The following is a 54,442-nucleotide window of genomic DNA, read 5'->3' as shown; positions in this document are numbered from 1 at the left end:
CCGACCACGACCGCGGTCGTCCCGCCGAACAGCGACGTCGAGATGTTGTAGCCGATCGCGAACGCCCCGTACCGCACGTTCGTCGGGAAGATCGCCGGGAACGTCGAGCCGATCACCGCCAGCATCAGCACCAGCAGGCCGCCGATGATCGCGTACCCGGCCAGCACGCCCAGCGCGTCGTTCGTCTGCATCAGCGCGAACGCCGGCCACGACAGCAGGAAGAACCCGACCGCCGCCGCGATCAGCAGCGGCTTGCGGCCGATCCGGTCCGACAGGGACCCCAGCGGCACGATGAACAGGATCATCACCGCCTCCACCCCGATCGTCACGAGCTGCGACGACGTGTCGTCGTAGTCGAGGTAGTCGATGAGGTAGGACGGCATGAACGTCAGCATCGTGTAGTCCGCGATGTTCAGCAGGAACACGATGCCGATCAGCAGGAGGATCCGCCGCTTGTAGTGGACCAGCGTCTCCTTCAGCGGCGAGGCCGCCTTCTTGCCGGCCTCCTCCATCTTCTGGAACGTCGGCGTGTCCTCGATGCGGGTCCGGACGTAGAGCCCGACGATGCCGAGCGGCAGCGCGATGAGGAACGGGATCCGCCAGCCCCACTCGCGCATCGCGTCGTCGCCGAGCACCACCGTCATCAGCAGCACCAGCCCGGCGCCGAGGATGTAGCCGACCAGCGTCCCCAGCTCCAGGAAGCTGCCGTAGAACCCGCGTTTGTTCGTCGGCGCGTACTCGGCGATCATCGTCGCCGCGCCGCCGTACTCACCGCCGGTGGAGAAGCCCTGGATCAGCCGGACGGCCAGCAGCACCAGCGGCGCCGCGATGCCGATCACCGCGTAGCTCGGCAGGATCCCGATCACGAACGTCGCGCCCGACATCAGGATGATCGTGGTGGCCAGGACCCGCTTGCGGCCCAGCTTGTCGCCCATCGGCCCGAAGAACAGCCCGCCGAACGGCCGGGCGAGGAACGCCGCCGCGATGAGCGCGAACGACCGCAGCGTCGCGCTGCCCGCCGAATCCTCGGGGAAGAAGACGTCCCCGATGATCGCGGTCATCACCCCGGCGCTGAACACGCCGAAGTCGAACCACTCGATGCAGTTCCCCATCGCGGAGGCGATCACGGCCTTGCGCACCGCCGCCTCGTCGACCTCCGCCTCGCCGCCCGCCGGTTCCGCGGGCGCCGCTCCGGACTCTGAGCTCATCGGCACCTCCCGGCCTTGGCCCTGCCCGAAGATCGACAAAGCTAACGCGGAGGTGCGAAGCGGTCACCCGCGGCGAGATTCCTCGACGGCCTCTTCGAGGTCGGCGGTGTCCCCGGCGGGGTCGCCGTCCCACGCCGCGCGCCCGTCCGCGTCGTGCGCGTCGTGCGCGTCGTGCGCGTCGTCCTCGCCCATGCCGAGCAGCTCGTCGGTCAGCTCGGGCAGGCTCACGGTCCGCTGCGGATCGTCGGGCACGTCCAGCAGGTCGTCCTCGGGGATCGGGACGATCGCCTGCGTCTCCTGCGCCTCCCGAGTGATCACCCCGCTGGCCAGCACGTTGTACCGGTGCCGCAGCGCCCCGTTCTCGCGCAGCAGGTCGTCCGCCTCCCGGCGGACCCGCGCCACCCGCCGCGCCATCCGCGCGTGCATCATGTACCCGCCGGCGGACGCGCCGAGGACGAACCCCGCGACCGGCAGGCCCACCGCGGGCGGGACCAGCGCCGTCACCAGCGCCACCAGGACGGCCACCAGCACGACCAGCACGAACACCACCGCAAGCGCCCGCGTGTGCTGCTCCATCCAGTCCAGGACGGCGTTGACGCGCTTGGGGATCCGCACTCGTCTTCTCCTCCGGGTTCCGGGCGGGACGGGGACATCTGCCGACAACGACCGGGCGGGCTCGCCCTGTTCCACCGCCCGTGGAGACAACAGTACGTGACGGCGCGGGTCCCTCGGCGGGACCTCCCGGACCTCCCCCGCATCCCCTCCCCCGCGCCTCCCGCGCGACCAGGATGCGAGCACCGCCCGCGGCGGAATATCGTCACTCAATATGAGCGAACACTTTGATGTCGTGGTCCTGGGCGCGGGCCCGGGTGGATATGTCGCCGCGATCCGGTCGGCACAGCTCGGGCTGAAGACGGCGATCATCGAGGAGAAGTACTGGGGCGGGGTCTGCCTCAACGTCGGCTGCATCCCCTCGAAGGCGCTGCTGCGCAACGCCGAGCTCGCCCACATCTTCACCCAGGAGCAGAAGACCTACGGGATCAACGTCGAGGGCCAGGTGTCCTTCGACTACGGCGCCGCGTTCCAGCGGAGCCGCCAGGTCTCGGACAAGCTCGTCAAGGGCGTCCAGTTCCTGATGAAGAAGAACAAGATCACTTCCTACGAGGGCCGGGGCACCTTCACCGACGCCACCACCCTCCAGGTCGCGAAGGCCGACGGTTCGTCCGACACCGTCACCTTCGACAACTGCATCATCGCCGCGGGCGCGCACACGAAGCTGCTGCCCGGGACGGCCCTGTCCGAGCGGGTCGTCACCTACGAGGAGCAGATCCTCACCTCGGAGCTGCCCGAGAGCATCGTGATCGCCGGCGCCGGGGCCATCGGCGTCGAGTTCGCCTACGTCCTGCACAACTACGGCGTCAAGGTCACGATCGTCGAGTTCCTCGACCGCATGGTGCCGAACGAGGACGCCGACGTCTCCAAGGAGCTCGCCAAGCGGTACCGCAAGCTCGGCATCGACGTCCTGACCTCCACCCGCGTCGACTCCATCGACGACTCCGGCCCGAAGGTCAAGGTCACCATCACCGGCAAGGCCGGCGAGCAGCAGGTCATCGAGACCGACAAGGTGCTGCAGGCCATCGGCTTCCAGCCGAACGTGGACGGCTACGGCCTCGACAAGGCCGGCGTGCGGCTGACCGAGCGCGGCGCGATCGACATCGACGGCCGCTGCCGCACGTCCGTCCCGCACATCTACGCCATCGGCGACGTCACCGCCAAGCTGATGCTCGCGCACGCCGCCGAGGCCATGGGCATCGTCGCCGCCGAGACCATCGCGGACGCCGAGACGATGGAGCTCGACTACGTGATGATCCCGCGCGCCACCTACTGCCAGCCGCAGGTCGCGTCGTTCGGCTGGACGGAGGCGCAGGCCAAGGAGCAGGGCTTCGACGTCAAGGTCGCCAAGTTCCCCTACAGCGCCAACGGCAAGGCGCTCGGGATGGGCGAGGGCGACGGCTTCGTCAAGGTGATCAGCGACGCCAAGTACGGCGAGATCCTCGGCGCCCACCTGATCGGCCCCGAGGTCACCGAGCTGCTGCCGCAGCTCACGCTCGCCCAGCAGTGGGACCTCACCGTCCACGAGGTGGCCCGCAACGTCCACGCCCACCCGACCCTGGGCGAGGCCGTCAAGGAGGCCGTGCACGGTCTCGCCGGCCACATGATCAACATGTGAGCGCGCGGGCGTGCCCGCCCCCGGGCACGCCCCGCACCGCCGCCCGGCCGCCGCTCAGGCGGCGCGCGGGGCGCCGCGGAACACCTCCCGGCCGTGCCAGGCGACCCGCTCGGCGGCCACGGCCGGGAACGCCCGCTGCGGCGGCTCGACCGGGCGCCCCGCCAGGTCGAGGACCTGCGTCCGCGCGGCGGTCCCGCGCCCCACGAACATCGTCGACACGGTGATCCGGCGCTCCGCCGTCATGCCGAGCACGCCCTTGTCGAACAGCTTGTGGTGCATGACGCACAGGCAGATGCCGTTCGCGACCTCGTCGGGCCCGTTGAACGCCCACCACTGGACGTGCGCGGCGTCGAGCCCGACGGCCGTCCCGTCGAGCGCGCCGTCGAACCCGCAGAACGCGCACCGGTACTCGTAGGCGACCAGCACGTCCCGGCGGAACTCCCGGTCGCGGCGGCGGGCCCCGGCGGCGCCGTCCACGGCGAGCCCCACCGCCGCGCACAGCTCCTCGTGCAGCGACGGCTCGAAGTTCGCGTCGAGGACCGCGCGGCCGAGCCGCGCCGCGAGGCCCGGGTCGTCCCGAAGGTCGCGCGCCAGGTCGTCCGCGAACCGCCCGGCGGCGCCCGTACGGCGCAGCGGCCCGACGTTCGGTCCGGGGCTGCCGCCGCCGTCGGCCGTCCGCACGTCCCACAGGCCGTCGCTCGCCAGGTGGTGGAACGGGTAGGCGGGGCTGCTGCCCTTCCGCCAGAACTCGTCGAGCAGGTGCTGCAGCCGGTCCTCGGCGTCGCGGTAGACGATCGGTTCGTCGCCGTGGTTCTGGAAGTGCCCGAGCGCGTACAGCAGCAGCAGCGGCTTGTGCGGCGCCCGCTTGTCGCCGCGCCGCCATTGGTTGACCGTCGTGACCCGCTCCGCCCAGTCCACGCCGGAACCCTACTGCCGGGCCGCCGGTCAGGCGGCCGGGTCGAGCCTCACCAGGTGCATCCAGGCGGACGCGTCTTCGCGATAGGCCGCGCGGACCCGGTGGGGACCCGGCGGGAGCTCGACGCGCAGGCGGCCGCCCGGCCCCGGTTCCGGGCCGGGGTAGGCGGAGTCGAACAGGACGGCGGGACCGCCCGCGTCTCACGTGAGCTCCTCGTCCCACCGGACGGACGAGCGCAGCGCGGTCTCCGCGGCCGCGACGAGGGCGGCCTCCGAGTCGGCCGCCGACCATCGCAGGAAGGCGCGTTCGTCCGGCAGGTAGGTGGTGGTCGCGGGCTCGTCGCCGAGGACGAGCGCGTGCCCGGCGCCGACCGGCACCAGCCCGATGTACCCGTCGACCGCGCAGGCCCGGCCGTAGTCGCCCCAGGTCTCCTCCGGGCCGTCGCCCTCCGCACCGGCCCACCGGACGAGCAGCGCCTCGGGCACGACCACCAGCGGCCCGCCGCCCGATTCGACCCACGTGAAACGCATGCTCCGAACCTACCGGCCGCGGACGCCCGTCAGTCGTCCTTGCTCGGCCAGAGGATGTAGGAGACGAGGACGGCGGCCCAGATGGCGAGCGGGACGAGCGGCCAGTAGAACTCCCACTCCCCGTCGCGGACGGCGTCGACGGCCCAGATCGTCGTCATGATCAGGGCGCCGCCGCCCCAGTAGCCCCACTCCTTGGTCCACTCGCGCTTGTCGGCCTCGGCGCGCGCGGCCCGCCGGGCGGCGGCCTCCCTGGCGCGGGCGGCGCGCGACACCGGCAGGTCGGCGGTGAGGGGGCGGAGCGCGCCGAGGGTGGTCGCGGCGGCGGCGACTTCGAGCCGCCGGTTGTACTCCGCGGTGTCGAGGGCGCCTTCGGCGAGGGCGTCGCCGAGGCGCTCGAACACCGCGTTGCGGTCGGCGTCGGACGCCCGCAGCTCGGCGCGCTCCAGGTCACCGGTCCGTGGTTCCATCGTGGCCCCCCGTGTGCTGGTCGGACGTCTCCAGCATCACGCGCGGCGCGGCCCGGATCGTCCCTCGGCGCGACGATTCGCCGGTACATCCTTCGGAGGACGGCCCCGCTCCGCGGGAAGGACTCAGCCCGCGCCGTCCGGGAGGTGCGCGCGGAGGCCGTCGCGGGCGTAGGGGCGGTACAGCGCGGCCGAGGCGAGGCCGTTCGCGGCGGTGAGGACGACCGTGGTGGCGAGCAGGCCGTACTGCAGCCCGAACCGGTCCCCGAGGTGGCCGGTGAGCAGCGCGTACCCGCCGATGGCGACGGACTCGACCATGTAGACGGAGACGGCGAACGCGACGGCCCGCAGGTGCGGCGGCACCACGGCCATCACCAGCGGCCGGTTCACGACGGGCACCTGCCCCTGGAGCAGCCCGACGGCCGCGAACAGCGCGATGTACGGCGCGATGCGGTCCGCCGAGACGGTGAGGGTGGCGCAGGCGGCGGCGGCGAAACCGAGCTGGCTGGCCTGGAGCATCACCACGCGGCCGCTGCGCGGCAGGGCCCGGTGCACGCGGTCCATGAGCCGCCCGCCGAGCAGGGTGCCGACGATGTAGCCGAGCGCGAACGGCAGCGCGATGACCGAGGCCGTGGCGGTGGTGAACCCGCGCTCCTCGACCAGGTAGACGATGCCGAAGGTCATCATGACGTTCTGGCCGGAGAAGAGGCGCTGCACCAGCAGGTAGCGGTAGGTGCGGATGCGCAGCAGTTCGCGGAGGTCGCGGCCCGCCTTGCGGGCGCTGAACCCGGACGGCCGGGGCGGCGCGGCGGGACGGGGGCGGCCGGGGTCGTCGAGGAAGGCCAGGATCAGCACCCCGACCAGCAGGCAGACCGCGCCCGAGGCGAGGTACCCGTAGCGCCACCCGTCGTCGAAGTGCGACAGGAGCCCGAACAGCGGCGCGCTGACCCCGGTGATGACCGCGACCCCGGCGTACAGGACGCCCGTGGCGCGGCCCCGGTGGTGGTCGTCGTAGACGTCGCCGAGGATCTCCAGCGCGATGGCGCCCGACCCGGCGAACCCGGCGGCGCCGATGCCGTAGAGGACGAGGAACACGGCGAAGTTCGGGGACAGGCCCGCCGCGATGATCCACGCGCCCCAGAAGCCCGAGCAGACCGCCAGGACCGTCCGCCGCGAGTGCCGGCGCGCGAGCAGCGCCCACGGGACGCTCGTGAGGGCGCCGGCGACCTTGGTGACCGCCGTGATCAGGCCGAGCGCCGCCCCGGACAGCCCGAAGGCGTCCCGCATCAGCGGGAACATCACCGTGGTGAGGCTGCTCTCGGTGTTGTCCATCGAGGTGGACGCGGTGAGCAGCGCGAGGTTCCGGCCGCGCGCCGCCCGCCCGCCGCTCCCGCGGGCCGCGGGCGCGGCCGTCTCGGCGGGGGCGCTCATCGCGCCGCCCCGTCGAGCGTCCGGACGGCCAGCAGCGCGAGCGCGGCGGCCTGGTCGGCGAGGACGCCGTCGTCGAACACCGCGCGGGGGGAGTGGTTCGGCGCGGGCGGCCCGTCGAGGCCGGGCGGGCCGGCCAGCAGCATCAGCATGGTCCCCGGCACCTCCCGGGTGACGAACGAGAAGTCCTCGGCGCCCATCGTGGGGTGCGGCGCCTCGACGACCCGGGCGTCGCCGAAGGACGCGCGGAGGACGTCCAGCGCCCGGGAGGTCGTGGCCGGGTCGTTGACGACGCTCGTACCCGGTGGTGACCTCCGTTGCGGCGGTCGCCCCGTGCGCCTCGGCGATGCGGGCGGCCACGGCGGGCAGTTCCGCCTCGACCCTGGCCAGCGCCTCGGGGGACATCGTCCGGACGGTCCCGCTGAGGCTCCCGGAACCGGGGATGACGTTGGCGGCGCCCGTCCCGGCGGCGAGGTTCGTCACCGACAGCACGACGGGGTCGAACACGTCGAACCGGCGGGTGACGAACGCCTGGAGGCCCAGCACGATCTCGGCGAGCACCGGCACCGGGTCGACCGCCTCGTGCGGCCTGGACCCGTGCCCGCCCCGCCCGGACACCTCCACGGCGAAGGTCGTCGAGCTCGCGGTGACCGTACCCGGCCTGGTCACGAAGGTGCCGCGCGGACCGGGCCCGACGTGCACGGCGTACGCGGCGACCGGAGGTTCGCCGGTCACCTGGAGCAGCCCCTCGTCCAGCATCAGCCGGGCGCCGCCGAACCCTTCCTCGCCGGGCTGGAACATGAACACGACGTCCCCGGCGAGTTCGCCGCGGTGCTCGTGCAGGAGGCGGGCGGCGCCCACCAGGCCCGCGACGTGCAAGTCGTGCCCGCACGCGTGCATCGCGCCGTTGGACGACCGGAACGGCACGTCGGCGTCCTCTCGCAGGGGCAGGGCGTCCATGTCGGCGCGCAGCAGGACGGCCGGGCCGGGACGGGCGCCGCGCAGGACCGCGACCACCGAGGTCAGCGCCGTCCCGGTGCGCACCTCGAGGCCGAGCGGAGCGAGCGCGTCCAGCACCTTGCGCTGCGTCTCCGGCAGGTGCAGGCCCAGCTCCGGCGCGGCGTGGATCGCCCGCCGCAGACCCACCAGGCCGGGCAGCAGGTCCGCCGCTCGAGCGACGAACCTGTCGCCGAGGGCGTCCCCCGGCCCGTTCGCAGCCATCTCCACCGCGACCTCCTGTTACCGAACGTTTTGTATGGTTTTGCTCACTGAGTACGTGATCGTAAGAGCCTACTGATCCACCGTCAATGCCCAGCGCGGACACAACTTCGCAGTTGAGGAGGATGAACAGCCCGCAGCACACACCCACACCGCCCCCGACGGTAGGCAGATGCACAGTTGCTTCTCAGACAGTAAGTTCAGAAACTGCCTTGCGTCGACGAAGCCGACGCGGCATACGAGCTGCGCCCGTTCAGGACGTCCGGGACGTGATGGACGAACACGAGGCGACGTCGACCACCGGGCTCACGATGCCCCGGTACAAGCTCGTCCGTCCGGCACTACACGGTGCGGCCGAGCGATCCGTGGCTGCGGCCCTAACCCCGCCTCACGCAGGAGCCGAACGCCGAGCTGCAAGGCCTAAGGAACGAACCGCGTCCCATCACATCGATTCGGTGCCACTGCGGAGCAGGTCCAGGAGGGCGGCCTCCTGGGCGGGGTCGCGCAGAGGGGCCGGGCCCTTCGTGAGCGGGTGGAGCGCCCCACGGGCGGCGGCGCGCGGCTCGTGCCACAGCGCGGCATGCAGGGCCTTCGCGAACCAGCCGAGCATGAAAGCGGCGTTCCGCTCGTCGTCGTTCATCTTGGAGCAGGCGAAGTCGTTGAGCGATCGTCCCGCCCGACGTGAGCGCGCCAGCCACGAGCGGACGTGCACGCCGAGCTCGGACTCCGGGGACACGGTGACGCCCTCTCCGCGCTCGGCCGCGGCGACCGCCTCGGCGAGGCCCGGGGTGCCGTCGAGATGGAGGAGGGCCGCCAGCCGCATGGTCTCGCGCGCGGCGGCCGCGCGCAGCAGATGCGCCGGGGCGGCTTCGAGCGCCGCGCGCATGGCGGGGTCCGTGGGGCCCTGGGACAGGGCGGGCGGAGCCGGGCTGAACCAGGATTCGATCTCGGCGGACGGTAGTTCACCGGCGAGATCGCCGCGCCGCGGGACGGCACCGGTGATCAGGTGCGCCAGGTACGTCCAACGTCTTGAGCGCGCCCGGCTCACCATGGGAACGAACACCGACCCGGCCGCGTCCGTATCCGGTCACCCGAGCAGCGGACCGATCCGCCGCCGGACGGACGGCGCGGGGACGGCCCTCGGGGTCAGCGGTCGAAGTCGCCGCGCCGGATGCGGTCCAGCAGGCCGCCGAACTCCCGGCGGGCGAAGCCGAGGCGCGGCCCGTCCGGATCCTTGGAATCGCGTACGGCAACGCCACCGTTCACGTGGGCCACCTCAACGCACACCTCATCGTTGGCGCTTCCGGTGTAGGAGCTCTTCCTCCACACGATCACTGGTACATCCCCATCGTCCGCTCGATCAGCTCCCGGGAATCCGCCCGAGATAGGGCAAATGCCCCGATTTGATCGAACTTTATCCCGAGTGCGGCGACCTCGTCACTGGTCTCGATCAAGCGCCCGCCGATCTGGGCTCCAGCGTAAGCGATCTCCCGCCCATGGACCTTGAGGAGTTGAAAGGGGCCGTCATGCCCTGGATGATGACCGGCCGAGCGGAGGATCACGCGGACGCTCAACTGCGGACCGTCATCGACACCGAGAAGGTGGCGCAGTTGCCCCGCCATGACCTCCTTGGATCCGACCGGACATTCGAGCACCTCCTGGTCGATCAAGATCCACACGTACGGTGCCCCGGTACGTCCCAAGACCGACTGCCGCTTCATGCGCGCCTTACTGAGGGATTCCGCCGTCTGCACCGGAACATCGGTCTTCAGAATGGCCTGTGCGTACTCCTCCGTCTGCACCAGTAGCGGCACGTTCTTGCCGTTGTAGACCTTGATGACCTCGGCGGCCGCCTCGTACTGGACGTACTGCTTGAACCAGTCGGGGTCGTGGCCCGTCCGCGCGTAGTGCATGAGGCGCTGGAAGTGGCCGCCGGTGTTCCATGCCTTGTCGAGGAGCGCCATATGGTCATCGTTCGGCCGGTGGCGGCCCGCTTCCCAGTTCGAGACGGTGCCGCGCGCGACCTTGACGACCAGTGCCGCCTGGGCCAGGGAGAGACCTCGCTGGGTGCGGTAAAGCCACAGGTCGAAGGCCAGCCAGGCCCAGAGTGACGAGTTCGGGTCGATCGTCTCCCGGACGGTCATTGCAACTCCCCCGTATTGACTGGATTGCAATCCATCACACGCTAACTCGCCGCCGCCGATTCTGTGGACGGAATCACAGGAGAAGGGACGGCGGCCATGAGCGGTCAACACTCAGGAATAGAATGTGGCAAATCGGACGAAATGCGGATGACTCTGCTCGCTGTGGAATCGTCCGTCGTGCTCGCTCGCGAACTCGTCCGGTACGCGCTCGCGAATTGGACGTTCGAGCGGGCTGCCATCGACGACTCGGCGGTCGTGGCGAGCGAGATCGTGACGAACGCGGTGAACGCGGCGTACGGGCGCGAGATCCGGATTCGTATCGCGGTGCGGGCGGGTGCGGCGCTGTTCGAGTGCTGGGATCCGTCGCCCGAACTCCCGCGAAGCCGGGAGGCGGGACCGGACGACCTGGACGGGCGGGGTCTCGCGATCGTCGCGGCCTACGCGAAGGACACGGGCATCCGGCCGTCCGCCACCGGGGTCGGGAAGGTCGTGTGGGCGCTCATGCCGTGAGCCCGTGCCGGACGAACGGGGCGTGGACCGGGTGTCGCGGAAGCGGTCACCTTCCGCTCGCCCGGAGGGGGTTTCGGCGAGGGGCGCGCCCTCGGCAAGGTGGTCGTGACGATCACCTGACGGGCGCTCACGGGGCGGGCTTGCGCCACACGGACACGTGCTCCTCGCTCTCGTGGGTGAACGGGGCGCGCGTCCACGTGGACCAGCGGCCGACGAGCTCCATGCCCGCGATGCGGGCCATCAGGTCGAGTTCGGACGGCCACACGTACCGGAACGGGATCGAGCGGAACTCGCCGCGGCCGTCCTCGACGGTGACGTAGTTCGAGCTCATCGCCTGCGTGGCGCAGTCGTAGCGGTCGTACGCCCAGCTCGTCGCGCCGACGCGGAAGGGGACGGTCGTCTGGCCGGGCGGGAGGCGGCGGAGGTCGGGGACGCCGACCTCGACGACGAAGCACCCGCCGGGCTCCAGGTGGGCCGCGGCGTTGCGGAAGCACTCGACCTGGGCGTCCTGCTCGGTCAGGTTGTTGATCGTGTTGAAGACGAGGTAGGCGAGCGCGAACGTGCCCGGGACGCGGGTCGCGGCGAAGTCGCCGATCGTCACGCCGATCGCGTCGCCGCCGGGCTTGGCGCGCAGCCGGGCGACCATGGCGGCGGAGAGGTCGATGCCGTGGACGGGGACGCCGCGGCGGGCGAGCGGCAGGGCGATGCGGCCGGTGCCGATGCCGAGTTCGAGGGCGCGGCCGCCGCAGGCGAGTTCGGCCAGCAGGTCGACCGCCGGTCCGACGACGTCCGGGGCGAACATCTCCGCCGACGTCTCGTCGTAGGTGGCCGCGACGCTCTCGCCGAAGTGGTCGTCCATGGTCGGGACGCTAGCCCCGAGCGAGGGCGCCGTCACCTCATTTTCATGACGCAAGCTTACCTATGAGCGTGTATAAGTGACCTAATAGGGATGTTTGCAGGATGAAGAGGTGTGATGTGAGCACGATCTACAAGTCCCTCGAGGGGGAGCGTGAGCTTCTGCGGATGTACCGGGCGAACCTGGCCGGGTGGCCGGTGCCCGCCGAGCACGTGCGGGTGCCGACGCGGGAGGGCGAGACGTTCGCCGTCGTCTCCGGTTTGGCGGACGCGCCGCCGGTGGTGCTCCTGCACGGGTCGGGGGCGAACGCGACGATGTGGCTGGACGACGTCGCCGTGTGGGCGCGCGACTTCCGCGTGCACGCCGTCGACCTCGTCGGGGAGCCGGGGCTGAGCGCGCCGTCGCGGCCGGAGCTCGGGACGGGCGCGCCCGCGCTGTGGCTGGACGACGTGCTGGACGGGCTCGGCTTGGCGGACGCGGCGTTCGTCGGGGCGTCCCTCGGCGGCTGGTTCGCGCTGGACTACGCCGTCCGGCGCCCGGAGCGGGTGCGGCGGCTGGCGCTGCTGTGCCCGGGCGGGCTGGGCCGGCAGAAGGTCGGCTGGCTCGCCAAGGCACTGGTCGTGCGCGCGCTGGGGCGCGGCGGCGTGCGCCGGTCGGCGGCGGAGGTGACGGGCCTGCCGGACGGGCCCGTCCTGGACGGGCTGGTGCTGACCTTCGAGCGGTTCCGGCCCCGGACGGAGCGGCTGCCGGTGTTCCCGGACGGCGCGCTGCGCGGGCTGCGCATGCCCGTGCTGGTGATCGTCGGCGGGCGCGACGTCATGTTCGACTCGCGCGGGACGGCGCGGCGCGTCCAGGAGAACGTCCCGGACTCGACCGTGGTGCTGCTGCCGGAGACCGGGCACGCGATCCTCGGGCAGACCGCGGCGGTTGCCGATTTCCTCACCAGTCGTCGAAGGTGAGGTCCTCGGCCATCTCGTCCCACGGCATGGGGCGCATCGCGCGGGCGGCGTCCGGGTGGACCATCCGGTCGCCCGCCTGCTGGAACCACACGACGACGAGCCGGGAGGTCCACCAGCCGTCGCCCGCGCGCGGCGTCGGGGGCCCTTCGAACAGGCCCGTGCAGCGGACGGGGTACAGGTACTCGTAGACGTGGCCCGTGTGGGGGTCGACCTCGGGGGCGCTTCGCATCGGCGGGACGAGCCACGCCGGGCCGCACCGGTACCGGCGGGCCGCCTGCTCGGCCGCATCCTCGATGATCTGGTCGTTCAGCCGGGCCTCCGGCGCGCCTCGATCAGGCCGCCGTACGTGAGGCCCATCTCGATCGCCTTGAGCCGGATGGTGCCCCGATCGATCTCGATCGTGCACAGGTCGCTGGTCGAGTCCATCCGGGGCATTATCCAGTGTTCCTCACGGCACGCAACGTTTCGCCTCGGGTCGGGGCGAAGCAGCAATGAAACGCCAGATGAGCGCAAGGTTCGCGCATTGGTTCGCGGCGCGCGGCTTCTTAGGCTTTCGATAAGTCGGATCCTCTCTTCGGAAGCCTGTGGAGACACGCATGACCGTCATGCCGGCGATGGAGCCAGCACCCGCGCGGACCGCGCTGCGGCGGCACTACCTGATGTGCCGCCCGGAGCACTTCGCCGTCACGTACGCGATCAACCCGTGGATGGACCCGGCGGCGGGCGCGGACGCGGGCCGGGCGGTCGCGCAGTGGGAGGCGCTGCGGGACGCGTACCTGGCGCTGGGGCACGAGGTGAGCCTGATCGAGCCGGTGGCGGGGCTGCCGGACATGGTGTTCGCGGCGAACGGCGCGCTGGTCGTGGGCGGCCGGGTGTACGGGGCGCGGTTCGCGCACGCGGAGCGGCGGGCGGAGGGCCCCGCGTACGCGGCGTGGCTGCGGGCGAACGGGTTCGCGGTGGTGCGCGAGCCGGAGCACGTGAACGAGGGCGAGGGCGACTTCCTCACGCTCGACCACGTGATCCTGGCCGGGACGGGCTTCCGGACGGAGATCGCCGCGCACCAGGAGGCGCAGGAGTTCCTCGGGCGTCCGGTGGTGACGCTCCGGCTGGTCGACCCGCGCTTCTACCACCTGGACACGGCGCTGTTCCCGCTGGGCGGCGACAACGTGGCGTACTTCCCGGGCGCGTTCTCGCCCGGGAGCCGGGCGGTGCTGGAGCGGCTGTTCCCGGACGCCGTCACGGCGGACGAGCGGGACGCGGCGGTGCTCGGGTTGAACGCCGTCTGCGACGGCCGCAACGTGGTGGTCAACGCCGAGGCGGAGGGGCTGATCGGGACGCTGCGCGCCCGGGGGTACGAGCCGGTTCCGGTGGACCTGTCGGAGCTGCGCAAGGCGGGCGGCGGCCCGAAGTGCTGCACGCTGGAGCTGCGCGGCTAGAAGTAGTCGGTGGCGGAGCGGAGCCACTTCACGTACGACTTGGTGGAGCGGGCGTCCGGGACGAGCCCGGTGATCGGCCCCTGGCGGCTGGGCATCTCGGTCGCGACCATGCGGGCGACGCGGCGGACGGTCCTGGCGCGGGCGCGCTCGTAGGCGCGCGGGTCGCCGGGGGTGCGGCTCAGCGCCCAGGCGTCCTCGACGGCCTGGGCGGCGCCCATCGCCATGGCCGGGGGCATCGTGTGGACGGCGTCGCCGAGGAGGGTGGTCGGGCCGCGCCCCCAGGTGGACGGGACGCGGTGCAGGTGGTGCGGGTAGAAGCCGGCGGTCTCGGCGTGTTCGAGCACCGCGGGGAACGGGTCGGGCCAGCGCCCGAACCGCTCGCGCAGCCGGTCCAGGATGCCGGGCGAGTCCCAGAAGCGGCTTCCGGGCTTGGCGCGCAGGTCGAACCACCACAGGGCGCGGCCGTGCCCGGCGGGGGCGATGCTGCCGAGCGACCGCCCGTCGGAGACGAGCACGGTCCGGCCGCCGCCGGCGATGTCGGACGGCAGGTCGGTGAACGCCTGCCAGGTGGCCCAGCCGTTGAGCCGCGCCTCGCGGCCGCCGAGGGCCCGCCGGACGACCGAGCGGCGGCCGTCGGCGCCGACGAGCAGGTCGCCGCGCACGGTCCGCCCGTCGGCGAAGACGAGTTCCGCGCGGTCGGGGTCGACCTCGGTGATCTCGTGCCCGTAGCGGACGGGCACGCCGTCGGCGAGGCGCTCGACGAGTTCGCGGCGGGCGATGTGCAGGGCGGGCAGGCCGTCGAAGGCGCGCTCGACGGCGGTGAGGTCGATGGCGCCGAGGCGGCGGCCGCGCGGCGAGAGGCTCACCATCGCCTCCAGCCGGCGGCCCGCGCCGTCGAGGTCGACCTTGAACTCGCGCAGGATGCCGGCGGTCGCGGGCCAGATCGAGATCGAGCCGCCTTCGGTGCGGAGTTCGGGCGCCGCCTCGTACACCTCGACGTCGTGCCCGGCGAGGGCGAGGCCGCGCGCCGCGCTCAGTCCCGCGACACCCGCGCCGGCGATGAGTACTCTCATGTTCGGAACCCATTCTGAGACTTGCAGTATCTGATACTAGGAGTATCACAATGATGGCTCGGGGGCGCAAGCCCGATCCCGCGGTGGACGCGCGCATCAAGCGGGCGGCGGTCGAGCTGCTGGTGGCGAAGGGGCCGTCGTTCACCGTGGACGAGGTGGCCGCGGCCGCCGGGGTGGGCCGGGCCAGCGTCTTCCGCCGCTACGCGACGAAGCGCGACATGCTGCTCGACGCGATCCGCGCCGCCATGGACGCCCAGGTCACGGCCGTCCCCGACACCGGCTCGCTCGAAGGCGACCTGCTGGTGATCGTCTCCGAGACGCTCGCCGTCTGGAACGCGCCCGAGTTCGCGGAGCGGACGCGCGAGATGTTCGGCGAGGCGGGCCGCGACCCGGCGGTCGGCGAGATCCTGCGCACCGCCATGCGCGACCGGATGGCCCGCAGCCGGCCGATCTACGACCGGGCGATCGAGCGCGGCGAGCTGGCCGCGGACGCCGACCTGTGGCTGCTGTCGGACATGGTCGTCGGCCTGGCCGTGTACCGGGGCCTCATCGGCGTGCCGCAGCCCGACCCGTCAGGCATGGTCCGCGCGCTGCTGCACGGCTTCGCCCGCTGACCCGCCCGGCCCCACGGGGGCGAGGCGGGCGAGTTCGCGGCGGGCGAGGCGGCGGGTGCGCAGCACCCCGGCGACGCCGACCGCCCAGACGAGCGCCTGCACGGTCCACGCGAGGCGGAACGCCTCGGGCGTGTACTCCCGGCCGGGCGACGCGGCGTCGAGCACGACCCCGACGAGCAGGATGGTGACGAGCGCGCCGACCGAGCCGCCGACGTTGACGATGCCGGTGGCGGCGCCGTGCCGTCCGGGCGGGTTGAACGTCCGGGCGTAGTCGAAGCCGATCATGGCGCCGGGGCCGCCGAGCGCGACGCACAGCACGAGGACGACCAGCAGCCAGGCGGGCGCGGGCGGCGGCCACGCGAGCGTCGCGGCCCACGCCCCGGCGTTGAGGCCGACGATCCCGAGGACGAGCCACGAGCGGCGCAGCGGGTGCCGCGCCACGAGCCGTCCGATGTAGGGGCCGGACACCATGTTCGCCAGGACGAACACGGTGAGGAGGGTCGAGGCGGTCGCGGGCTCCATGCCCTGGCCGGACACCAGGTACGGGTAGCCCCACATCAGGGCGAAGGCGTTCGAGGCGAACTGGGTGACGAAGTGCGTCCAGAGGCCGAGGCGGGTGCCGGGCTGCCGCCACGCGGCGCGCAGGTCGCGGCCGATCTCGCGCGGCGTCGGGGACGCGGCCCGCGCGGCGTCGGGCGGGGCGTCGCGCAGCACGGCGAGCGCGAGGACGCCGACCAGCACGCCGAGGGCGGCGGCGGACCCGAACGCGGCGCCCCAGCCGGGGCCGTGCAGCAGCGCGACCAGCGGGACCGCGCTGAGCACCTGCCCGAGCTGCCCGAGCAGGCCGGTGAGCTGGGTGACGACCGGGACGCGCGGCGGCGCGAACCACGCGCCGACGATGCCGAGCACGCTGATGAACGTCATGGCGTCCCCGGCCGCGACGACGACGCGGGCGGCGACGGCGAGCGGGACGGACGTCGCGGCGGCCATCAGCGCCTGCCCGGCGGCCATCAGCAGCGCCCCGCCCGCGATCATCCGGCGCGGGCCGACGCGGTCGAGCAGCAGCCCGACGGGGATCTGCAGCCCCGCGTAGACGAGGAGCTGGACGACCGTGAACGTGGCGAGGATCCCGGCGGACGCGTCGAACCGGTGCAGGGCGTCCTCTCCGGTGACGCCGAACGACGTCCGGTGCAGGATCGCCGCGACGTAGGCGGCGATGCCCACGCCCCACAGCGCCCACGCGACGGGTGCGGTCCTGGTCTCTCCGGTCTCCTGGGGATGCTGGGGAGTTTGGGCGTTCTGCACGGAAAGCCAATGTATGTCACTTCCGTCTGGGTTGGGCGCGCATGTGCAAGCGCTCACCCTGCGGCCCCATCAGGCAGAGCACCTCGACCGGCCCGCCGACGCCCGCGAACCAGTGCGGCAGCCGGGTGTCGAACTCGGCGGCCTCCCCCGGCTCCAGGACCAGGTCGCGGTCGCCGAGGATGAGCCGCAGCCGCCCGTTCAGGACGTACAGCCACTCGTAGCCCTCGTGCGTCTTCGGCTCGGGCTTCCCCGGGCGCTCCGGATGGATCATCTTGAACGCCTGGATGCCGCCCGGACGGCGCGTCAGCGGCATGACGATCAGGTCGCCCCGCTTCTGGGGCCGCAGCCGGACGCGCGGGTCGCCGACCTCGGGCGCGCCCACCAGCTCGTCCAGCGGCACCTGGTACGCCTGCGCGAGCGGCAGCAGCAGCTCCAGGCTGGGCCGCCGCTTGCCCGACTCCAGCCGCGACAGCGTGCTCACCGAGATGCCGGTGGACTCCGCGAGCGCGGACAGCGTCACCTCCCGCTCCCGGCGCAGCCGCCGCAGCCGCTCCCCCACGCCCGCCAGCACGTCCTCGATCGGTTCGCTCATGGGTCCATTGCAGTTTCGGCAACGAAGTTTGTCAATCCCGCAGGGCGTCGCGCATCCTCGGCGGCATGAGCGAACACCTGGGGAACGAGCAGCGGGAAGTACTGATCATCGGCGGCGGCCCGGCCGGGCTGAGCGCGGCCCTGGTGCTGGCCCGGGCCCGCCGCCGCGTGACCGTCGTCGACTCCGGCGAGCCGCGCAACGCGACCGTCGCGCACATGCAGGGCTTCCTGTCCCGGGACGGGATGCCGCCGGAGGAGCTGCGCAGGATCGGCCGGACCGAGGTCCGCGGCTACGGCGGCGAGATCGTCGACGGCGCCGTCGAGCGCACCGAGCGGACCGCCGGCGGCTTCGCCGTGACGCTGCGGGACGGGACCGTCCTGCACGGCCGGCGGCTGCTGGTGGCCACCGGCGTCGTCGACGAGCTCCCGGACGTCCCCGGCCTGCGCGAACGCTGGGGCCGCGAGGTGCAGATGTGCCCGTACTGCCACGGCTGGGAGGTCCGCGACCAGAAGATCGTCGTACTGGCGACCGGCCCCATGTCGGTGCACCAGGCGCTGCTGCTCACGCAGTGGTCCGCGGACGTCGCGCTCGTCACCGCCGAGGCGCCGCAGGGAGCGGACGCCGACCGGCTCGCCGCCCGCGGCGTCACCGTCGTCCCGGGCGAACCGGCCCGGCTCGCCGTCGAGCGCGACCGCGTCACCGGCCTCGACCTGGCCGGCGGGGAGACCGTCCCGTGCGACGCCGTCTTCCTCGGCCCGCGCATGGTCGCCCGCTCCGGCCCGCTGACCGACCTCGGCTGCGAGCTGACCGAGGACGGCCAGGTGAAGACCGACCAGTTCGGCCTCACCAGCGTGCCCGGCGTGTGGGCGGCCGGGAACGTCGCCAAGCCCGCCGGACAGGTGATCATCGCGGCGGCCGACGCCGTCTGGACCGCCGGGCTGATCAACATGGACCTCATCGAGGAGGACATCGAGCGCGAGCTCGCCGCCCGCGCGGCGTGACCCCGCCCGCGCCCCGGTCCGTAGGGTGGCGGGCATGGACGGCGAGGCGCGGTGGCGGGACGAACGGGCGGCGCTCGACGGCGCGCGGGCACGGCTCGGGGAGGTCGCGGACGGCCTGTACCCGGACGTCCCGCGCGTCGCGGGCACGCCGCTGCGGTGCGCGGACGGCTGGGTTCCGGACGCGCCGGTCCCGCTCGGCGACGTCCGGCTCGCCTGGGACCCGGCGCCCCCGCCGCCCGCCGTCGCCGCCCCGCCGGACGGCCTGCCACCCGGGTACCGGACGTACGCGGAGGCCCTCGGGGCGCTCGCGCCGCCGGCGGTGTTCGAGGACCGCCCGGCCTACCGGCTCGTCGCCGTCGAGCCGCCGGCGGACCGGCCGGTGCTGCGGCTCTCGCCCGCGCGGTACTTCGACGGGGTGAACGTCGGTGAGGCGGTCGCGCACGAGCTGGCCGCGGGACGGCGCGGCCTGCGGGACCGGATCGGCGACCCGTGCGACCTCGCCCGCCGCACCGTGCTCCCGGCGATCACGACCGTGACGCTGACGGCGTCCGGGACGTACCTGCTGCACCGGCGCGACCCGGCGAAGGTGGCGCACGCGGGCGGCCTGCTCCAGGTGATGCCGGTCGGGGTTTTCCAGCCGCTCCGCGCGGCGGACGAGCGCCGCGACCTCGACCTGTGGCGCTGCATGGTCCGCGAGTACGCCGAGGAGGTGCTCGGCCGGGACGAGGACTACGGCGCCGCGTTCGACCAGGACGCGTGGCCCTTCCACCGCGCGCTGACCGCCGCCCGGACGGCCGGGCGGGCGCGCGCCCACCTGCTCGGCATCGGCGTCGACCCGCTGACGCTCGCGCTGGACGTGCTGACCGCCGTGGTGTTCGACGACGACGCGTTCGCCGAGCTGTTCGGGGACGCGGTCGAGGTCAACGCCGAGGGCGAGGTGGCGCGCGCGCCGTTCGACGGGACCGTCCCGGCGCCGATGCAGCCCGCCGGCGCCGCCGCGCTGGAACTCGCGTGGCGGCACCGGGAGGCGCTCCGGGTCACCCCGTCTCCGGTCAGCCCGTCTCCGGTCAGTCCGCCACGAGGGCCTTGAGCTCGTCGAGGGCGTCGTCGAGGTGGTCGATGATCTCGGCCGGGTCGGGGACGAGGTCGCGGCAGGCGACGATGCCGATGTCGACCGTCCCGTCGTAGGAGAACACGGTGATGTTGAGGCCGCCGCTGACGTCCGTCACCACCGAGATCGGGTAGTAGCCGAGGACGCGCGCGCCGCACAGGTAGAGCGGGAACTGCGGGCCCGGCACGTTCGAGATCACCAGGTTGATCGGGCGGAGCGAGACGGCCGCGCCGGCCTGCAGGACGAGCCGCGTCAGCGGCCCGGCGACGGGCGCGGGGACGAGCCCGCTCAGCTCCCGCACCCAGCTCCCGGACGTCACGGCGAAGCGGCGCTTGACGAGGTCCATGTCGCGGCGGACGGCCGTGAACCGGCCGGCGGGGTCGGGGATGTGGGTGGCGAGCGGCGCCGTCATGATCGACACCTGGTTGCACGCGTCGGTGGTGGACCGGCCGCCGCGCAGCGACACCGGGACGCCGGCGACGAGCGGGCGGTCGGGCAGCTCGCCGCGCTTGTCGAGCCACTGCCGCAGCGCGGTCGCGCACAGCGCCATGACGACGTCGTTGACGCTGCCGCCGAGCCCCCGGCCGATCCGCTTGACCTCGTCGAGCGGCAGCTCGCCGCAGGCGACGGCGCGGCGCGGGCCGATCGGCCGGTTGAACGGGGTGGGCGGCGCGCTGGACCGCGGGACGCGCGGCAGGCCCTCGCGGCGCAGCGCCCCCTGGACGAACGCGGACGCGAGGCCCACGCCGGGGATGGCGGCGACGCCCGGGATCTCGTCGGCGTGCGGGACGGCGCGGGCCATCGACAGCGCGGCCTTCACCGGGTGCAGCGCGGCCTTGAGCAGGCCGGTGCGGAGCATGTCGCCGAGCGCGGGGGCGCGCTCGGGGATCCGGTCGGGGTCGGGGTGCACCTCGCGGGGCTCGGGGGTGAGGTCGAGCAGCGCGGCGAGCGTCTCGGCGGCCATGACGCCGTCGGTCGCGGCGTGGTGCACCTTGGCGTAGACGGCGGTGAGGCCGCCTTCGAGCCCCTGGACGAGCACGATCTCCCAGAGCGGGCGCGCGCGGTCGAGGGGCCGCTCGTGGAGCATCGCGACGACCTCGGCGAGCTGCCGCCGGGTGCCGGGCGCGGGCAGCCCGATCTCCGAGATGTGCCGCTCGGGCGTGAAGTCGGGGTCGTCCTCCCAGTAGGGGTGGTCGAGGGAGAAGGGGACCTGGACGAGCCGCTGCCGCAGCGGCGCGGCCAGGTGCGCACGCTCGCGGATCAGCGACGCCACCAGCGGGGCGGTGAGCCGCCCGCCGGGGCAGCCGGCCGGGTCGACGACGCCGACCCCGGCTATGTGCGCGTGCGTGGTGCCGGTCTCGGCGTGGAGGAAGGTCGCGTCCACGGTGGTCAGCTGGCCCATGCTCTCGTCCCGTCCGCTCGTCGTGCGCCTGCCTACCTCTTGAGAGTTATGTCGTGGCCGGGCGGCGGGTCAACATTGTGAGCGAGAAGAAATAAGGTCTTAACGGGGCATTCCCCCCTCACCTCGGCGTATTTTGAGCAGGTTTTCACGAAGTTTTGATTATTTTCCGCGCGACCCCGGTCAGGAAATCTCACCGGCCCCATCAAGCCGCGGCGTGTCCGATCATCTCGCTAGGGTGTGGCGCCATGACGGCACGCCCCCTCTCAGAGATCGTCGAAGCCGGCTGGGCGGACGCGCTGCGGCCCGTCGCCGGGACGATCGCCGCCGCCGGGGACTGGCTGCGCGCGGAAGTCGCGGCCGGGCGGCGGTACCTCCCCGCCGGGAACATGGTCCTGCGCGCGTTCACCCAGCCCTTCGACGACGTCCGCGTCCTCATCGTCGGGCAGGACCCCTACCCCACCCCGGGGCACGCGGTCGGGCTCAGCTTCTCCGTCGCGCCGCACGTCCGGCCGCTGCCCGCGAGCCTGATCAACATCTTCCGCGAGTACTGCGACGACCTCGGCCACCCCGAGCCGTCCACCGGCGACCTCACGCCGTGGGCCGAGCAGGGCGTCCTGCTGCTCAACAGGGCGCTCACCGTGATGCCCGGCAAGATCGGCTCGCACCGCGGCAAGGGCTGGGAAGAGGTCACCGAGCAGGCCATCCGCGCGCTCGCCGGGCGCGGCCGCCCGCTCGTCGCGATCCTGTGGGGACGCGACGCCCGCAACCTCAAGCCGATGCTCGGCGGCGTGCCCTGCATCGAGTCGCCGCACCCGAGCCCCCGCTCGGCCGACAGCGGCTTCTTCGGCTCGCGCCCGTTCAGCCGCGCCAACGAGATCCTCCAGAAGCAGGGCGCGCCGCCCGTCGACTGGAAGCTGCCGTAGGCCCGCTCAGCTCTCGTCGGGGAGGCGGCGCAGCAGCGCGGCGAACTCGTCCGACCCGGACGGCGTCGCGTCCGGGTCCAGCGGGGTGAGGCGGCGCTCGCCGTGGCTCCAGTACACGCCCGGCGCGCACGGGTCGTCGGCGTCGCCGTGCATCTCGCGGACGACGTCCGCGAACACCGGCAGCACCTCCAGCACCGCCGCCGACGTGATCGGGTACAGCAGCAGCGTGCTGTGGCACGGGACCCCGACCAGCGCGCCGTGCTCGTTCGGCCACGGCAGGAACTGGTCGACCTCGCTGAGCAGCGCCGACACGTACCGGCTGCCCGGCTTCGAGACGACGCGGACGTCCCGTCCCGGCAGCAGCGGCTGCACCCGGACCTCGACGTCGGCGAGCTCGCGGTCATGGGTGTTCGTCATCACGTAACCGAGCTTGTGCAGGCCGAGCAGCCCGGCCCGCGCCTTCGTCAGCGGCCCCCCGTAGCGCGGGTGCTCGATCATCACCATCGCGTCGAAGTGGTCGCCGGCCGGGACGACGACGAGCCCCTCGCGCTCGCGCGGCGCGAGCTTCGGCACGATCCGCAGCCGCAGCAGCTCGCGGACGTCCCCGAACAGCTCCATCTCCCCGACCGCGAGGAACGCGCGGTCGCCGACCTCGCGCACCCACTCGTCCACCACCTTCGGCCACGCCGCACGGGGCTCGCGGGCGCAGCGCTCCAGCACCGTCCAGCTCGACGCCCGCGCCTCCGACCGGCCCACCGGCAGCACGACCTCCGAGGTGCCCGGGTCGAACCACGCGGTCGGCGCGAGGTCCGGCAGCACATCGCGGATGAGCGCGTGCACGTCCGCCGCCGCGTCCAACGGTTCCATTGCTCATCCCCCTCCACGGTTACGGGATCACGTCACACCACAACCTTCTCAGAGACGACCCCGGTTGTGCGATGCATCGCGGTTCTCCGCTCTCGGTCGCTGATCACCATGAGCTCAAGTACGGTGCTGACATGGCCGAACACGTGTACCCGCCGGTGATCAAGACGGCTAAGGGAGTCTTCAAGGCGCTCAACCTCAAGTTCCGCCTGGAGGGGACCGAGCAGATTCCCCGCACCGGGGGCGCGGTGCTGGTCAGCAACCACATCAGCTACCTGGACTTCATCTTCGCCGGGCTCGCCGTCCACCCCGCCGGGCGGCTCGCGCGCTTCATGGCGAAGAAGGAGATCTTCGACAACCGGATCGCCGGGCCGCTGATGCGCGGCATGCACCACATCCCGGTGGACCGGGAGGCCGGCGCCTCCTCCTACGCGGCCGCGCTCAAAGCGCTCAAGGGCGGCGAGATCGTCGGGGTGTTCGCCGAGGCGACGATCTCCCGCTCGTTCACCGTGAAGGAGATCAAGTCCGGCGCGGTGCGGATGGCGGTGGCGTCCAAGACACCGCTGATCCCCATCGCGCTCTGGGGCCCGCAGCGGCTCTGGACGAAGGGCCGCAAGCGCCGCCTGTTCCAGCGCAACGTGCCGGTCACCATCCTCATCGGCGAGCCGATGTACCCCAAGCGCGGCGACGACTACGAGGCGGTCACCGCCGAACTGCACCGCCGCATGTCGGAACTGCTCGACCGGGCGCAGCGCGAGTACCCCGACGTCCCCAAGGAGAACGAGCGCTGGTGGCAGCCCGCCCACCTCGGCGGGACCGCGCCGACGCCCGAGGAGGCCGAGAAGCTCGACCTCAAGGAGGCCGAGGACCGCAAAGCCGCCCGCGAACTCCGCGGCGGCTCCTCCTGACGGGCCGCCCCGGAGCGCCCCGGAGCGCGCCCCCGGCCCCCGAACCCCCGCGAGGCGGGCGAGCCGCACCCGCCGTGACGAACCCGTCCGGTTCGGCTAATTCGGTGGACGCCGTCCGCCGCGGGGCCTGATCATCGAAACCATGACCACGCCGCACGAGCCGTCGCAGGAGGTCGTCCACCTGATCACGCCGAGGGAGCCCGGGGAGAGCGCCACCGCACCCGGCCCGGACGCGGCGCTGCCCGTGGTCTTCAACCTCAACGACGGCAACTCCCCCGCCGACGTGATGGACGTGCTGTCGCTGCGGCCGTTCGCGTCCGGGGAGCAGCCCTGGTCGCGGTCGACGCGGCTGACGCACGTCCGCCCGGAGGCCCCGCTGCGCCCGGACGGCGCCCGGCTGGTGCGGGTCGCGCACGAGAAAGGCAAGGAGTCCGTCCTCGCCGAAGGCGACGGATGGACGCTGCTCAGCAACAAGTGGAGCAGCGGCATCGCCTACGTCGCCGTCTCCGCGGTGAGCGACGACCTGGCCGAGTCGATCCTCGCGGCGTCGGTGCAGGACGCCACCGACCCGCCGAAGACCGACGAGACCAGCGTCGAGATGGGGTTCTGGCACCAGGCGCCGCACGGCCCGGTCCGCCAGGAGCGGGCCATCTCCGCCGACCCGTGGGACGACATCCGCGCGAACTACACCGCGCGGGTCGCCGACGACCTCGACGCGGTGATGAAGCTCGGCGCCGACGACGTGTCCGGCCGGCTCCTGCTGCTGCACGGCCCGCCCGGCACCGGCAAGACGACCGCGCTGCGCGCCCTCGCCCGCGCCTGGAACGACTGGTGCGACGCCGACTGCGTCCTCGACCCCGAGTCGCTGTTCGGCACCCCGAGCTACCTGATGAAGGTCACCGTCGGCGAGGACGACGACGAGGGCCGCTGGCGGCTGCTCATCCTCGAGGACTGCGACGAGCTGATCCGCGGCGAGGCCAAGCAGTCCGCCGGCCAGGGCCTGTCCCGGCTCCTCAACCTCACCGACGGGATGCTCGGCCAGGGCCGCAACGTGCTCGTCGCGATCACGACCAACGAGGACCTCGCGCGGCTGCACCCCGCGGTCGTCCGTCCGGGCCGCTGCCTCGCGCAGATCGAGGTCGGGCGGCTCACCCGGGACGAGTCCGCCGAATGGCTCGCCGGACCCGACGGCGCCGGCGACCCGGACGGCGCCCTCGCCGCGCAGATCGGCCCGGACGGCGCGACGCTCGCCGAGGTCGCGGCGCTGCGCAAGGGCGAGCGCCGCTCCCTCGACCAGGACGCGGAGACCGGAACCGACACGGGCTTCTACCTTTGACGCGCTCCCCGGCTTGAATGCCGGGCATTCGGCCTGTGCCGCTTCGTTGCCGGTGCGGTCACTTCCGTGGCTTCCTGCTTCACCGGGCTGTGCCCTCGGCCGGGGCCGGGGGTCTTACCTGCCCTCCACAGGCGTTTAAGGTCTCCGCCTCCCCCGGGGGGACGCCCTGGGGGTTTCCGTCCGGCGGCGACCGGCAAAGCATCACCCGGAGGTGATGCGGCGCCCCTCGTGAAGAATGTTGCGGGCGGCGTTGACGTCCCGATCATGCCCGGCCCCGCAGTGCCCGCATGTCCAGTGGCGGACGTGCAGGGGTTTGGGGCCGTCCCGGTACCCGCAGCCCGAGCACAGCTGCGAGGACGGGAACGCCCGGTCGACCCGCGCGAACGTCCGCCCGTACCGGCGCGCCTTGTACTCCAGCATCTTGGTGAACTGCGACCAGCCCGCATCATGCACCGATGCGGCAAGGCGGGTGCGCGCCAGCCCCTTCACACACAGATCCTCGACATAGACCGCTTGGCTTTCGCGGACCAGAGCCGTGGACAGCTGGTGATGGAACTCGCGGCGCGCATCAGCGACCCCCGCGTGAGCGCGGGCGACTTTGAGACGGGCCTTGTCCCGGTTGGCCGATCCTTTCTGCTTGCGTGACAGCGCCCGCTGCGCCCTACGCAGCTTCTTCTCGGCGCGGCGCAAGAACCTGGGGGAGGCGATCTTGCGACCGTCGGAAGTCACGGCGAAATGCTCCAGCCCCAGATCGATCCCCACATCGCAGCCCGCACCGAGGCCCTCGCCGGGGCCGGGCTCACCGGTCCCACCGCCGGTGGTCTCGACCACGAACGAGCAGAAGTACCGGCCCGCCGTGTCCTTGACCACCGTCACCGTCGGCGGCACCGACGGCAGCCGCCTCGACCACCGCACCTTTACCTCGCCGACCTTCGGCAGCGCGAGCTTGCCACCCGGCGTGATCTGCCAGCGGGCGTTGGCGGTGAACCGGATCGACCGGCGAGAATCCTTGCGGGACTTGAACCTCGGCGACCCCACCTTCGGGCGTCTACCGGCCAGCCCGTCGAAGAACGCCCGGTAGGCCGCCTCCAGGTCCCGCAGCGACTGCTGCAGCACCACCGCCGACACCTCGCCCAGCCAGGCACGCTCGGGCGTCCTCTTCGCCGCCGTCATGGCCGCCGACAACTCGGCCGCCGTGACGTACGGCAGCCCCGCCTCGCGGGCCTCCTCCCGCGCCCGCAAAGCGTCGTTGTAGACCACTCTGGCGCAGCCGAACGCCCGCGCGAGGGCGTTCTGCTGCCCCCGGGTCGGGTAGATCCTGAAGGAGTACCTGAGCTGCACGTGACCACAGTATTACTCTCCGGATGCGCGCGGAAGCGGGACACCGGAACTGGCCCGGTCCCATGCCGGGTGACGCCGGATCGCCCCGGGGGCGATCCGGCTTTTCCTGTCCCACTCCGCGGGAGGGGCGGCTTCGCCCCCGCCCTGAAGGGCGGAGCACTGCCGACAAAACCGGTAGCGCCCGCTCAGTGCGCTTTGGCGAGCGCCCGCTCGATGTCGTCCCACAGGTCGTCCGGCGCCTCCAGCCCGACCGACAGCCGGACGGTGCCCTCGCCGATGCCCGCGGCGGCGAGGGCGGCGGCGTCGAGCTGCCGGTGCGAGGTGCTCGCCGGGTGCATGACGAGCGACGCGACGTCCCCGAGCGACGGGCCGAGCGCGACGAGCCGCACCGCCTCGGCGAAGGCGCGGCCCGCGTCCCGTCCGCCCGCCAGTTCGAACGACAGCACGCCGCCGTGCCCGTCCGGCAGGAGCCGCGCCGCCAACCCGTGCTGCGGATGGTCCGGGACGCCCGGGTAGTGGACGCGCGTGACGGACGGGTGCGCGGCGAGCCGGCCCGCCAGGTCCAGGGCCGTCGCGCTCTGCCGGGCGATGCGCATCGGCAGGGTGGCGAGCCCGCGGACGGCGAGCCAGGCCGCGAACGGGTCGGCGGTCGAGCCGAGCTCGACGGAGTGCTCCCACACCCGGCGGTGCACGTCCGCGTCGGCGAACACGGCGGCGCCGCCGAGGATGTCGCCGTGCCCCCCGATGTACTTCGTCGTCGAGTGCACCGCCACGTCGGCGCCGTGCGCGAGCGGCGCGAACAGCACCGGCGAGAAGGTGTTGTCGACGACGGTCAGCACGTCCGTGCCCGCGAGCGCCGCCGCCAGGGCGGGGACGTCCGTGACGTGCGTGGTGGGATTGGAGATCGTCTCCAGGTACAGCAGCCGCGTGCGGGGGCGCAGCGCGCCCCGCACCTCCGCCGGGTCGTCGCCGCCGACCCGGGTGACCTCGACGCCCCACCGGTCGGCGAGGTCGGTCAGCAGCGCGTGCGTCCCGCCGTACAGGGACGCCTGCGCGACGACGTGGTCGCCGGACCGCAGCAGCCCCGTCAGCACGGCGTTGATCGCGCCCATCCCCGACGCGGTCGCCAGCGCGCGGGCCCCGCCCTCCAGGTCGGCGAGGGCCTCCTCCAGCGCCCGGACGGTCGGGTTGCCCATCCGCGAGTAGAAGAACGCCTCGTCCGGCCCCCCGAACGCGGCGGCGAGCGCGTCGGCCGAGTCGAAGCCGAACAGGTGCCCCTGGTAGATCGGCACGCCCAGGGGACGGCTGCCCGCGGGGATCGGGACGGGCGGGTGGACGGCGCGGGTCTGCGGGTCGCGTGCGGTCATGGGTCCAGCGTGCGAGCCGCGCCGGCGGCCGGGTAGAGCCAATCGGGGCGAGTGGCCCGCCGGAGGGGCCGGTCGCGGGCGCGCCCGATCGGTGCGGACGACCGTCGCCCGCCCACCCACCCCGCGAGGGCGGGCAGGCGATCGGATCCGCCCCGGCCGGGCCCTCGGGGCCGCGACCGGTGCAACGAGCATCACCCGGCGCGGGCGTCCACCGCATCCGGGAGACCACGGCCATTCGCGCGGATCCGCGATGTACGGGTCGCGGCGCACCTACGGGTTCGCGCGGGCGAACAGGGTGCGGTAGGCGCGGCGCAGACCGTGGACGTCCCGCACCGGTTCGGGGAACGGCAGCCGGAGGTCGCAGGTCACCGCCCCGTCCGCGCACGGCATGCGGCAGCGCAGCCACAGCCCGTGCCGGTCGATGCCCAGCGGCCGCACGGCGTCGCACGTCCCGTCCCCGAGGTCGGCCAGGACGGACGCGGGCAGCAGGCCGGTCAGCTCGCCGCGGTGCGCGGCGTCGAGGTGGGTGAGCATCCCGGCCTCGACGGCGACGAACGGGTCCGGCGCGGCGGCCGCGTACTCCTCGGGTTCGAGGACGGCGCCGCCCCACGCGTCGTCGATCTCGACCTGCGCGACCTCGAGGGCGAGGATCGTCCACTGGCTGCCCTCGTCCGCCTCGCCGCCGCCCGCGCCCCGCGGCGGCGGGACGGGCGCGGCCAGGTCGAGCAGCTCGGGGCGCGGGTGCGGGCGCGACAGCCGCAGCGCGGCGTCGCGCAGTTCGGCCGCCGGGACCTCGGTGAGCCACCCGTGCAGCCGGGCGCGACCCCGCACCCGGTCGGGCAGCGGGACGGGCGCGACGTCGCAGATCCGCAGCGTCGCGGGCAGGTCGGGCTCGCCGGCGAGCGCGGCGACGATCGGGGACGACGCGGGCAGGAGCAGCAGCGGCCGCCCGTCGAGGTCGGTGGTGTGCGCCGGGACCGGCGCGTAGGGGACGCCGGCCGCGACGAGCACGCCGTCCGCCATGCCGTAGGCGAGGGTCCGCGCCCGTTCCGCCGGCGTGGGCCCGGAACGGGCCTCCGGGCTCGCGGCGCCGGCGCCGCGCGGGCCGCCGCCGTCCTGCTGCTCGGTCTCCGCTCGTCGCACCATGCCTCCTTGCTATGTTGGTTAGGCTTACCTAACTTAGGACTACCTAACCACTTGGAGCCTGCATGAACAACCCCCGGCCGAAGGTGCGGCTTTCGCGGGCGCTCGGCATTCCGCTGACGCCCAAGTCCGTGAAGTACTTCGAGGCGCGCCCGTACCCGCCCGGCATGCACGGGCGGGCGCGGAAGACGGAGTCCGACTACAAGGTGCGGCTGCGCGAGAAGCAGCGGCTGCGCGCGCAGTACAACATCCGCGAGGCGCAGCTCCGGAACGCGTTCGAGAAGGCCGCCAAGTCCGGCGGCAAGACCGGCGAGGCGCTGCTGGTCGACCTCGAACGCCGGCTGGACGCGCTCGTCCTGCGGGCGGGCCTCGCGCGGACGATCTACCAGGCCCGCCAGTTCGTCGTGCACCGGCACGTGCTGGTGAACGGGCGCCGCGTCGACCGTCCGTCCTACCGGCTGAAGCCCGGCGACGTCATCACGATCGCCGAGCGGAGCCGCGCGATGGACGCGTTCCGCGTCGCCGCCGCGGGCGGGCACACCGAGCACGTCCCGCCGTACCTGGACGTCCGGCACGAGGCGCTCGCCGCGCGGCTCACCCGGCTGCCGGAGCGCCCGGAGATCCCGGTGCTCTGCGACGAGCAGCTCGTGGTCGAGCACTACTCGCGCTGAGCGTCAGCGCAGGTCGAGCTCCTCGCGGGCGTGCGCGCGGAGCGTGCGCAGCGACTCCACCAGGCGGCGGCGCCCCTCGTCGGTCAGCGGGCCCGCGAAGTGGCGGCGCAGCGTCTCCGCGTGCACCCGCATCGCCTCGTCCAGCTTCGCGCGGCCGGCGTCGGTCAGCTCGACGAGCCGGCCGCGCCGGTCCCCGGGGGCGGCGTGCCGCGCGACCAGGCCCGACTCCTCCATCCGGTCGATCAGCCGGGTCATCCCGCCGCTGGTGAGGATCAGCTCCCCGGCCAGTTCGCCCATCGACGCGGACCGGTCGGGGCCGGCGGCCGACAGCCGCAGCAGCACCTCGAACGCCGCGTGCCGGATGCCGCAGCGGCGCTCCAGCTCCCGGCCCGCGATGCGCTCCAGCAGCGTGACCGTGCTCAGCAGCGTCCCGAACTCGGCGATCACCCCGTCGGGCGCGCTCGTCGGCTGTTCCGTCATCGCCGCCATCATGCCCGCCTTCGTCCACATTCTCAGCAGAACGCGCCGCGCCCCGCCCGGCTTCCGCCGGGCGGGGCGCGGTCGTGGCCGGGGGCTCTAGTTCCCGGGCTTCTCGCTCGTGTCGGGCTTCGGCTGCTTCGGCTCCCCGCCGCCGGACGTCCCGCCGGTGGGGGTGCCCGCCGGGAGCTGGCCGGCGGTCGAGTCGTCGGTGCCCGAGGCGTACTGCTTGGTCACCTTCCACTCGTCGTCGATCTTGCCGAGGGACAGCCGCAGCAGCGTGCCGGGCGCGGACGTCGAGCCCTCGCTCGTCGTGACGTCGATGTCGACCATCACCACCGCGGTCGCGAACCGGCCGTTCACGCTGCCGACGAACGTCTGGTTCGTCTTGGACGACAGCGCGAGCTTCGGGTTCTCCTTGAAGGTGGTGCCGAGGTTCGGGAGCGTCGACTGCTTGAAGCTCTCCAGCAGGTCGCCGCCCATGAGCTTCTGCGCCTTGTCCATCTGCGCCTGGTAGTTGGACGCGTTGTAGTTCAGCGCCACGTCGCCGTAGGCCGACGCGACCTCGGCGACGGCCGCGCGCTCGTCCGCCTCGGACGTCGCGCCGCTCGCGGTGCGCCACTGCCAGACGGCGAGGCTCGCGAGCAGCGCCGTGAGGACGACGACAGCGATCAGCGCCGTCCGGTTCATGCCGAGGTACGTCGGTTCGGGCACGGCGGCGGGCTCGCGGGGGGACGGCTTCACCCGCGGCTTCGCGGGCTCGCCGCCGCTCGCCTTCTCGTCGGCCTCGTCCTCGTCGGCCTCGCCCTCCGGGGGCTCCAGGCGGGCGGGACGCGGCTTCGGCTTCGCCGGGGACGCCTCGGGCTTCGGAGGCGCGGCGGGCGCCGCGTCGCCGGAGTCGTCCGCGGACGTCTCCGCCTCCTCGGCGTCGAGGGCCTCGAGCACCTCGTCGAGGTCCTCGTCGTCGATGACCTCGATGACCCGCACCCGCCGCTTGCGCTTGGCGGGCCGCGCCGCCGGACGCTCCGGCGTCGCCGCCTCCGCGGCCTCGTCCGTGCCGACCTCGTCGACGTCCCTGCTGGACATATGGGGTAACTCCTTAGGCTCTCAGTCCTCGTCCCGGCGGCGCAGCCGGGACAGCCGGGACACCACGGGCACCGAGCCCGCCATGACCCTGATCAGCACCATCAGCGCGATTACCGGGGGCACGTACATCAACCACGGCGGCGGACCGCCGCCGGCGTCCTCCTGCGCGGCGGCCTGCTGCGCCCGCAACTCCTCCTGCCGGCCGATGGACGGATCGTGCGTCGGGATCGTGTCCCCGGGGTTCTTGGCCTTGAAGGGGGCCTGCTCGGTGTCCGCGGGCATCCGCCCGCCGGGGCAGGTCGGCACCTTGTTCACGGCGGGCTGCGGGAGCGGGTACTTGTACTCCAGCGCCGCCTGCTTGTGGACGGTGAGCATGAACACGACGTTCAGGATGGGCGCGTCGTCCGTCCCGCCGATGACGTTCTGCAGGACGACCCCGAGCTGCGGCGCCTTGGCCAGCGTGTCGTTCAGGTCGCGCAGGATGTCGGGGTTGTAGCGCTTCAGGCCCCAGTCGCCGAGCGACTGCACCGTGCACTCGAAGTCGGGGCCGGTCTTCTCCAGCAGCGTGTTGACGGTGTCGAGGAGCTTCGGGCCGCGGTCGCGCAGCTCGGCGATGTCGCCCTTCACCTGGCCGAGCGCGGCGGTCAGCGCGGCGAGGTCGTCGACGCCGGCGCCGAGGCTGCCCCGGTTCTGGTTGAGGACGGCGGTGATGCGGCCGAGGTCCTTGGTGAGCCCGTCGAGCAGCTCGGTGTTCTGCGCGAACGTCGCGGTGAGCTGGTCGGAGCCGTTGACGATCTGCCGGAGCGAGGTCTCGCGGCCCTCCCAGCCGGCGGCGAGCTCCCGGGTGAGCACCTTGGCGTCCTGCGGGTCGACGGCCCGCAGCGTGTCGAGGACCGAGGCGAACAGGTCGCTGTACTTGGGCGGCACGCTCGTCTGCGACACCGGGATCACCGCGCCCGCCTCCAGCGGCGCGGCGGCGGCGGACTTCGGGCCGGGGGTCAGCTCGACGACCGGCTCGCCGACCGCCGACTTGCGGGCGGCCGCCGCCGTGACGCCCTCGGGGACGTCGACGCCGCGCTCGATGTCGAGCGTGACGACGACCTTGTCCTTCACCAGCTCCACGGAGTCGATCTTGCCGATCCGGAGGCCGAGGTAGTCGACCTCGAAGCCCGGCTGGAGGCCCGGCGACGACTCGAACTCCACGGAGATCTGGTACGGCCGCTCGATGAAGTCGAACTTCACGACGTTGCCGAACGCCCACACGACCATGATGACCGCGAGGACGGCGAACGCCAGCAGGTTGATCGTGACGCGGTCGAACGCGAACCGTCTCTTCATCGGCGCGGCTCCAGCATCTTCTCGAGGCCCGGCAGCAGGCCCTCCAGCTCCCGGGGGAGCTGCGGGGAGCCGGCGTTCCGCTGCTGCCCGCCGGCCCCTCCGCCGGAACCGCCGCCGGAACCGCCGCCGGCGGATTCGCGGACGCCCGGGATCACCGGCGTGCCGTCCGGCCAGACGAGTTCGAGCAGCGGGTACAGCAGCAGCTGCCCGTCGTAGGTGGCGAGCGGGATCTTCGTCTCGAACTCGACCATGCCGTCCACCAGGGTCGTCAGCCGCTTCCGGCTGCTGCCCAGCTGGGCCAGCACGGGATCGATGTCCTGCAGCAGCCCGCGGAACCGCTCGATGCGCCCCGCGAGCACCTTGTTGTTCAGCTCGCGGGCGGCCCGGGTCAGCTCGTCCACCGCGTGGATGATCTTTTCCTTGTTCTCGTCCAGCAGCCGCGTCGTGCGCTCGATCTGCTCGGGCGCCGCGGCCAGGACGTCCTCGCGCTCGGCGAGGTCGCGGCCCAGCTTCGCGAACTGGTCCACCGACTGGGCGAGCGCCCGCCGCTGGTCGGCGAACACCTGCACCAGGCCGGACGCCTTGGCGATCGTCATGTTGAGCTTCTCGCCGTTGCCGTCGAGGGCCGTCGCGCCCGCGTTGACGACGTTCGCGAGGTCGTCGCCCGCGAGGGCCTGGATCAGCGGCCCGGCCTGCCCGACGACGTCCTCGAACGCCGGCTGCACCCGGGTGTCGGCGATCTTCCCGCCGTCGGCGATGAACGGCCCGGCGCCCATGCTCGCGCCGGGCGGCATCTGCAGGTCGACGAAGTTCTCGCCGAGCAGGGACGTCACCTTGATCTCGGCGCGGGTGCCCTGCGGGACCCGGACGCCGTCCTCGAGCGACAGCGTCACCTCCGCCCGGTACCCCTCGACGAGCTCGACCTTCATGACGCTGCCGACCTTGATGTCGGACATCTGCACGCTGTGCCCGGCGACGAGCCCCTGGACGTCGTCGAACGTCGCCGTCAGGGTCAGGTCGCCCTGCGGGGCGCCGGCCGTCCGGTAGGAGCAGCCGGACACCGCGACCGCGACGGCCGCCGCGAGGACGAGGATCAGCCCGCGCATCAGTTGCCTCCCTCGTCGTCCCACGGACAGTTGGAGTTGGGCGCGGGCAGCGGGCAGCCGACCTCGTCGGTGTCCATCAGCCCCTTGAGCCAGGTCCGCACGAACGCGTCCGTCGCGAAGCGGATGTACAGCGACTTCGTCTCCGGGTCGTAGCCGCCGATGAGCGCGTCGCTGATGCCCGGCATGACCTCCACGAGCTGCGCGAGCTCCTTGGAGTTGCCCTTGAGGACGAGCGCGGCGCGGGTGAGCACCGCCAGGTCGTACGGGAGCTGCCCCTCGTACTTGTCGAGGAGTTCCTGGCCGTTGTCGGCGAGGACCAGCATCCCCTTGATGAGCTCCTGCAGCTCGCCGCGCTCGCTGCTGAGCACCCGCGTCGCCTCGCCGAAGTTGCGGATCAGCGTGCCGAGCACCTGCTCGCGGCCGCGGACGACCCCGGCGAGCCGGTCCAGGTTCTCGGCGACCTCGATCAGCTCCTCGTCCTGCCCGGCGACGTTCTCGACCAGCCGGGCGCTCTGCTCCAGCGTGGCGTTGAACTGGCGGCCGTTGCCCTGGACGGTCTCGGCCGCGGTGCCGAGCGCGCCCTGCATCTTCGTGGGGTCGAGCGCGTCCGCGAGGTTGGTGAAGGCGTTCAGCGCGTCGTCCACCTCGACGGGCACGTGGGTGCGTTCGATCGGGATCGCGTCGGCCTTCTCCTTCGGCTGCCCCGGCTTCCACGCCGGGTGCAGGACGAGGTTGCGCTCGCCGATCAGGTTCAGCGGGACGATCGACGCCTGCACTCCCCGGGGAAGCGGGACGTCGTCGCGGATCGTGAACGTCACCTTGATCTTGTCGCCGATGTTCTGCACGGACTCGACGCGCCCGACGTCGGCGCCCATGACCTTCACCTTCGACTCCGGGTAGAAGGAGCGGGCCTTCGGGAAGTAGACGGTCATCGTGCGGCCGTCGTCGGACGCCGGGACGAGCGAGCAGCCGCCGGCGGACGCGGCGAGGGTGAGGCCCAGCACGGCGGCGAGGGCCTTGCCGCGGGCGGCCAGGGCGCGGGGCGAGCGGCGCGTCATCAGTTGCCTCCCTGACCCGCGGGGCGGCGGGTGGAGATCGGCCCCGGCGGCTGGATGGGGCCGAGGCCGGTGAGCAGCCCCTCGATCCACCGCCCGTCGCCCTTGAGGTTCGCGACCTGCTGGAACGTGGGGCCGAGGAGCGAGAAGTCGGCGTTCAGCGCGTCCATGTTGGGCGCGAGCCGGGTGGTGAGCAGGTGCAGGTCGCCGAGGAGCTTGTCCAGTTCCTTCTGGTTGCTCTCGATGACGTTCGACAGCGTCCGCACGGTCCGGCTGCCCTGCCCGATCGTGGCGGAGAGCTCGTCGCGGCGCCGCACGAGCGTCTGCAGCAGCACCTGGCTCGAATCGATGATCTCCCGGAGCTGCTGGTCCTTGCTCGCCAGCGTCCCGGTGATCTGCTTGCCGTTGTCGATCAGCTTCTCGATCTGCGGCGCCTGGTCGTTCAGCATCTCCGACACGTCCCGGAGGTTGACCAGGATGCGGTTCAGCTTCTTGGCGCCCGGCGACTCGATCTTGTTGATCTGGGTGAGCAGCTTGTCGATGTTCTCCTGGTCGAGCCGCCCGACGATGTCGTGCGCGCCCTCCAGGGCGTCCGGGACGGTGAACGGGACGCTCGTGCGCGCCAGCGGGATCCGCCGCCGCGACTCCGGCAGCGACTCCAGGTACGGCTTCGCGACCGGGCCCGACAGCTTCAGGTAGCGGCCGCCGAGCAGCGTCGTCGTGGTGACCTCCGCGCGGGTCTGCCGGCCGAGGTCGATCCCGGCGTCCACATGCCAGGTGATGATCACCTTGCCGGTGTCGAAGTCCGGTTCGACGCCGGTGACGCGGCCCGCCTTCACCCCGGCGACCCGCACGTCGTCGCCCGCCTTGATGCCGGCCACGTCGGTGAACTCGCCGCTCATCGTGTAGCCGCGGTCGAACAGGTGCAGCTGCCCGACGGCGAACGCGAACGTCACGGACGCGCCGAGCACGGCGAGGGTCACGATCGCGACGAGCTTCTGGTTGACGTCGCGCAGCGACTTCAGCGCCATCACTCGCCCCCCTTCGTCAGCATCGCCCGCAGCTTGTCGAGCTCCTGCTGCGTGGGCTCGTCCGTCCCGGGCGCCTTCGGCAGCTCCATCTCGAAGGGGCACGGCGCCTGGACGATGTTCAGGCAGAGCGCGTTGGTGCGCAGGAAGTGCCCGCCGTTCGCGGCCGAGAACAGCTGCCGCAGCGTCAGCGGGAGCCGCTGCACCATCTGCTCGAGCTGGTCGACGTTCAGCCGGAACGTCTCGCTCAGCTCACCCAGGTTCCGGATGATCCGGGCGAGCTGGGCGTCGTTGCCGCCGAGCACCCGGTTCAGGTTCGTGGTGACGCCGGCGATCTGCACGGTCGCGTTCTCCAGGAGCTGCCGGTTGTCGGCGAACACCTTGACGAGCGACTCGAGGTTGTCGATGCTCGCCGCGATCTGCTTGTCGCGCGTCGCGACCGCGCCGCTGACCGTCTCGTAGTCGTCGATCATCTTGCTGATGGTGTCCTTGCGGGACGCGAACGTCTGGAGCAGGACGTCCAGGTTGTTCGTCAGCACCGAGATGTTCTGCTCGTTGCCTTCGAGCGCCTGCGAGAACGAGAAGAGGATCTTGTTGAGCTGGTCGGGGTCGAGGTTGCGGGTGAGCGGCCCGAGGCTGTTGACGATCGCGCCGAGGTCCACGACCGACTGCGTGTGCCGCACCCGGTCGCCGTCGTCGAGCATCTCCTTGCTCGACCCCGGCTCCAGGTAGACGACCCGCTGGCCCATCACGTTGCGCCAGCGGATCGCGGCGGTGGAGTCCGCCGGGATCTTCAGCTCGGTGTCGACGGCCATCTCCACGCGGGCCTTGCCGCGCACGACCTCGATGCCCTCGACCCGGCCGACCGGGGTGCCGGCGACCTTCACCAGGTCGCCGTCCACCAGCCCGGTGACGTCGTCGAACGTCGCGGTCAGCCGGTACCGGTCGGCGAACGACGTGCCGAGGATCTGCTGGCCGATGAAGAACGTCAGCAGGCCCGTCACCGCGACGAACACGACGAACTTGGCCGTCGTCCGGTGGTCGGGACCGCGCGCGGCCTTGCCGCGCGGCCGCCGGCTCACGGCCGCCTCCCGTTCGTCCCGTCGGTTCCGTTCGTTCCGTTGGTTCCGTTGGTTCCGTTGGTTCCGTTGGTGCTGTTCGTTCCGTTCGCGTTCGCGCCGTTCCCGAAGGACGTCTCGAAGGACGTCGTCGGGCACAGGTCGCGGATGATGGCGCACATGTCGAGCGGCAGCCGGTTGGACGCCTGCGCGATCATCGTGCCGTCCGGCCCCGGGATGCGGATGATCTTCGCGAGCAGCCGGAAGAACCCGTTCAGGCTGTCGATCAGGACCGGGACGTTGCGCAGCTGCCGGTTCGCGACGTCGGCGACGTCCGCGGCGCCGTCCACGACGTCGCCGAGGTTGCCGCCCTGCCGCTGCAGGGTGCCGCCGACCCGCTCGCCGAGCACGCTCGCCTCGTCCAGCAGCCGCGTCACCTTGTCGGGCTTCTCGTTGATCACCGCGGACAGCTCGTTGACGTCGCCGGTGAGCGCGGTGACCGTGTCGCCGCGGGTGCCGAGCGTCTGCGAGACGCCGGCGATGTCGTTCAGCAGCGACCGGATCACCCCCCGGCTCCGGTGGGTCGCGTCGACGACCTTCGCGCCGTTGTCGATCGTCCGGCGCAGCGCCGGGCCCTGCCCGGACAGCCCGGTGCCGAACGTGTGCAGCAGCGTCGCGACGTCGTCGGGGTTGATCGCCTGGGTCAGTTCGTAGGTAGGCCACGCCGTGTCGGCGAGCTCCTGCGGGTCCCTGGTCTGGGCGATGCTGCCGCCGTCGTCGAGGTAGGGGCCGCTCAGCTCGTGCGCGCCGAGGTCCAGGGTGAGGTCCTTCGGCCCGAACACCGACACCGGCTCGATGGACGCCACGGTCGTGTCGGGGATCCGGACGCCCTCGTCCAGGCGGAGCCGGACGCTCACCCGGCCGTCGTCGCGCAGCTCCAGCGAGGCCACGGTGCCGACCTCGATGCCGCGGATCTTCACCTCGGACTTCTCGGGGTCGAGGCCCTGCCCGGCCGTCCCGAACCGCGCCGTGTAGTACGTGGAGCCGCCGTGGTCCTGCGTCGCGCCGACCGCGATCAGCGCCGCGGACGCCGCCAGGACGCCCGCGCCGACCAGCCCGAAGACCGTCCGGGAGCGGGCGGAGAGTGTCTCGTCGCTCATCCGGTCAGCTCCACCGTGCTCCCGTGGCCCCAGAAGATGTACGACAGGACCAGGTTCATGAGGATCATCAGGATCGTGGACTCCCGGATCGCGCGGCCCGCGGCGACGCCGACGCCGACCGGGCCGCCGGCGGCGTAGTAGCCGCGGTAGCAATGGACGAACATGATGATGAACGCGAAGATCGCCACCTTGATCACGCTGTAGAACACGTCGATCGGCGGCAGGTAGAGGTGGAAGTAGTAGTCGTAGATGCCGGGCGACAGCCCGAAGTACTGGATCGTGATGAACCGCGTGGCGAAGAACGCCATGAACAGTGACACGAGGTAGAGCGGGACGAGCGCGATGACGCCCGCCGCGACCCGGGTGCACACCAGGTAGGCGAGGGAGTTGATCCCCATGACCTCCAGCGCGTCGATCTCCTCGGAGATCCGCATCGCGCCGATCTCGGCGGTGAAGCCGGTGCCGACCTGCGCGACCAGCGCGACGCCCGCGATGATCGGGGTGACCTCGCGGACGTTGGAGTAGCTGGAGATCAGTCCGGTGAACGCCTCGGCGCCGATGCGCTCCAGCCCCGGGTAGCCCTGAAGGCCGACCATCGCGCCGGTCGCCAGCGACATCGTGGCGATCACGAAGATCATGCCGCCGCCGATGACGAGCGCGCCGACGCCGACGGTGATGTCGCTGACCTGCTTGGCGAGCGTCTTGCCGTACTTGCGGCGGATGATGATGTCGAAGAACAGGTGGTAGAGGACCCGGCCGAGGAACACCGGCAGGTTGGCGGAGGCCGTGAGGCCCGCCGTCCGCGTCTGCACGGCCCGGCCCAGCTTGCGTACGGGGGAAATGGCGACCATCTAGAACTTCCGGGGGATGAGGACCTGGTAGACCATCTCGACGACGTAGTTGATGGCGAACACCACGATCGAGGTGACCACCACCGCCCGGTTGACCGCGCGGCCGACGCCGACGGGCCCGTAGTCGCAGTTCATGCCCATGTAGCAGGCGACGGCGGCGGCGACGAAGCCGAACACCCACGCCTTGAACAGGGTCACGACGAGGTCCGAGAACTGCAGGAGGGTCGTGGCGCCGTCGAAGAAGGCGCCGGGGCTGACGCCCTGCTGGATGACGTTGAAGTAGAAGCCGCCGAGCACGCCGGCGAGGATCACCACCGAGCACAGCAGCGCGGACACGGTGCTGGCCGCCCACAGCCGCGGCGTGACGAGGCGGTGCACGGGGTTGATCCCCATGACCTCCATCGCCGACAGCTCGTCGCGGATGTTGCGGGCGCCCATGTCGGACGTCATCGCCGAACCGCCCACGCCGGAGACCAGCAGCGCGGCCGCGAGCGGCGCGACCTGCTGGATCATCGCGGCGACGAGCAGCGCGCCGGTGCCGGACGCGGCGCCGAGCTGCCGCGCGATGTCGCCGACCTGCAGCGAGATCGTCGCGCCGAGGGGCACCGCGATCAGCATGACCGGGACGGCGGTGACCCGCGCGAGGAACCAGCACTGCTCGATGAACTCGCCCCACCACTGGCGCAGGTCCCAGCTGCGGCGCAGCCCCTCCAGGAGGGTCACGCACAGCAGCCCGGTCTCGTCGAGGGTGCGCTCGACGCGCCTGCGCGCCAGATCGGGGGCCCGGGACAGACTCAGCGCCATCAGCCGGCGACCTCCCCCTGGGGGACGGGGCGAAGGGTCATACCAGCCTCCTTCGTTCTCGGACGTCGGCGCTCATCCGATACGCCGGCCCTCCGCCGTCCGGAAAAGGGCGCGCGACGTCCAGGTTCCTCTCGCGCGCCTTCCGGTCTCGGCCGAGATCCGGTACCACATGCGAAAGCCCCGGCTCGCCAGAGCACGCGGGCCTCGCCTGTGATCTGCCGCACTCTATTAGAAGAAGGTCTAAGAATCGAGTACTTACATCCACCTTTGTCCGAAGCTACGATCTCGGGGTGCGAACCCCGCCACAACGAACCACAGACGTGAACGGGAGTGACGGCGTGGACCCGCTGGTCACCGGCATCAAGGACCGCTGGGACGGACAGGAACTCCGCGGCGACCCGGGCCCTTTCATGGCCATCTGCTCGGTGGGCCGCCTGAACCAGTTGCTGAAGAAGGCGCTGGAGGAGGAGCTCGGCCGGTTCGACCTCGGCCGCACCGGCTACGCCGTCCTCACCACCCTCGCCCTCATCCGCTCCGGGCAGGCCGGCCTCAGCACCCTCGGCCGCTGGCTGATGGTGCATCCGACGACCGTGACGCTCACCGTCGACCAGCTCCGGGCGGACGGCCTGGTGGAGCGGATCCGGCACCCCCGCGACCGCCGCGCCGCGCTCGTCCGGATCACCGCGAAGGGCCGGGAGCGCGTCAACGAGGCGAACCTCGCGCTGGAGGCGCCCGGCAGCCCCCTCGCCGGGCTCGCCGGCGGGGGCCACGACGGGCTGTTCGACGGGCTGGAGGCGGCGCGGATCGCGGTCGGCGACCTGGAGTTCTTCGATTCGGCCGACAGCGGTGATCCGCAGGGCGGCGCGCACCCCTAAAATCGGCGAACCGGACACAACTCCCGGCCGATAAGGCAGTCTTCTCCTATGCCCCAGAGTCACGGCAACCGCAGACGCCGCAAGAAGGAATCCCGCTTCGCCCGCGGTGGGCGTGGCGAGCAGGCGCAGGCGGACGCCCCCCAGCAGGATCTCCCGCACGACGCCCAGGCCCCCGGCGACCCGAACGGCACCGGGGCCCCGTACGGAGCGGACGGCCCGTACGGGGCGGGCGACCCGTACGCCGACGGCGCCCAGGCGCCCGGCGCGCAGTTCCCGCCCGAGTACCCGTCGGACGTCCCGTACGAGGCCGGGCCGCCGCCCGGCCCGGGCGCCCCGCCCGGTCCCGGCGCCGCGGACGCCCCGCCCGGACGGACGTCGCCCGCGCTGCAGGCCGCCGGGCGGTTCAAGCCGAACCGCGGCACGGTGCTGCGCGTCCTCACCAGCAACGTCACCATCACCGCGGTGGGCCTGGCGGTGGTCGCCGCCGTCCTGGTGCTCGTGCCCATCGGCGGCGGCGAGGACGACAGCGAGCCTCCGGCGATCGCGGCGGAGGGCATGTCCGCCAACGAGATGCTGGAGATCATGCGCGGGTCCGCGATGGACCCGGTCGCCGCCGACGCCGTCGCGACCGCCAAGAAGCGCGCCTACGAGAAGCAGAAGGCGCAGGCGAAGCAGGAGAAGGCGGAGAAGGACAGCGACGAGTCCGTCAAGAGCACCTTCGACAAGCCGGAGCCCGAGACGCCGTCCGGCGGCGGCGGCGCCATCCCGAACGCGCCCGCCGGCGGCGGCGACACGTCCGTGGCGCAGAACAAGGCCATGGGCCAGCGGATGAACGCGCTCAAGGGCTGGAGCGGCTGCTGGTCCGCCCTGGAGAGCCTCTGGACGAAGGAGAGCGGCTGGAACGAGCGGGCCCAGAACCCGTCCAGCGGCGCCTACGGCATCCCGCAGTCCCTCCCCGGCTCCAAGATGGCCAGCGCCGGGTCGGACTGGCAGACGAACGCCGCCACGCAGATCGCGTGGGGCCTCAGCTACATCGACGCCCGCTACGGCACCCCGTGCGAGGCGTGGGGCCACTCCCAGAGCGTCGGCTGGTACTGAGCCGTCCCCCGAGACGACCGCGGGCAGCGGCGCCCGTGCCGCGCGGCGGCGCGGGCGCCCGCCTGGCACCATGGGGGGATGCGGACGAGCAGGACGCGCCAGGCCGGTGAGGCGAACGGCGAGACCGGGGGCGGCGGCGGACGGCAGTGGGCGCGCGCCGACGCGACCCGCCAGGCGCTGCTGACGGCCGCCCAGGAGGTCTTCGCCGACCGCGGGTACGCCGACGCGGGCATCGCCGAGATCGTCGAGCGGTCCGGGATCAGCGTCGGCAGCCTCTACCACCACTACGGCGGCAAGGCCGGCCTGTACGTGGCGCTGTGGGAGGAGCTCACCGGGGAGCAGGAGCGGCGCGCGGCGCAGGCCGTCGCGGCGGCCCGCGAGGACGGCGAGCGCGACCCGATCGCCCAGTTCATCGCGGGCGCCCGCGCGTACCTGCGGGTCTGCTGGGAGCGCCGGGAGGCGGCGCGGCTGTTCCTCGCGGGCGAGGGCCCGCCCGGGTCGTCGCTGATGCGGCGCAGCCGCACCCAGCGGTGGGTCGCCCGCAACACCAAGCTGCTGCGCGGCCGCAGCGCGGCCCGCGCGGCCGAGCCGCCCGCGACCGGACGCGCCGAGGAGGTGCTCGGGCTCGTCCTCACCACCGTGATCGGGGAGGCCGGGCGGGAGATCGCGACCGCCGAGAACGAGGCGGAGGCGGGCGAGATCCTCGAGGAGGTCTGCCGGATCCTGATCCGGCTCGCGCGCTGACCTCCGGGCCGCTGCCGCCGGTGACGCCGCCCGGCGTGCTGGCGGGGCTGCCGTCGTCGGTGCCGGCCGGGTCGGTGACGACGAGGTCGAACGAGCGCGTCGCGGTCTTCATGCCGGCCGCGGAGAGCGCCACGGTCACCCGCACGGCGCGGGGCCCCGAGTCGGCGGGCACGGCGACGGTCACGGTCGTGTTCCCGCCCGCCGAGCCCAGCGTTCCGACGCTCCGCCGCGCCGGGCTGACGGACGCGCCCGGCGCGGTCACCCGCACGGCGGCGCCCTTCGCGGTGGCGCCGAACGCCCAGTAGTGCGCCGTCACCCGGATCGACCCGCCGGGCCGCACGGTCGTCCCGGTCGCGGAGAGCTCCAGGGCCAGCCGCTTGGGGCCGGTGGTCTCGCCGGGATCGGTGGGCGTGGGCGTCGGGGTCTCCGGCGGCGTCGTGTCCGTGGACGTCGTGGTCGGTGTCGGCTCCGCCAGCGCGGGGGCCGCTCCCGACACCGTGAGGACGGCCGCCGCGCCCACTCCCGCGATCAGTGTTCCGCCGGTCGAACGTGAACGCACCTGTCCGCCTCCCCCGCCTAGTGACGATCGGTACAATTGTCGGAATCGAATCCAAGCACGGGGCGAACGGGCCGGACAAGGGCGGAGAACGCCGGACGGGCGATCGCTCACTGCAGCGGGTGATTCCTCCTTACGGATCGTCAGGACGGGCGCGTGAACGCGCTCGTCAGTCGCCGTCCCGGTCCATCCGGTTCAACTGGTCGATCCGCCGGATCCGGCCATCGGGCCCCAGCCGGCCGAACAACTGCGACTCCGTCACCAGCACGCCGCCCTTGCGCATCGTCGTGCGCATCGTGGTGTGGGCGGCGAACCGGTCGCCGTCCACCAGGGCCCCGTGGACCTCGACGTCCGATTCGGCCGCGTTCTTGCGCGCCGGACGGGCGTGGTCGATGACGCGTTGGCGGTCGAGCACGATGTCGTCCGTCCGCCAGGCGAAGTCGCGGACGAAGTAGCGGTCGAGGACCTCGCCGGGGTCGTTCTCGGCGGCGACCATCTCGCGCGGGTAGTCGCGGAGGAAGTCGGCGAGGTCCCGCTCGGTGGTGATGCCCATGGCGCCTCCCGTAGGCGTACGATGTACACGTAACGCGCATACGGTACCCCCGAGGGGTGCCTTCCCGTCAACGGTCAGCCGGCCGGGCGGAGGCGCTCGATCCGGTCGAGCCGGCCCGCGAGCAGGTCGTCGCGGGCGATGGCGAAGTCGCCGTTCGGGAGGTCGGAGCCGAAATGCCTTCCCGCGACCGCGTCCGGCAGGAAGTCGCGGACCTTCGCGCGCAGCGCGTGCGGGTAGGCCACCGGCGCGCCCCAGCCCTCGGGCGCCTCGTCGTCGCCGAAGACGACCCAGTGGTCGGTCCCGACGGGCTCGCCCGGGACCGGCGGGCCACCGGTGTGGGCGTCGAGCGCCGGGGCGACCAGGACGTCCGGGTCGAGCGGCTCGTACCACAGGAGCAGCGGCCTGGCGCGGCGCGCCTCGGCGGTGTCGAAGCAGCAGACCGCGATCGAGTGGCGCGGGTAGCGGGCGGCGTAGAACTCCAGCAGCGCGGGGTCGAGGCGGGGCCGCTTGCGCTCGGGCACGCGCCCCAGCGCGGCCGGGATCAGCGTCGGGTCGTCCGCCAGCAGGACGGTGTAGACGTCGTGCTCGAACACCTGCACGTCCGGCTCGTCGTGCGACATCCAGTCCATGGTCATGCCGTCCGCGCTCACCGACAGCGGCCGCACGGCGTCGACCATCGCCGCGAGGACCCGGCCGCCGCGCCGCCCGACCGCGACGAAGCGGTCCGGCGACATCGCGCGGGCGGGCAGGTGCAGGAGCATCGCGTTGGGGCCGTCCGCGAGGTTCAGCGCGGTGTTCTCGTAGCCGAGCACCTCGATCGCGCCGTGGCGCGGATGCCGCCTGCGCCCGACATACAGGGTCGTTCCGGTGAATACGGCCTCGGCCATTGATACGCACATGTCCGGCGAAAGTAGTCGAACCACCGCGAACGCGCGGCCGGACCGGCGGAAACGTCCGGACGACGGGGACGTTCGGGTCACATGGGACGCGCGGGACCGTTATCCTGACCTTCGGGTTACCGCTCCCTGACGGAAAGTCGAAGAGGTCCATGCCGACGTCAACCTGGTTCCGCCTGAACGTCGCAAAGCGCGCGCGCGTGCTTGAGGTGGCGATGAAGGAGTTCGGGGAACACGGGTACTCGACCGGCAGCCTCAACACGATCGCGCGCGAGGCCGGCATCGCCAAGGGCTCGCTGTTCCAGTACTTCAACGACAAGCTGGAGTTCTTCGCGTTCGTCTGCGACGAGGCGTCCCGGCGCATCCGCGAGGAGATGGAGCGCCGCATGGCGGCCATCGACTTCGACCAGCAGTTCGACGAGTGGCTGTTCGACGTCATGTGCGACTGGTCGGAGTACATGGAGGCGCACCCGCTCGAGCGCGGCGTCACCGCGGCGACGAACTTCGAGCTCGACAACGCCGTCCGGTCCGTCGTCCGCGACACCGCCAACCAGCACTACCTGCAGGTCATCCACCCGACGCTGCAGCTGTGGCAGGAGCGGGGGCAGATCCGCGCGGACGCCGACCTCGAGGTCCTCGCCACGACGATCCTGTCGCTGCTGCCGTTCCTCGCGCTGGCCCCCTACTACGACGGCCTGGACCCGATCCACGGGCTGCGCGGCCGGACGCCGGCCCAGCAGCGTCCGGTGATCCGGCAGCTCATCGCCGGGTACCGGCCGATGTTCGCCCCCGAGAAATGACCGCGCGGGCGGGGGCCGGAGCGGCCCCCGCCGCCCCGGCCCGCCCCGGGTCACGGGAAGAGGGTGTACTCCTCCGGCCGCGCCTTGCGGCCGCTCGCCCAGAACTCGAACGTGTGCCCCGGCCAGAGCGTGCGGTTGACGCCCTGGTCGTCCAGGTACCAGCTCTGGCACCCGCCGTCGCTCCAGACGGCCTTGCGCAGCCGCCGGTGCAGCCGGTCGTTGAACCGGCGCGCGGCCTCCGGCTTCGGCTCGATCGCGTCCGCGCCGCTCTCCTGGAGCATCCGCAGGCAGCTCAGCACGTGCCGGATCTGCACCTCGATCATGAAGACGACCGAGTTGTGCCCGAGGCCGGTGTTCGGGCCGAGCAGCATGAAGAAGTTCGGCAGGCCCGGGATCGTCGTGCCGCGGTGCGCCTCGATGCCGTCCGCCCACAGCTCCTGGAGCTTGACGCCGCCGCGCCCGGTCACCCGCAGCTCGGCGAGCGCGTCGGTCACCTTGAAGCCGGTGCCGTAGATGATGCAGTCGACCTCGTACTCGCGGCCGTCCCGCGTGACGATCGAGTGCTCCCGCACCTCCGCGATCTCGGACGTCTCGACCTCCACGTTCGGCCTCGTCAGCGCGGGATAGTAGTCGTTGGACAGCAGCACCCGCTTGCAGCCGATCGTGTAGTCGGGCGTCACCTTGGCGCGCAGCGCGGGGTCGGGGATCTGCCGCTTCAGGTGCCGGCGGGCGAGCCACTCCATCGGGCCCGACAGCCGCGGGTCGATGGTGAAGCCGACGGCGCGGGCCTCCAGCGCCCAGTAGATGCCGTTGCGGAACCCGCGGGCCGCGCCCGGCACCTTCTCGAACGCCGTGCGGACGGCCGCCGGGATCTCCCGGTCGGGCTTCGGCTGGATCCACGGCGGCGTCCGCTGGAACAGCGCGAGGTGCTCGACCTCCTTCGCGATCCGCGGGACGAACTGGACCGCGGACGCGCCCGTCCCGATGACGGCGACGCGCTTGCCGGCGAGGTCGTAGGAGTGGTCCCACTCGGCGGAGTGGAACGCGGTGCCCTGGAAGCGCTCGATGCCGGGCAGGTCGGGGAAGGACGGGATGTGCAGGGCGCCGATGCCGGACACGACCGCCTTCGGCGTGAGGACCGTCCCGCCGGCGAGCGCCACGTTCCAGCGCTTGGCCGCGTCGTCGTACTCCATGCTCTCGACGGCCGCGCCGAACCGGATGTGCTCGCGCACCCGGTGCTTGTCGGCCGTCCGCTCCATGTACGAGCGGATCTCCGGCTGCGGCGCGAACATCCGCGACCAGCCGGGGTTGAGCTCGAACGAGAAGGAGTACATGTGCGAGGGGACGTCGCAGGCGCACCCGGGGTAGGTGTTGTCGTGCCACGTGCCGCCGAGGGCTTCGCTCTTCTCCAGGATGACGAAGTCGTGGAATCCGGCCTTCTTGAGGCCGATCGCCATGCCGAGCCCCGCGAATCCGGAGCCGATGATGACGATCGCCGGTGCGCGCTCGCTCATAACCGTCCTCTCCCGTTACCTACTCCCGGTAAGTTACCGGCAGTAGCTTACTGACGGTAGGTCCAACAGATAGGATTTCCCTGTGAGTGCCGCCACACCGCCCCACCGACGCCGGATGTCCCGTGCCGAGCGCCGGCGGCAGATGCTGGACGTCGCGGAGCAGGTGTTCGGCGAACGCGGCTACCAGGCCACCTCGATGGACGAGATCGCCGACCGCTGCGGCGTCTCCAAGCCGATGCTCTACGAGCACTTCGGCTCCAAGGACGGCCTGCTGCTCGCCTGCATGCGCCGCTCCAAGACCGAGCTGTTCGAGGTCACGCAGAAGGCCATGGCCCAGGCGACCGACCCCGCCGACATCCTGTGGCGCGGCATGGTCGCCTACTTCGGGTTCGTCGAGTCGCACAGCGCGTCCTTCGCCATGATCCTGCGCGAGCCGATCGGCCCGCCCGAGACCATGAAAGCCCTCGACGAGGCGCGCGCGCAGCAGAGCGGGCTGATCGCGGGCGTCCTCACCACGTTCGTCCCGGAGGCCCCCGCCGACGTCGTCGCGGCCTACACGCAGATCATCATGGGCGCGAGCGAGCGGCTCGCGCAGTGGCAGACCGGCCGGCCCGACGTGACAGCCGAGGACGCCGCGCGCTACATGACCGACTTCTGCTGGAGCGGGCTGAGCCCGTACATCCCCGAGCCCCCGAAAACCCGCTGACCCGCCGACCGGCCGCCCCGCCGACCGGCTACCGCGCCGACCGGCTACCGCGCCGGACGGGCGCGGGGCAGCGACTCCAGGGCGGCGATCAGCAGGTCGAGGCCGAATTCGAAGTCGGCTTCCGGGTCGTGCCGGGACAGCTCGCCCGCGAGCGCGATGACGTGCGGGAACTCACCGGGGTCCAGCCGGGCGAAGTCGGCGGCCGGGCTCGTGTCGAGGTGGTGCAGCCACTTGCCGAAGCCGATCTCGCGCATCTGCGTGCCGAGCGCGTACGCCATCAGCGCCCGCGTGATCCGCACGGCCGTCGCGCCGTCGAACCCGGCCGCCTCGGCCAGCGCGAGGGCGCGCTCGGCGGGCCGCAGCCCGATCGTGGTGTCGAACTTCCGCGTCAGGACGACCGTCATGCAGCGCGGGTACTCGTGCGCGACCGTCCGGAAGGCGCGCACCAGCGCGCGCGCACGGTCCTGCCAGGGGGCGGACGGGTCGTCGTCCAGTTCCATCCCGGCCACGACGTGCTCGGCGACGCCCTCCAGCAGGGCGTTCTTGTTGGGGACGTGGTTGTAGAGCGACATCACGGCGACGTCGAGCTCGGCCGCGACCCGCCGCATCGACAGGGCGTCCGCGCCCTCCCGCTCGATGAGCCCGATCGCCGCGCGCACGATCCGTCCCCGGTTGAGGGCCGGACGCCGTTCGGGCGCCGGGCGCTCGGGAGTGTCGGAGGTCACGTTCGCCGCCCGTCCCATCGTCTATTGACAGCCACTGTGGGCCGTGTCACGGTACGTACAGTGTACGTCGGACGTACGTCGTACGTTGCGTCCTCGAGGGGGAACGCCGATGTCGACCCATGATCTCTACACCTCGCCCGTCGACACGTCCACCTGGAACGTCCCCATCACCGGAGACACCAGGTTCACGTGGGAGTACGACGACGGTCGCGACCGGCTCCTCGCCCTGTACCAGAAGGGCAAGGACAAGCAGTGGGACTCCGCCAAGCGCATCGACTGGGACCTGGAGGTCGATCCGCACGACGTCCTCGGCGTCCCCGACCAGTCGCTCGCCGTCTACGGGACGAAGCACTGGGACAGGATGTCGGAGAAGGACCGCGGCGAGCTGCGCAGGCACTCGGCGTCCTGGCAGTTCTCCCAGTTCGTGCACGGCGAGCAGGGCGCGATGGTCACCGCCGCCCGCATCGTCGAGTCCGTCCCGGACCTGGACTCCAAGTTCTACTCCGCCACCCAGGCGATGGACGAGGCCCGCCACGTCGAGCTCTTCTCCAAGTTCCTCCAGGAGAAGATCGGCCTCGTCTACCCCATCAACACCAAGCTCCAGGAACTCCTCGACGACACCCTCGCCGACTCCCGCTGGGACATGCCCTACCTCGGCATGCAGGTGCTCATCGAGGGCCTCGCGCTCGCCGCGTTCGGCGTCATGCGCGACGTCACCACCAAGCCGCTGCCGAAGCAGATCCTCGCCTACGTCATGCAGGACGAGGCGCGGCACGTCGCGTTCGGGCGGCTCGCCCTCCGCGACTACTACAAGCAGCTCTCCCCCGCCGAACTCCGCGAGCGCGAGGACTTCGTCATCGAGGGCTGCCACCTCATGCGCGACCGCATCCGGGGCCGCGAGGTCTGGGAGAACATCGGGATCCCGCCGGCCGAGATCGACGAGATGATCGAGAACTCGCCGTACATGCGGATGTTCCAGAGCATGCTGTTCAGCCGGATCGTCCCGTGCGTCAAGGACATCGGGCTGTGGAGCGAGCGCATCCGGAAGACCTACGACGACATGGGCGTCCTCGAGATGGGGAAGGCCGATCTCGACGCCCTGATGAACCAGGACGAGGAGATCGCGGACCGGCTCGACGGCGAACGCTTCGCCGCCGAGGAGGCCGCCCGCAAAGCCGAGGTCGACACCGTCATCGCGGAGGCGTCCTCCGGCTGAGTACCTTAGAGCCCACTCATCGGGACGTTGTTCACGGAGGTTGGCATGCCCCTCGCGCACTTCGACGGCGCGCTCGCCGTCGTCACCGGAGCCGGCAGCGGGTTCGGCCGGGCGATCACGCTCGCCCTCGCCGAGCGGGGCGCCACGGTGATCGCGGCCGACATCGACCTGCCCGCCGCCGAGCGGACGGTCGAACTGGCCAAGACGCTCGGCTCCGGCGGCGCGTCGTACGAGGTCGACGTCTCCGACCGGGCCGCGATGGAGGCGTTCGCCGCCGAGGTGAAGGACACCCACCGCGTCCCCGACATCGTCGTGAACAACGCGGGCATCATCGTCAGCGGCCCCTTCATGGACACCGGCACCGAGGACTGGGAGCGCATCCTCGGCGTCAACCTGTGGGGCGTGATCCACGGCTCCCGCCTGTTCGGCAAGCAGATGGTCGACCGCGTCGAGGCGCTGCCCAACAAGCCCGACAAGCCGAACTTCGGCGGCCACATCGTCAACATCGCGTCCGCCGCCGCGTTCGCGCCGTCCCGCGCCGTGCCCGCCTACTCCACCACGAAGTCGGCGGTCCTCATGCTCACCCAGAGCCTGCGGGCCGAGCTCGCCGGGCACCGCATCGGGGTCAGCGCCATCTGCCCCGGGTTCGCCAGCACCGGCATCGTCCGGAACGGCATCGTCGTCGGCGGCACCGCCGCCGAGCAGGCGCGCCTGAAGGAGCGCACCCAGCGGGCCATGCGGCTGCGCAACTACCCGCCCGAGAAGGTCGCCGAACGGGTCGTCGAAGCGATCATCAAGAACCGCGCCGTCGTCCCGATCAACTTCGAGGGCCACCTCCTGCACACCCTCTCCCGGCTCTCGCCGGGAGCCATGCGCCTCATCGCCCGCATCCCCGCCCCCCGGTAGGCGCGGGCACGGCGGCCGCGGCGGCCGTCCGCTCGCACCGCGCACCCGGGACGCGGGGGGACGCCCCCTGCTTCGAACGACCCCCGCCCCGGTGAGAGGAGCCGGACCCATGCCCCCCGAAGCCCTCGTCCAGCAAGACCGTGCCCGGAACCGGACCGCGCGGATCCGGTGCCGGGACGGCGACCACACGCTGGAGCTGACCGACCGCGAGGTCGTGGCCGAACGCCTCCTGCGGACGTCCCGCAAGCACTCCTTCGACCCCGAGGCGGACGTCGACTGGGACGCCCCCCAGGACCCCGACGTCTTCTACATGCCGCCGCAGCTCGTGTCGCTCTACGAGACCCCGCTGTGGGACGCCATGAGCCACCGGCGGCGGGTCGAGCTGTCGAAGCACGAGGTGTGCAGCATCGCCTCGTTCGGCATCTGGTCGGAGATGCTGCTGATGCAGTCGCTCGTCATGCACGCGTACCGGAAGCGGTACGACAGCGAGCACGTCGCGTACGCGCTGACGGAGATCGCCGACGAGTGCCGGCACTCCACGATGTTCGCCCGCATGGTGCGGACGTGCGGGCTGCGCACGCACCGTCCGCGGGCTGTCGAGTTCCAGGCGGCGAAGCTGCTCGGCGTCGTGTACGACCCGATGCCGATGTTCGCCGGGACGCTCGTCGTCGAGGAGTTCACCGACGCCTTCCAGCGGCTGACGTTCCCCGACGAGGACGTCCAGCCGATGGTCCGGCAGGTGACGCGGATCCACGTCATCGAGGAGGCCCGGCACATCAAGTACGCGCGGGAGGAGCTGAAGCGGCTGGTCGCGCGGGCCGCCCCGGCGCGGCGGCGCGCCGCCGCCTACGGGCTGGCGCGGGCGACCCGGTTCATGGCGTCCCAGGTGATCCATCCGTCGTGCTACGAGGCCGTGGGGCTGGACCCGAAGGCCGCGAAGCGGGCGGCCGCGCGGAGCGCCCACCGGCGGGCGACGCTGACGTGGGCGTTCCGCAAGTGCACCGGTTTCTTAGACGAGGTCGGTTTCCTGGACGGCCGCGCCCGCGGCGTCTGGGAGCGCGCTGGACTGCTTGCACCGATAACGGGAACCCGTTGAGGAGTGCCATTTATCTCGATGTCGAGCATGACATTACCGAATGGCACTCTAATCGCGTGCAATGGTCCGGCTCCGGCAACGGAAAGGGCCGCGGAGTGGAGTCCACTCCGCGGCCCTTCGACGAGAACATGTTGCCGACCTGGGGTTCACACCCAGGAAACTCCGTCCGATGGCCCGGCCACGTCGTCGACCTCCTCCTCCCCGAAGGCATCGCACGCCCGCCGATCGCGCCCCGACCGGGGACTCGACCGGCGAACTCCCTCCCCTTTACCCCCACACCCTAGAAGGTACTGACAGTAAATATGCCATGATCGGCCGATTCAGGTCAGAATTGTAGAGACGTGAGAACTTCTCGCGCCACGGCGGCCGCCGCGTCGAGGCATCGCCGTTCTTGCGCGGCACTCTCGCCGCGCTCGCTGTAGCTGACCGTGATCACTGCGTTCCGGGTCCGCGCGGTCACCTGCCCGACGACCGTCGGCTGCCCCTCGTCGCTCTTGAACCACCGGTACGCCTCGTCGCCGAGGCCCGGCTGCCGCTCCAGCGTCACCGTCCGGACGAGCGGCGCCTCGTGCGCCTGCCGCCACTGCGCGTCGAAGGACCGCCGCGCGTCCTCCACCGGCGTGGCCGTGTTCGCGGGCGCGTACAGGTGCGCCTCCACCCGCAGCCAGCGGAACGCCGAACCGGTCGACGAGTACGTGCACGTGGTGAGCGTCGAGTTCGCGCTGTCCCGCTGCCGCGCGTCCGGGACCGTCCGCCGGACGGTCTCGTCGGTCACCATCCCGCACGGTTCGGGCAGCGCCGCGATCGGCTCCGCCGGGGCGGGCTCCGCCGGCGAGGGGGCGGCCGAGGCCGGGCCGGTCGGCGACGGCGCGGCCGTCCGGGGGGCGGGCTCCTCCCCCGACCGCAGCAGCAGCACCCCGCCGCCCGCGGCGCCCAACACCACCGCGACCGCCAGCACCGCCAGCAGGCCCGGACGGCGGGACGGCGACGGCGGATCGGGCGCCGAGTACACCCGCTCGAACGGCTCGGGCGGCCGCGGAAGGCCCGCGCCCTCCCGGCTCGCCGCGTCCGCGCCCGATCTCCCCACGTTCGTCAACGTAGTCAGGGACGCCCGGACTGACCAGGTCCCCCGGCCGATCGTTTTGTCAGACCGCCCGGTCACAATGGGAAGCGTGCGGATCATCGAGGTCGCCCGGACGTCGGCCGTCGTCGCCGAGACCTCCGGGCGCAAGGCCAAAGTCGCCGCGCTCGCCGAGTGCCTCGGCCGGGCGGGGGCGCGGGAGGCGCCGGTCGTCGTGGCCTACCTGTCCGGGGAACTGCCGCAGCGGCAGATCGGCGTGGGCTACGCGTCCCTGCGCGACCTCCCGCCGCCCGCGGACGCCCCGGAGCTGACGGTCGCGGAGGTCGACGCGGCGTTCACCGAGATCGGCGCCGTGTCCGGCAAGGGGTCGGTCGCCCGCCGCCGCGAGCTCGTCGCCGGGCTGATGGGCCGCGCCACGCGCGGCGAGCAGGACTTCCTCGTCCGGCTGCTGTCCGGGGAGCTGCGGCAGGGCGCGCTGGACGGCCTGATGGCCGAGGCGATCGCGGCCGCCGCGGGCGTGCCGGCGGCGGACGTCCGGCGGGCGTTCATGCTGCGCGGCGCGCTCGGCCCGGTCGCGGCCGCCGCGCTCGCCGACGGCGCCGCGGGGCTGCGGGCCTTCACGCTCGAGGTCGGGCGTCCGGTGAAGCCGATGCTCGCCGCGGCGGCGCCGTCCATCGACGACGCGTTCGGCAAGCTCGCCGCGGAGGCCGCCGCGGAGGTCGCCGTGGAGTGGAAGCTCGACGGCGTCCGCGCGCAGGTGCACGTGTCGGGCGGCGCGGTGCGCGTGTTCACCCGGACGCTCGACGACATCACCGAGCGGCTCCCCGAGGTCGTCGCGGCCGTCCGGGAGCTGCCGGTGCGCGACGCGGTCCTCGACGGCGAGCTGATCGCGCTGCGGCCCGACGGGCGCCCGCACCCGTTCCAGGTGACCGGCGCCCGCACCGCCACCCGCACCGCGAAGGACACCGAACCCGTCCCGCTCACCCTGTACCTGTTCGACGTCCTGCACCTGGACGGCGCCGACCTGCTCGACGCGCCCGGCGCCGAACGCGGCGCCGCGCTCGCCCGGATCGTCCCCGAGCACCTGCGGATGCCCCGGCTCGTCACCGGCGACCCGGCGGCGGCGAAGGCGGTGTTCGACGAGGCCGTCGCGCGCGGCCACGAGGGCGTCGTCGTCAAGTCCCTCGACACCCCCTACACGGCGGGCCGCCGCGGCGCCGGCTGGATCAAGGTCAAGCCCCGCCACACGCTCGACCTCGTCGTCCTCGCCGCCGAGTGGGGGCACGGCCGCCGCAGCGGGCTGCTGTCGAACCTGCACCTCGGCGCGCGCGACCCCGAGTCCGGCGGGTTCGTCATGCTCGGCAAGACCTTCAAGGGCCTGACGGACGAACTCCTCGCCTGGCAGACGCGCACGCTGCGGGAGCTCGCCGTCCGCGAGGACGACTGGACGGTGCACGTCCGTCCCGAACTCGTCGTCGAGATCGCGTTCGACGGCGTCCAGCACAGCACCCGCTACCCCGGCGGCATCGCGCTCCGCTTCGCCCGCGTGCTCCGCTACCGCCCCGACAAGTCCGCGGGCGAGGCCGACACGATCGACACCGTCCGCGCCGTCGCCCCCGTCATGGACTGACCCGCCGCGTCACACGACCCGCGGCTGGTCCATGACCCACAGCCAGGTGCCGTCCGGCTGCCGCCGGGCGACCTCGGCGGTGGCCCCGCCGTCCGGCAGCCGCACCGACGTCAGCGCCAGGTCGCCCCGCCGGAGGGTGGGCCGCTGCTCTCCGGGCGCGAACACGGGCCCGTCCGCGACGAGCCGCTCGTACGCCCGCCGGATCTCGGCGTGCCCGGTGGCCACGCCACCGCCGGGCAGGGCGAGCACCGCGTCCGGCTCGTACAGCGCCACCAGCCCGTCCACGTCGCCCGCGTTCAGCCGTTCCACGACGAACCGGCTCAGCTCCTCGGGCCGTCCGGCCCGCTCGCGCGCACCCGTGCCGTCCGCCATCCGCAGCCTCCCCAGGAGTCCTTCCGCACCGACCCGATCGTCTCAGGCGGGTGCGACGTTCCGGGCGCTAGCCGCGCTCCGCGGGCTCGGTTCCGCCCGTGCGGCCGGAACGTCGCACCCGCCTGAGACGATCGGGTCGGTGCGGAAGGACTCCTGGGGAG

56 protein-coding genes and 2 pseudogenes (1 of these 58 cut by a window edge) are annotated in these 54,442 nt (G+C 72.5%); 21 read left to right on the top strand and 37 right to left on the bottom strand.

The window, feature by feature from the left end; genetic code table 11:
• Window positions 1–1,208 carry the 5' portion of an MFS transporter gene (locus DMH08_RS07175; protein ID WP_051300219.1) on the bottom strand. 169 nt of this gene lie to the left of the window's left edge, so 1,208 of the gene's 1,377 nt are visible here — the first part of the coding sequence; the start codon lies at window positions 1,206–1,208; its stop codon lies off the left edge, out of view.
• Between the two features lie 63 nt (window positions 1,209–1,271).
• A complete protein-coding gene (locus DMH08_RS07170; RefSeq protein WP_125612506.1) occupies window positions 1,272–1,823 on the bottom strand; it encodes a hypothetical protein in 552 nt (183 codons plus the stop codon).
• A gap of 211 nt (window positions 1,824–2,034) precedes the next feature.
• On the opposite strand from DMH08_RS07170, the gene lpdA reads away from it, so the two are divergent.
• A complete protein-coding gene (lpdA, locus tag DMH08_RS07165; protein WP_125612504.1) occupies window positions 2,035–3,438 on the top strand; it encodes a dihydrolipoyl dehydrogenase in 1,404 nt (467 codons plus the stop codon).
• Between the two features lie 54 nt (window positions 3,439–3,492).
• Here the strand turns inward: lpdA and DMH08_RS07160 are convergent, their stop codons facing one another.
• The 9 genes and pseudogenes from DMH08_RS07160 to DMH08_RS07125 form a co-directional block, all read right to left on the bottom strand.
• Window positions 3,493–4,356 (bottom strand): phosphorothioated DNA-binding restriction endonuclease, encoded by an 864-nt coding sequence (locus tag DMH08_RS07160; RefSeq protein ID WP_125612502.1) that lies wholly within the window; start codon window positions 4,354–4,356, stop codon window positions 3,493–3,495.
• Between the two features lie 198 nt (window positions 4,357–4,554).
• Window positions 4,555–4,884: an Imm21 family immunity protein gene (locus DMH08_RS07155; protein WP_199747655.1), complete on the bottom strand. Its 330-nt coding sequence runs from the start codon at window positions 4,882–4,884 to the stop codon at window positions 4,555–4,557.
• Between the two features lie 29 nt (window positions 4,885–4,913).
• Complete coding sequence (locus tag DMH08_RS07150) at window positions 4,914–5,351, bottom strand: DUF1707 SHOCT-like domain-containing protein (RefSeq protein ID WP_064743473.1); 438 nt, start codon at window positions 5,349–5,351, stop codon at window positions 4,914–4,916.
• Window positions 5,352–5,474: 123 nt separating this feature from the next.
• Window positions 5,475–6,659, bottom strand: a pseudogene (locus DMH08_RS42605) (MFS transporter); the annotation flags it as partial.
• 116 nt (window positions 6,660–6,775) lie between these two features.
• Complete coding sequence (locus DMH08_RS42600; protein ID WP_325052912.1) at window positions 6,776–7,036, bottom strand: hypothetical protein; 261 nt, start codon at window positions 7,034–7,036, stop codon at window positions 6,776–6,778.
• A gap of 97 nt (window positions 7,037–7,133) precedes the next feature.
• Window positions 7,134–7,997 (bottom strand): annotated as a pseudogene (locus tag DMH08_RS42595) (M20 metallopeptidase family protein); the annotation flags it as partial.
• Between the two features lie 439 nt (window positions 7,998–8,436).
• Entirely contained in the window at window positions 8,437–9,057 is a 621-nt protein-coding gene (locus DMH08_RS07135; RefSeq protein ID WP_158642262.1) for a hypothetical protein, read from the bottom strand.
• An 83-nt stretch (window positions 9,058–9,140) separates the two neighbouring features.
• Window positions 9,141–9,323, bottom strand: a complete 183-nt coding sequence (locus tag DMH08_RS07130; protein ID WP_325052911.1) for a DUF397 domain-containing protein — start codon at window positions 9,321–9,323, stop codon at window positions 9,141–9,143.
• A gap of 2 nt (window positions 9,324–9,325) precedes the next feature.
• Complete coding sequence (locus DMH08_RS07125) at window positions 9,326–10,138, bottom strand: helix-turn-helix domain-containing protein (RefSeq protein ID WP_125612496.1); 813 nt, start codon at window positions 10,136–10,138, stop codon at window positions 9,326–9,328.
• 147 nt (window positions 10,139–10,285) lie between these two features.
• On the opposite strand from DMH08_RS07125, the gene DMH08_RS07120 reads away from it, so the two are divergent.
• A complete protein-coding gene (locus DMH08_RS07120) occupies window positions 10,286–10,648 on the top strand; it encodes an ATP-binding protein (protein ID WP_158642261.1) in 363 nt (120 codons plus the stop codon).
• Between the two features lie 127 nt (window positions 10,649–10,775).
• On the opposite strand, the gene DMH08_RS07115 is transcribed toward DMH08_RS07120, so the two are convergent.
• A complete protein-coding gene (locus DMH08_RS07115; RefSeq protein ID WP_125612492.1) occupies window positions 10,776–11,507 on the bottom strand; it encodes a class I SAM-dependent DNA methyltransferase in 732 nt (243 codons plus the stop codon).
• Between the two features lie 116 nt (window positions 11,508–11,623).
• On the opposite strand from DMH08_RS07115, the gene DMH08_RS07110 reads away from it, so the two are divergent.
• Entirely contained in the window at window positions 11,624–12,463 is an 840-nt protein-coding gene (locus tag DMH08_RS07110; protein WP_125612490.1) for an alpha/beta fold hydrolase, read from the top strand.
• Here the strand turns inward: DMH08_RS07110 and DMH08_RS07105 are convergent.
• A complete protein-coding gene (locus tag DMH08_RS07105; RefSeq protein ID WP_125612488.1) occupies window positions 12,444–12,692 on the bottom strand; it encodes a hypothetical protein in 249 nt (82 codons plus the stop codon). The genes DMH08_RS07110 and DMH08_RS07105 overlap by 20 nt on opposite strands.
• Window positions 12,693–13,059: 367 nt before the next feature.
• On the opposite strand from DMH08_RS07105, the gene ddaH reads away from it, so the two are divergent.
• Window positions 13,060–13,899, top strand: coding sequence for a dimethylargininase (gene ddaH / locus DMH08_RS07100; RefSeq protein ID WP_125612486.1), 840 nt, complete (start codon window positions 13,060–13,062; stop codon window positions 13,897–13,899).
• Here the strand turns inward: ddaH and DMH08_RS07095 are convergent.
• A complete protein-coding gene (locus DMH08_RS07095; RefSeq protein WP_125612484.1) occupies window positions 13,896–14,972 on the bottom strand; it encodes an FAD-dependent oxidoreductase in 1,077 nt (358 codons plus the stop codon). The genes ddaH and DMH08_RS07095 overlap by 4 nt on opposite strands.
• 50 nt (window positions 14,973–15,022) lie before the next feature.
• Between DMH08_RS07095 and DMH08_RS07090 the strand changes: the two genes are divergently transcribed.
• A complete protein-coding gene (locus tag DMH08_RS07090) occupies window positions 15,023–15,586 on the top strand; it encodes a TetR-like C-terminal domain-containing protein (protein WP_125612482.1) in 564 nt (187 codons plus the stop codon).
• Here DMH08_RS07090 and DMH08_RS07085 read toward each other — a convergent pair.
• Together DMH08_RS07085 and DMH08_RS07080 are read right to left on the bottom strand one after the other, a co-directional pair.
• Window positions 15,545–16,891: an MFS transporter gene (locus DMH08_RS07085; RefSeq protein WP_233617451.1), complete on the bottom strand. Its 1,347-nt coding sequence runs from the start codon at window positions 16,889–16,891 to the stop codon at window positions 15,545–15,547. The genes DMH08_RS07090 and DMH08_RS07085 overlap by 42 nt on opposite strands.
• 16 nt (window positions 16,892–16,907) lie before the next feature.
• A complete protein-coding gene (locus tag DMH08_RS07080) occupies window positions 16,908–17,483 on the bottom strand; it encodes a helix-turn-helix domain-containing protein (protein WP_026401035.1) in 576 nt (191 codons plus the stop codon).
• 65 nt (window positions 17,484–17,548) lie between these two features.
• Here DMH08_RS07080 and DMH08_RS07075 point away from each other — a divergent pair, with 65 nt between their 5' ends.
• Together DMH08_RS07075 and DMH08_RS07070 are read left to right on the top strand one after the other, a co-directional pair.
• Window positions 17,549–18,484: an NAD(P)/FAD-dependent oxidoreductase gene (locus DMH08_RS07075; protein WP_034516551.1), complete on the top strand. Its 936-nt coding sequence runs from the start codon at window positions 17,549–17,551 to the stop codon at window positions 18,482–18,484.
• 34 nt (window positions 18,485–18,518) lie between these two features.
• Window positions 18,519–19,574 (top strand): transcriptional regulator, encoded by a 1,056-nt coding sequence (locus DMH08_RS07070; RefSeq protein WP_125612480.1) that lies wholly within the window; start codon window positions 18,519–18,521, stop codon window positions 19,572–19,574.
• Here DMH08_RS07070 and DMH08_RS07065 read toward each other — a convergent pair.
• Complete coding sequence (locus DMH08_RS07065) at window positions 19,552–20,997, bottom strand: WS/DGAT/MGAT family O-acyltransferase (protein ID WP_125612478.1); 1,446 nt, start codon at window positions 20,995–20,997, stop codon at window positions 19,552–19,554. The genes DMH08_RS07070 and DMH08_RS07065 overlap by 23 nt on opposite strands.
• A gap of 245 nt (window positions 20,998–21,242) precedes the next feature.
• On the opposite strand from DMH08_RS07065, the gene DMH08_RS07060 reads away from it, so the two are divergent.
• A complete protein-coding gene (locus tag DMH08_RS07060) occupies window positions 21,243–21,920 on the top strand; it encodes a uracil-DNA glycosylase (protein WP_125612476.1) in 678 nt (225 codons plus the stop codon).
• A 6-nt stretch (window positions 21,921–21,926) separates the two neighbouring features.
• On the opposite strand, the gene DMH08_RS07055 is transcribed toward DMH08_RS07060, so the two are convergent.
• Window positions 21,927–22,787, bottom strand: coding sequence for a hypothetical protein (locus tag DMH08_RS07055; RefSeq protein ID WP_026401039.1), 861 nt, complete (start codon window positions 22,785–22,787; stop codon window positions 21,927–21,929).
• A gap of 131 nt (window positions 22,788–22,918) precedes the next feature.
• Here DMH08_RS07055 and DMH08_RS07050 point away from each other — a divergent pair, with 131 nt between their 5' ends.
• Both DMH08_RS07050 and DMH08_RS07045 read left to right on the top strand, forming a co-directional pair.
• On the top strand, window positions 22,919–23,692 hold the full coding sequence (locus tag DMH08_RS07050; RefSeq protein ID WP_034516554.1) for a lysophospholipid acyltransferase family protein: 774 nt from the start codon (window positions 22,919–22,921) through the stop codon (window positions 23,690–23,692).
• Between the two features lie 142 nt (window positions 23,693–23,834).
• Window positions 23,835–25,028, top strand: a complete 1,194-nt coding sequence (locus tag DMH08_RS07045; protein WP_125612474.1) for a DUF5925 domain-containing protein — start codon at window positions 23,835–23,837, stop codon at window positions 25,026–25,028.
• Window positions 25,029–25,229: 201 nt separating this feature from the next.
• Here DMH08_RS07045 and DMH08_RS07040 read toward each other — a convergent pair whose 3' ends face one another.
• From DMH08_RS07040 to DMH08_RS07030, 3 genes are all read right to left on the bottom strand, one after another.
• Window positions 25,230–26,369, bottom strand: a complete 1,140-nt coding sequence (locus tag DMH08_RS07040) for an RNA-guided endonuclease InsQ/TnpB family protein (RefSeq protein WP_125612472.1) — start codon at window positions 26,367–26,369, stop codon at window positions 25,230–25,232.
• Window positions 26,370–26,554: 185 nt separating this feature from the next.
• Window positions 26,555–27,736, bottom strand: coding sequence for a trans-sulfuration enzyme family protein (locus DMH08_RS07035; protein ID WP_125612470.1), 1,182 nt, complete (start codon window positions 27,734–27,736; stop codon window positions 26,555–26,557).
• Window positions 27,737–28,006: 270 nt separating this feature from the next.
• Window positions 28,007–28,882 carry a DUF2470 domain-containing protein gene (locus DMH08_RS07030; protein WP_125612468.1) on the bottom strand — a complete coding sequence of 292 codons (876 nt, stop codon included), beginning with the start codon at window positions 28,880–28,882 and terminating at the stop codon, window positions 28,007–28,009.
• A gap of 62 nt (window positions 28,883–28,944) precedes the next feature.
• Here DMH08_RS07030 and rpsD point away from each other — a divergent pair, with 62 nt between their 5' ends.
• Complete coding sequence (gene rpsD / locus DMH08_RS07025) at window positions 28,945–29,550, top strand: 30S ribosomal protein S4 (RefSeq protein ID WP_125612466.1); 606 nt, start codon at window positions 28,945–28,947, stop codon at window positions 29,548–29,550.
• Window positions 29,551–29,553: 3 nt separating this feature from the next.
• On the opposite strand, the gene DMH08_RS07020 is transcribed toward rpsD, so the two are convergent.
• From DMH08_RS07020 to DMH08_RS06975, 10 genes are all read right to left on the bottom strand, one after another.
• Window positions 29,554–30,030, bottom strand: a complete 477-nt coding sequence (locus DMH08_RS07020; protein WP_051300265.1) for a MarR family winged helix-turn-helix transcriptional regulator — start codon at window positions 30,028–30,030, stop codon at window positions 29,554–29,556.
• 96 nt (window positions 30,031–30,126) lie between these two features.
• The gene (locus tag DMH08_RS07015; RefSeq protein WP_125612464.1) at window positions 30,127–31,113 is read right to left on the bottom strand and encodes a hypothetical protein; all 987 of its coding nucleotides are present in this window, start codon (window positions 31,111–31,113) and stop codon (window positions 30,127–30,129) included.
• A gap of 21 nt (window positions 31,114–31,134) precedes the next feature.
• Window positions 31,135–32,451, bottom strand: coding sequence for an MCE family protein (locus DMH08_RS07010; protein WP_125612462.1), 1,317 nt, complete (start codon window positions 32,449–32,451; stop codon window positions 31,135–31,137).
• A complete protein-coding gene (locus DMH08_RS07005; protein WP_125612460.1) occupies window positions 32,448–33,557 on the bottom strand; it encodes an MCE family protein in 1,110 nt (369 codons plus the stop codon). Before DMH08_RS07005 ends, DMH08_RS07010 begins: the two co-directional genes overlap by 4 nt.
• Window positions 33,557–34,615, bottom strand: a complete 1,059-nt coding sequence (locus tag DMH08_RS07000) for an MCE family protein (RefSeq protein WP_125612458.1) — start codon at window positions 34,613–34,615, stop codon at window positions 33,557–33,559. Before DMH08_RS07000 ends, DMH08_RS07005 begins: the two co-directional genes overlap by 1 nt.
• Complete coding sequence (locus DMH08_RS06995; protein ID WP_125612456.1) at window positions 34,615–35,643, bottom strand: MlaD family protein; 1,029 nt, start codon at window positions 35,641–35,643, stop codon at window positions 34,615–34,617. Before DMH08_RS06995 ends, DMH08_RS07000 begins: the two co-directional genes overlap by 1 nt.
• Window positions 35,643–36,722, bottom strand: a complete 1,080-nt coding sequence (locus DMH08_RS06990) for an MCE family protein (RefSeq protein ID WP_026401049.1) — start codon at window positions 36,720–36,722, stop codon at window positions 35,643–35,645. Before DMH08_RS06990 ends, DMH08_RS06995 begins: the two co-directional genes overlap by 1 nt.
• On the bottom strand, window positions 36,719–37,858 hold the full coding sequence (locus DMH08_RS06985) for an MlaD family protein (protein ID WP_125612454.1): 1,140 nt from the start codon (window positions 37,856–37,858) through the stop codon (window positions 36,719–36,721). The genes DMH08_RS06990 and DMH08_RS06985 overlap by 4 nt, the downstream gene beginning before the upstream one ends.
• A complete protein-coding gene (locus DMH08_RS06980) occupies window positions 37,855–38,709 on the bottom strand; it encodes an ABC transporter permease (RefSeq protein ID WP_026401050.1) in 855 nt (284 codons plus the stop codon). The genes DMH08_RS06985 and DMH08_RS06980 overlap by 4 nt, the downstream gene beginning before the upstream one ends.
• On the bottom strand, window positions 38,710–39,513 hold the full coding sequence (locus tag DMH08_RS06975; RefSeq protein WP_026401051.1) for an MlaE family ABC transporter permease: 804 nt from the start codon (window positions 39,511–39,513) through the stop codon (window positions 38,710–38,712). It abuts the gene before it with no gap.
• Between the two features lie 320 nt (window positions 39,514–39,833).
• Between DMH08_RS06975 and DMH08_RS06970 the strand changes: the two genes are divergently transcribed.
• The 4 genes from DMH08_RS06970 (at window position 39,834) to DMH08_RS06955 (ending at window position 42,535) form a co-directional block, all read left to right on the top strand.
• Window positions 39,834–40,388: a MarR family winged helix-turn-helix transcriptional regulator gene (locus tag DMH08_RS06970; protein ID WP_051300230.1), complete on the top strand. Its 555-nt coding sequence runs from the start codon at window positions 39,834–39,836 to the stop codon at window positions 40,386–40,388.
• Window positions 40,389–40,436: 48 nt separating this feature from the next.
• On the top strand, window positions 40,437–41,486 hold the full coding sequence (locus tag DMH08_RS41480) for a lytic transglycosylase domain-containing protein (RefSeq protein WP_233617450.1): 1,050 nt from the start codon (window positions 40,437–40,439) through the stop codon (window positions 41,484–41,486).
• 78 nt (window positions 41,487–41,564) lie between these two features.
• A complete protein-coding gene (locus DMH08_RS06960) occupies window positions 41,565–42,230 on the top strand; it encodes a TetR/AcrR family transcriptional regulator (RefSeq protein WP_051300233.1) in 666 nt (221 codons plus the stop codon).
• Window positions 42,231–42,250: 20 nt separating this feature from the next.
• Window positions 42,251–42,535, top strand: a complete 285-nt coding sequence (locus DMH08_RS06955) for a hypothetical protein (protein WP_125612452.1) — start codon at window positions 42,251–42,253, stop codon at window positions 42,533–42,535.
• 420 nt (window positions 42,536–42,955) lie between these two features.
• Here the strand turns inward: DMH08_RS06955 and DMH08_RS06950 are convergent, their stop codons facing one another.
• Together DMH08_RS06950 and DMH08_RS06945 are read right to left on the bottom strand one after the other, a co-directional pair.
• Window positions 42,956–43,339: a hypothetical protein gene (locus tag DMH08_RS06950; protein WP_026401053.1), complete on the bottom strand. Its 384-nt coding sequence runs from the start codon at window positions 43,337–43,339 to the stop codon at window positions 42,956–42,958.
• A 74-nt stretch (window positions 43,340–43,413) separates the two neighbouring features.
• The gene (locus DMH08_RS06945) at window positions 43,414–44,226 is read right to left on the bottom strand and encodes a hypothetical protein (RefSeq protein WP_233617449.1); all 813 of its coding nucleotides are present in this window, start codon (window positions 44,224–44,226) and stop codon (window positions 43,414–43,416) included.
• Window positions 44,227–44,450: 224 nt separating this feature from the next.
• On the opposite strand from DMH08_RS06945, the gene DMH08_RS06940 reads away from it, so the two are divergent.
• Complete coding sequence (locus DMH08_RS06940) at window positions 44,451–45,035, top strand: TetR/AcrR family transcriptional regulator (protein ID WP_233617448.1); 585 nt, start codon at window positions 44,451–44,453, stop codon at window positions 45,033–45,035.
• 50 nt (window positions 45,036–45,085) lie between these two features.
• On the opposite strand, the gene DMH08_RS06935 is transcribed toward DMH08_RS06940, so the two are convergent.
• Entirely contained in the window at window positions 45,086–46,549 is a 1,464-nt protein-coding gene (locus DMH08_RS06935; RefSeq protein WP_125612448.1) for a flavin-containing monooxygenase, read from the bottom strand.
• 115 nt (window positions 46,550–46,664) lie between these two features.
• Between DMH08_RS06935 and DMH08_RS06930 the strand changes: the two genes are divergently transcribed.
• Window positions 46,665–47,255: a TetR/AcrR family transcriptional regulator gene (locus DMH08_RS06930; RefSeq protein WP_125612446.1), complete on the top strand. Its 591-nt coding sequence runs from the start codon at window positions 46,665–46,667 to the stop codon at window positions 47,253–47,255.
• A 44-nt stretch (window positions 47,256–47,299) separates the two neighbouring features.
• Here DMH08_RS06930 and DMH08_RS06925 read toward each other — a convergent pair whose 3' ends face one another.
• Window positions 47,300–47,980, bottom strand: coding sequence for a TetR/AcrR family transcriptional regulator (locus tag DMH08_RS06925; protein ID WP_233617447.1), 681 nt, complete (start codon window positions 47,978–47,980; stop codon window positions 47,300–47,302).
• 109 nt (window positions 47,981–48,089) lie between these two features.
• Between DMH08_RS06925 and DMH08_RS06920 the strand changes: the two genes are divergently transcribed.
• The 3 genes from DMH08_RS06920 (at window position 48,090) to DMH08_RS06910 (ending at window position 51,198) form a co-directional block, all read left to right on the top strand.
• Window positions 48,090–49,196 carry a ferritin-like domain-containing protein gene (locus DMH08_RS06920; RefSeq protein WP_125612442.1) on the top strand — a complete coding sequence of 369 codons (1,107 nt, stop codon included), beginning with the start codon at window positions 48,090–48,092 and terminating at the stop codon, window positions 49,194–49,196.
• Window positions 49,197–49,241: 45 nt separating this feature from the next.
• Complete coding sequence (locus tag DMH08_RS06915; protein ID WP_051300237.1) at window positions 49,242–50,102, top strand: SDR family NAD(P)-dependent oxidoreductase; 861 nt, start codon at window positions 49,242–49,244, stop codon at window positions 50,100–50,102.
• 109 nt (window positions 50,103–50,211) lie between these two features.
• Window positions 50,212–51,198, top strand: a complete 987-nt coding sequence (locus DMH08_RS06910) for an AurF N-oxygenase family protein (RefSeq protein WP_125612440.1) — start codon at window positions 50,212–50,214, stop codon at window positions 51,196–51,198.
• A gap of 325 nt (window positions 51,199–51,523) precedes the next feature.
• Here the strand turns inward: DMH08_RS06910 and DMH08_RS06905 are convergent, their stop codons facing one another.
• Window positions 51,524–52,285 (bottom strand): hypothetical protein, encoded by a 762-nt coding sequence (locus tag DMH08_RS06905; protein WP_125612438.1) that lies wholly within the window; start codon window positions 52,283–52,285, stop codon window positions 51,524–51,526.
• Window positions 52,286–52,370: 85 nt separating this feature from the next.
• Between DMH08_RS06905 and DMH08_RS06900 the strand changes: the two genes are divergently transcribed.
• Complete coding sequence (locus DMH08_RS06900; protein WP_125612436.1) at window positions 52,371–53,909, top strand: ATP-dependent DNA ligase; 1,539 nt, start codon at window positions 52,371–52,373, stop codon at window positions 53,907–53,909.
• A 9-nt stretch (window positions 53,910–53,918) separates the two neighbouring features.
• Here the strand turns inward: DMH08_RS06900 and DMH08_RS06895 are convergent, their stop codons facing one another.
• Window positions 53,919–54,281 (bottom strand): YybH family protein, encoded by a 363-nt coding sequence (locus DMH08_RS06895; RefSeq protein ID WP_125612434.1) that lies wholly within the window; start codon window positions 54,279–54,281, stop codon window positions 53,919–53,921.
• Between the last annotated feature and the right edge of the window lie 161 nt (window positions 54,282–54,442).

The organism is Actinomadura sp. WAC 06369 (assembly GCF_003947565.1).
GTDB lineage: Bacteria > Actinomycetota > Actinomycetes > Streptosporangiales > Streptosporangiaceae > Spirillospora > Spirillospora rifamycini.
The sequence above is the reverse complement of the archived record's forward strand: the minus strand, read 5'-3'. Positions and strand labels throughout refer to the sequence as shown.

Bases quoted from the DNA above. Each gene is read 5' to 3' on its own strand.
- lpdA (WP_125612504.1), top strand. From the start codon at position 2,035: ATGAGCGAACACTTTGATGTCGTGGTCCTGGGCGCGGGCCCGGGTGGA.
- DMH08_RS07155 (WP_199747655.1), bottom strand. From the start codon at position 4,884: ATGCGTTTCACGTGGGTCGAATCGGGCGGCGGGCCGCTGGTGGTCGTG.
- DMH08_RS07150 (WP_064743473.1), bottom strand. From the start codon at position 5,351: ATGGAACCACGGACCGGTGACCTGGAGCGCGCCGAGCTGCGGGCGTCC.
- DMH08_RS07125 (WP_125612496.1), bottom strand. From the start codon at position 10,138: ATGACCGTCCGGGAGACGATCGACCCGAACTCGTCACTCTGGGCCTGG.
- DMH08_RS07120 (WP_158642261.1), top strand. From the start codon at position 10,286: ATGACTCTGCTCGCTGTGGAATCGTCCGTCGTGCTCGCTCGCGAACTC.
- DMH08_RS07115 (WP_125612492.1), bottom strand. From the start codon at position 11,507: ATGGACGACCACTTCGGCGAGAGCGTCGCGGCCACCTACGACGAGACG.
- DMH08_RS07105 (WP_125612488.1), bottom strand. From the start codon at position 12,692: ATGCGAAGCGCCCCCGAGGTCGACCCCCACACGGGCCACGTCTACGAG.
- ddaH (WP_125612486.1), top strand. From the start codon at position 13,060: ATGACCGTCATGCCGGCGATGGAGCCAGCACCCGCGCGGACCGCGCTG.
- DMH08_RS07095 (WP_125612484.1), bottom strand. From the start codon at position 14,972: ATGAGAGTACTCATCGCCGGCGCGGGTGTCGCGGGACTGAGCGCGGCG.
- DMH08_RS07090 (WP_125612482.1), top strand. From the start codon at position 15,023: ATGATGGCTCGGGGGCGCAAGCCCGATCCCGCGGTGGACGCGCGCATC.
- DMH08_RS07080 (WP_026401035.1), bottom strand. From the start codon at position 17,483: ATGAGCGAACCGATCGAGGACGTGCTGGCGGGCGTGGGGGAGCGGCTG.
- DMH08_RS07075 (WP_034516551.1), top strand. From the start codon at position 17,549: ATGAGCGAACACCTGGGGAACGAGCAGCGGGAAGTACTGATCATCGGC.
- DMH08_RS07070 (WP_125612480.1), top strand. From the start codon at position 18,519: ATGGACGGCGAGGCGCGGTGGCGGGACGAACGGGCGGCGCTCGACGGC.
- DMH08_RS07065 (WP_125612478.1), bottom strand. From the start codon at position 20,997: ATGGGCCAGCTGACCACCGTGGACGCGACCTTCCTCCACGCCGAGACC.
- DMH08_RS07060 (WP_125612476.1), top strand. From the start codon at position 21,243: ATGACGGCACGCCCCCTCTCAGAGATCGTCGAAGCCGGCTGGGCGGAC.
- DMH08_RS07055 (WP_026401039.1), bottom strand. From the start codon at position 22,787: ATGGAACCGTTGGACGCGGCGGCGGACGTGCACGCGCTCATCCGCGAT.
- DMH08_RS07050 (WP_034516554.1), top strand. From the start codon at position 22,919: ATGGCCGAACACGTGTACCCGCCGGTGATCAAGACGGCTAAGGGAGTC.
- DMH08_RS07045 (WP_125612474.1), top strand. From the start codon at position 23,835: ATGACCACGCCGCACGAGCCGTCGCAGGAGGTCGTCCACCTGATCACG.
- DMH08_RS07035 (WP_125612470.1), bottom strand. From the start codon at position 27,736: ATGACCGCACGCGACCCGCAGACCCGCGCCGTCCACCCGCCCGTCCCG.
- DMH08_RS07030 (WP_125612468.1), bottom strand. From the start codon at position 28,882: ATGGTGCGACGAGCGGAGACCGAGCAGCAGGACGGCGGCGGCCCGCGC.
- rpsD (WP_125612466.1), top strand. From the start codon at position 28,945: ATGAACAACCCCCGGCCGAAGGTGCGGCTTTCGCGGGCGCTCGGCATT.
- DMH08_RS07020 (WP_051300265.1), bottom strand. From the start codon at position 30,030: ATGACGGAACAGCCGACGAGCGCGCCCGACGGGGTGATCGCCGAGTTC.
- DMH08_RS07015 (WP_125612464.1), bottom strand. From the start codon at position 31,113: ATGTCCAGCAGGGACGTCGACGAGGTCGGCACGGACGAGGCCGCGGAG.
- DMH08_RS07010 (WP_125612462.1), bottom strand. From the start codon at position 32,451: ATGAAGAGACGGTTCGCGTTCGACCGCGTCACGATCAACCTGCTGGCG.
- DMH08_RS07005 (WP_125612460.1), bottom strand. From the start codon at position 33,557: ATGCGCGGGCTGATCCTCGTCCTCGCGGCGGCCGTCGCGGTCGCGGTG.
- DMH08_RS07000 (WP_125612458.1), bottom strand. From the start codon at position 34,615: ATGACGCGCCGCTCGCCCCGCGCCCTGGCCGCCCGCGGCAAGGCCCTC.
- DMH08_RS06995 (WP_125612456.1), bottom strand. From the start codon at position 35,643: ATGGCGCTGAAGTCGCTGCGCGACGTCAACCAGAAGCTCGTCGCGATC.
- DMH08_RS06985 (WP_125612454.1), bottom strand. From the start codon at position 37,858: ATGAGCGACGAGACACTCTCCGCCCGCTCCCGGACGGTCTTCGGGCTG.
- DMH08_RS06980 (WP_026401050.1), bottom strand. From the start codon at position 38,709: ATGGTCGCCATTTCCCCCGTACGCAAGCTGGGCCGGGCCGTGCAGACG.
- DMH08_RS06975 (WP_026401051.1), bottom strand. From the start codon at position 39,513: ATGGCGCTGAGTCTGTCCCGGGCCCCCGATCTGGCGCGCAGGCGCGTC.
- DMH08_RS41480 (WP_233617450.1), top strand. From the start codon at position 40,437: ATGCCCCAGAGTCACGGCAACCGCAGACGCCGCAAGAAGGAATCCCGC.
- DMH08_RS06960 (WP_051300233.1), top strand. From the start codon at position 41,565: ATGCGGACGAGCAGGACGCGCCAGGCCGGTGAGGCGAACGGCGAGACC.
- DMH08_RS06950 (WP_026401053.1), bottom strand. From the start codon at position 43,339: ATGGGCATCACCACCGAGCGGGACCTCGCCGACTTCCTCCGCGACTAC.
- DMH08_RS06945 (WP_233617449.1), bottom strand. From the start codon at position 44,226: ATGGCCGAGGCCGTATTCACCGGAACGACCCTGTATGTCGGGCGCAGG.
- DMH08_RS06940 (WP_233617448.1), top strand. From the start codon at position 44,451: ATGAAGGAGTTCGGGGAACACGGGTACTCGACCGGCAGCCTCAACACG.
- DMH08_RS06935 (WP_125612448.1), bottom strand. From the start codon at position 46,549: ATGAGCGAGCGCGCACCGGCGATCGTCATCATCGGCTCCGGATTCGCG.
- DMH08_RS06930 (WP_125612446.1), top strand. From the start codon at position 46,665: ATGTCCCGTGCCGAGCGCCGGCGGCAGATGCTGGACGTCGCGGAGCAG.
- DMH08_RS06920 (WP_125612442.1), top strand. From the start codon at position 48,090: ATGTCGACCCATGATCTCTACACCTCGCCCGTCGACACGTCCACCTGG.
- DMH08_RS06915 (WP_051300237.1), top strand. From the start codon at position 49,242: ATGCCCCTCGCGCACTTCGACGGCGCGCTCGCCGTCGTCACCGGAGCC.
- DMH08_RS06910 (WP_125612440.1), top strand. From the start codon at position 50,212: ATGCCCCCCGAAGCCCTCGTCCAGCAAGACCGTGCCCGGAACCGGACC.
- DMH08_RS06895 (WP_125612434.1), bottom strand. From the start codon at position 54,281: ATGGCGGACGGCACGGGTGCGCGCGAGCGGGCCGGACGGCCCGAGGAG.